The 52,800-nt window shown below is 53.5% G+C and carries 48 protein-coding genes and 1 riboswitch (1 of these 49 running past the window's edge); of the genes, 2 read left to right on the top strand and 46 right to left on the bottom strand.

Annotated features, from left to right (window positions below):
• Positions 1–84 precede the first annotated feature (84 nt).
• From htpX to NOS26_RS09795, 13 genes are all read right to left on the bottom strand, one after another.
• A complete protein-coding gene (htpX, locus tag NOS26_RS09855) occupies positions 85–939 on the bottom strand; it encodes a zinc metalloprotease HtpX (protein ID WP_255917672.1) in 855 nt (284 codons plus the stop codon).
• Positions 940–1,045: 106 nt separating this feature from the next.
• Positions 1,046–1,591: a hypothetical protein gene (locus NOS26_RS09850; protein WP_014016779.1), complete on the bottom strand. Its 546-nt coding sequence runs from the start codon at positions 1,589–1,591 to the stop codon at positions 1,046–1,048.
• Between the two features lie 15 nt (positions 1,592–1,606).
• Complete coding sequence (locus tag NOS26_RS09845; RefSeq protein ID WP_014016780.1) at positions 1,607–2,233, bottom strand: site-2 protease family protein; 627 nt, start codon at positions 2,231–2,233, stop codon at positions 1,607–1,609.
• A gap of 372 nt (positions 2,234–2,605) precedes the next feature.
• The gene (locus NOS26_RS09840; RefSeq protein ID WP_036220731.1) at positions 2,606–3,226 is read right to left on the bottom strand and encodes a cyclodeaminase/cyclohydrolase family protein; all 621 of its coding nucleotides are present in this window, start codon (positions 3,224–3,226) and stop codon (positions 2,606–2,608) included.
• Between the two features lies 1 nt (position 3,227).
• Positions 3,228–4,907, bottom strand: coding sequence for a formate--tetrahydrofolate ligase (locus NOS26_RS09835; RefSeq protein ID WP_014016782.1), 1,680 nt, complete (start codon positions 4,905–4,907; stop codon positions 3,228–3,230).
• Between the two features lie 47 nt (positions 4,908–4,954).
• Positions 4,955–5,032, bottom strand: a riboswitch (ZMP/ZTP riboswitch).
• Positions 5,033–5,084: 52 nt separating this feature from the next.
• Positions 5,085–6,593 carry a phosphoglucomutase gene (locus NOS26_RS09830; RefSeq protein ID WP_036204280.1) on the bottom strand — a complete coding sequence of 503 codons (1,509 nt, stop codon included), beginning with the start codon at positions 6,591–6,593 and terminating at the stop codon, positions 5,085–5,087.
• Positions 6,594–6,657: 64 nt separating this feature from the next.
• The gene (locus NOS26_RS09825; protein WP_027895614.1) at positions 6,658–7,578 is read right to left on the bottom strand and encodes a transketolase family protein; all 921 of its coding nucleotides are present in this window, start codon (positions 7,576–7,578) and stop codon (positions 6,658–6,660) included.
• Complete coding sequence (locus NOS26_RS09820) at positions 7,578–8,396, bottom strand: transketolase (protein WP_036204276.1); 819 nt, start codon at positions 8,394–8,396, stop codon at positions 7,578–7,580. Before NOS26_RS09820 ends, NOS26_RS09825 begins: the two co-directional genes overlap by 1 nt.
• Complete coding sequence (locus NOS26_RS09815) at positions 8,378–8,569, bottom strand: hypothetical protein (RefSeq protein WP_054336517.1); 192 nt, start codon at positions 8,567–8,569, stop codon at positions 8,378–8,380. Before NOS26_RS09815 ends, NOS26_RS09820 begins: the two co-directional genes overlap by 19 nt.
• On the bottom strand, positions 8,570–9,385 hold the full coding sequence (locus NOS26_RS09810) for a Cof-type HAD-IIB family hydrolase (protein WP_072981137.1): 816 nt from the start codon (positions 9,383–9,385) through the stop codon (positions 8,570–8,572). It abuts the gene before it with no gap.
• Complete coding sequence (locus tag NOS26_RS09805; RefSeq protein ID WP_255917670.1) at positions 9,382–10,734, bottom strand: MATE family efflux transporter; 1,353 nt, start codon at positions 10,732–10,734, stop codon at positions 9,382–9,384. Before NOS26_RS09805 ends, NOS26_RS09810 begins: the two co-directional genes overlap by 4 nt.
• Positions 10,735–10,737: 3 nt before the next feature.
• Positions 10,738–11,214, bottom strand: coding sequence for a hypothetical protein (locus tag NOS26_RS09800; protein ID WP_014016788.1), 477 nt, complete (start codon positions 11,212–11,214; stop codon positions 10,738–10,740).
• A 12-nt stretch (positions 11,215–11,226) separates the two neighbouring features.
• Entirely contained in the window at positions 11,227–11,679 is a 453-nt protein-coding gene (locus tag NOS26_RS09795; RefSeq protein ID WP_255917669.1) for an Rrf2 family transcriptional regulator, read from the bottom strand.
• A gap of 156 nt (positions 11,680–11,835) precedes the next feature.
• Here NOS26_RS09795 and NOS26_RS09790 point away from each other — a divergent pair, with 156 nt between their 5' ends.
• Positions 11,836–13,446, top strand: a complete 1,611-nt coding sequence (locus NOS26_RS09790; protein WP_014016790.1) for a peptide chain release factor 3 — start codon at positions 11,836–11,838, stop codon at positions 13,444–13,446.
• Positions 13,447–13,624: 178 nt separating this feature from the next.
• Here the strand turns inward: NOS26_RS09790 and NOS26_RS09785 are convergent, their stop codons facing one another.
• The 27 genes from NOS26_RS09785 to NOS26_RS09655 form a co-directional block, all read right to left on the bottom strand.
• Positions 13,625–14,545: a metallophosphoesterase gene (locus tag NOS26_RS09785; protein ID WP_072981133.1), complete on the bottom strand. Its 921-nt coding sequence runs from the start codon at positions 14,543–14,545 to the stop codon at positions 13,625–13,627.
• Positions 14,546–14,652: 107 nt separating this feature from the next.
• Positions 14,653–16,380: an ammonium transporter gene (locus NOS26_RS09780; RefSeq protein WP_370687627.1), complete on the bottom strand. Its 1,728-nt coding sequence runs from the start codon at positions 16,378–16,380 to the stop codon at positions 14,653–14,655.
• Entirely contained in the window at positions 16,377–17,363 is a 987-nt protein-coding gene (locus tag NOS26_RS09775; RefSeq protein ID WP_255917668.1) for a Gfo/Idh/MocA family protein, read from the bottom strand. Before NOS26_RS09775 ends, NOS26_RS09780 begins: the two co-directional genes overlap by 4 nt.
• A gap of 14 nt (positions 17,364–17,377) precedes the next feature.
• Positions 17,378–19,849 carry a homocysteine S-methyltransferase family protein gene (locus NOS26_RS09770; protein ID WP_255917667.1) on the bottom strand — a complete coding sequence of 824 codons (2,472 nt, stop codon included), beginning with the start codon at positions 19,847–19,849 and terminating at the stop codon, positions 17,378–17,380.
• A 12-nt stretch (positions 19,850–19,861) separates the two neighbouring features.
• A complete protein-coding gene (locus NOS26_RS09765; protein WP_255917666.1) occupies positions 19,862–21,988 on the bottom strand; it encodes an ASKHA domain-containing protein in 2,127 nt (708 codons plus the stop codon).
• A 610-nt stretch (positions 21,989–22,598) separates the two neighbouring features.
• Positions 22,599–23,003 carry a hypothetical protein gene (locus tag NOS26_RS09760; RefSeq protein WP_255917664.1) on the bottom strand — a complete coding sequence of 135 codons (405 nt, stop codon included), beginning with the start codon at positions 23,001–23,003 and terminating at the stop codon, positions 22,599–22,601.
• A 12-nt stretch (positions 23,004–23,015) separates the two neighbouring features.
• Positions 23,016–23,612 carry a GH25 family lysozyme gene (locus NOS26_RS09755; protein WP_255917663.1) on the bottom strand — a complete coding sequence of 199 codons (597 nt, stop codon included), beginning with the start codon at positions 23,610–23,612 and terminating at the stop codon, positions 23,016–23,018.
• Between the two features lie 11 nt (positions 23,613–23,623).
• Complete coding sequence (locus NOS26_RS09750; RefSeq protein WP_255917662.1) at positions 23,624–23,929, bottom strand: hypothetical protein; 306 nt, start codon at positions 23,927–23,929, stop codon at positions 23,624–23,626.
• An 11-nt stretch (positions 23,930–23,940) separates the two neighbouring features.
• Positions 23,941–24,162 carry a DUF6275 family protein gene (locus NOS26_RS09745; RefSeq protein ID WP_255917661.1) on the bottom strand — a complete coding sequence of 74 codons (222 nt, stop codon included), beginning with the start codon at positions 24,160–24,162 and terminating at the stop codon, positions 23,941–23,943.
• 10 nt (positions 24,163–24,172) lie between these two features.
• Positions 24,173–24,496, bottom strand: a complete 324-nt coding sequence (locus NOS26_RS09740; protein WP_255917660.1) for a hypothetical protein — start codon at positions 24,494–24,496, stop codon at positions 24,173–24,175.
• 10 nt (positions 24,497–24,506) lie between these two features.
• A complete protein-coding gene (locus NOS26_RS09735) occupies positions 24,507–24,746 on the bottom strand; it encodes a hypothetical protein (protein WP_255917659.1) in 240 nt (79 codons plus the stop codon).
• A 171-nt stretch (positions 24,747–24,917) separates the two neighbouring features.
• A complete protein-coding gene (locus tag NOS26_RS09730; RefSeq protein ID WP_255917658.1) occupies positions 24,918–27,119 on the bottom strand; it encodes a glycosyl hydrolase family 28-related protein in 2,202 nt (733 codons plus the stop codon).
• On the bottom strand, positions 27,116–34,855 hold the full coding sequence (locus tag NOS26_RS09725) for a hypothetical protein (RefSeq protein WP_255917657.1): 7,740 nt from the start codon (positions 34,853–34,855) through the stop codon (positions 27,116–27,118). Before NOS26_RS09725 ends, NOS26_RS09730 begins: the two co-directional genes overlap by 4 nt.
• Positions 34,856–34,863: 8 nt before the next feature.
• Positions 34,864–37,641, bottom strand: a complete 2,778-nt coding sequence (locus NOS26_RS09720; RefSeq protein ID WP_255917656.1) for a D-Ala-D-Ala carboxypeptidase family metallohydrolase — start codon at positions 37,639–37,641, stop codon at positions 34,864–34,866.
• Positions 37,642–37,650: 9 nt separating this feature from the next.
• The gene (locus tag NOS26_RS09715) at positions 37,651–38,367 is read right to left on the bottom strand and encodes a hypothetical protein (RefSeq protein WP_255917655.1); all 717 of its coding nucleotides are present in this window, start codon (positions 38,365–38,367) and stop codon (positions 37,651–37,653) included.
• The gene (locus NOS26_RS09710) at positions 38,306–38,761 is read right to left on the bottom strand and encodes a hypothetical protein (protein WP_255917654.1); all 456 of its coding nucleotides are present in this window, start codon (positions 38,759–38,761) and stop codon (positions 38,306–38,308) included. The genes NOS26_RS09715 and NOS26_RS09710 overlap by 62 nt, the downstream gene beginning before the upstream one ends.
• 67 nt (positions 38,762–38,828) lie before the next feature.
• Positions 38,829–41,093: a hypothetical protein gene (locus NOS26_RS09705; RefSeq protein ID WP_255917653.1), complete on the bottom strand. Its 2,265-nt coding sequence runs from the start codon at positions 41,091–41,093 to the stop codon at positions 38,829–38,831.
• Complete coding sequence (locus NOS26_RS09700; protein WP_255917652.1) at positions 41,086–41,685, bottom strand: hypothetical protein; 600 nt, start codon at positions 41,683–41,685, stop codon at positions 41,086–41,088. The genes NOS26_RS09705 and NOS26_RS09700 overlap by 8 nt, the downstream gene beginning before the upstream one ends.
• A 43-nt stretch (positions 41,686–41,728) precedes the next feature.
• A complete protein-coding gene (locus NOS26_RS09695; RefSeq protein WP_255917651.1) occupies positions 41,729–41,890 on the bottom strand; it encodes a hypothetical protein in 162 nt (53 codons plus the stop codon).
• Positions 41,887–42,240: a hypothetical protein gene (locus NOS26_RS09690; RefSeq protein WP_255917650.1), complete on the bottom strand. Its 354-nt coding sequence runs from the start codon at positions 42,238–42,240 to the stop codon at positions 41,887–41,889. The genes NOS26_RS09695 and NOS26_RS09690 overlap by 4 nt, the downstream gene beginning before the upstream one ends.
• 9 nt (positions 42,241–42,249) lie before the next feature.
• The gene (locus tag NOS26_RS09685; RefSeq protein ID WP_255917649.1) at positions 42,250–43,254 is read right to left on the bottom strand and encodes a major capsid protein; all 1,005 of its coding nucleotides are present in this window, start codon (positions 43,252–43,254) and stop codon (positions 42,250–42,252) included.
• Positions 43,255–43,265: 11 nt separating this feature from the next.
• A complete protein-coding gene (locus tag NOS26_RS09680) occupies positions 43,266–43,895 on the bottom strand; it encodes a hypothetical protein (RefSeq protein ID WP_255917648.1) in 630 nt (209 codons plus the stop codon).
• The gene (locus NOS26_RS09675; RefSeq protein ID WP_226886700.1) at positions 43,888–44,175 is read right to left on the bottom strand and encodes a hypothetical protein; all 288 of its coding nucleotides are present in this window, start codon (positions 44,173–44,175) and stop codon (positions 43,888–43,890) included. The genes NOS26_RS09680 and NOS26_RS09675 overlap by 8 nt, the downstream gene beginning before the upstream one ends.
• On the bottom strand, positions 44,172–45,914 hold the full coding sequence (locus NOS26_RS09670) for a portal protein (protein ID WP_255917646.1): 1,743 nt from the start codon (positions 45,912–45,914) through the stop codon (positions 44,172–44,174). Before NOS26_RS09670 ends, NOS26_RS09675 begins: the two co-directional genes overlap by 4 nt.
• Positions 45,915–45,918: 4 nt before the next feature.
• Positions 45,919–46,170: a hypothetical protein gene (locus NOS26_RS09665; protein WP_255917645.1), complete on the bottom strand. Its 252-nt coding sequence runs from the start codon at positions 46,168–46,170 to the stop codon at positions 45,919–45,921.
• Between the two features lie 4 nt (positions 46,171–46,174).
• Positions 46,175–47,617 carry a terminase gene (locus NOS26_RS09660; RefSeq protein WP_255917644.1) on the bottom strand — a complete coding sequence of 481 codons (1,443 nt, stop codon included), beginning with the start codon at positions 47,615–47,617 and terminating at the stop codon, positions 46,175–46,177.
• Positions 47,614–48,060: a helix-turn-helix domain-containing protein gene (locus tag NOS26_RS09655; RefSeq protein ID WP_255917643.1), complete on the bottom strand. Its 447-nt coding sequence runs from the start codon at positions 48,058–48,060 to the stop codon at positions 47,614–47,616. The genes NOS26_RS09660 and NOS26_RS09655 overlap by 4 nt, the downstream gene beginning before the upstream one ends.
• On the opposite strand from NOS26_RS09655, the gene NOS26_RS09650 reads away from it, so the two are divergent.
• Positions 48,041–48,211 carry a hypothetical protein gene (locus NOS26_RS09650; protein ID WP_255917642.1) on the top strand — a complete coding sequence of 57 codons (171 nt, stop codon included), beginning with the start codon at positions 48,041–48,043 and terminating at the stop codon, positions 48,209–48,211. The two genes, NOS26_RS09655 and NOS26_RS09650, sit on opposite strands and share 20 nt — an antisense overlap.
• Positions 48,212–48,491: 280 nt before the next feature.
• On the opposite strand, the gene NOS26_RS09645 is transcribed toward NOS26_RS09650, so the two are convergent.
• The 6 genes from NOS26_RS09645 to NOS26_RS09620 all read right to left on the bottom strand — a co-directional run.
• A complete protein-coding gene (locus NOS26_RS09645) occupies positions 48,492–48,971 on the bottom strand; it encodes a DUF1492 domain-containing protein (RefSeq protein WP_255917641.1) in 480 nt (159 codons plus the stop codon).
• 301 nt (positions 48,972–49,272) lie between these two features.
• Positions 49,273–50,385, bottom strand: coding sequence for a ParB/RepB/Spo0J family partition protein (locus NOS26_RS09640; protein ID WP_255917640.1), 1,113 nt, complete (start codon positions 50,383–50,385; stop codon positions 49,273–49,275).
• 3 nt (positions 50,386–50,388) lie between these two features.
• Positions 50,389–51,144: a ParA family protein gene (locus tag NOS26_RS09635; RefSeq protein WP_255917639.1), complete on the bottom strand. Its 756-nt coding sequence runs from the start codon at positions 51,142–51,144 to the stop codon at positions 50,389–50,391.
• Positions 51,137–51,577, bottom strand: coding sequence for a hypothetical protein (locus NOS26_RS09630; RefSeq protein ID WP_255917638.1), 441 nt, complete (start codon positions 51,575–51,577; stop codon positions 51,137–51,139). The genes NOS26_RS09635 and NOS26_RS09630 overlap by 8 nt, the downstream gene beginning before the upstream one ends.
• Entirely contained in the window at positions 51,574–51,873 is a 300-nt protein-coding gene (locus NOS26_RS09625) for a hypothetical protein (protein WP_255917637.1), read from the bottom strand. The genes NOS26_RS09630 and NOS26_RS09625 overlap by 4 nt, the downstream gene beginning before the upstream one ends.
• A gap of 141 nt (positions 51,874–52,014) precedes the next feature.
• Positions 52,015–52,800: the 3' portion of a hypothetical protein gene (locus NOS26_RS09620; protein WP_255917636.1), read on the bottom strand. Its footprint extends 39 nt past the window's final position; 786 of the gene's 825 nt are visible here — the last part of the coding sequence; its start codon lies off the right edge, out of view — the gene reads right to left on this strand; it ends in the stop codon at positions 52,015–52,017.

Below are 52,800 nucleotides of genomic sequence, written 5' to 3'. Positions count from 1 at the left end.
TCTGTAGGGGGCGCCCCAAGGGCGACTCGCCATGATAAAGGAAGCAGGCGGGCCGCCTTTTAGGACGGCCCCTACGGTAAAACATTAATCATGTAATTCTTTGTCCAGTTCTTCCAAGCGTTCGATGCGCTGTTCTGTCGGCGGATGGGTGCTGAACAGGTTGGCAATGGCACTGCCGGCACCGGCGAAGGGATTGATGATGCACATGTGGGCCGTCGCCTTGGTCGCGCCGGGCAGGGCGTAATGATGGGCGTAGTTGTCGATTTTCGCTAAGGCCCGGGCCAGGGCGATGGGGTCATCGATCATGCGTCCCCCTTCTTCATCGGCCATGTATTCCCTTGTCCGGGAGATGCCGAACTGGATGACAGAAGCGGCCAGGGGCGCGACGATAGCCGTCACCAAGAGGGCGATGGGATTGCCGTCGCCATCATCATCGCGGCCGCCGCCGAAGATGGCGGCCCACTGGGCAATGTTGGCGATCATGCCGATGGCACTGGCAAACGTGGCGACGATGGTACTGATGAGGATATCCCGATGCAGGATATGGCTCATTTCATGGGCCAGGACGCCGCGGATTTCATCTTCGTCGAGAAGATCCAAAATTCCGGCAGTTGCCGCAACGGCGGCATGGGAGGGGCTTCGACCCGTAGCAAAGGCATTGGGTACCTCCGTCGGGATGATGTAAACTTTCGGCATGGGCAGTTCCGCCCGCTGAGCCAGGTCGGCAACGATACGGTACAGGTAATGGTCTTCCCCAACTTCCTGCGCCCGATAGGCTTTAAGGACCATGGAATCACTGAACCAGTAGGAAATGAAGTTCATGCCCGTAGCGATGAGGAACATGACCATGACGCCGCTGCGTCCGCCGATAAGGCCGCCGATGGCCATGAGGATACCGGCCAGGGCCGTCATGAGGAATACCGTTTTTACGCGATTCATAAAATCAACTCCTTATCAAGAAGCTAAAAGTCAAAAGGTAAAATTGTTTACATTCTCATTATATACGGTCTTATGTTCGTTGTCAATATGGTTGTCAATAAAGAGGTTACTTCAATATCTTGTTGTTGTAGCGCCGGATATAGACGATATAGTTCCCGTCGCTGTCCTTTTGGCCGTCAAAGGCGACGGTAATCGATACGTCATCCTGGGTCCATTCTACTTCTTTGCTGGTCTGTTTGACCGGGAAATTTTCCATATTGGAATAAATCGTGGCGACCAGGCGGGAATAAATACTCTTGGCCGTCGCCTTGTCGGTCGTCTTGAAATAATTGTCGAAAGCCAGGACCTTGCCCTTGGCCGACGTGTCGGCCGAAAAGATTTCAATGCCTTCCGTGACCGATACGTTCTTGACGACCGACGTCCGTTCGGCCCGTTCCGTAAAGGACACGGAGCTGCCGTAAAACGTCCAGTCCGGCAGGATGGAGAAATTGGCATCGAAATCGGCCCGGGGCATGCCGAGATAGACTGTCTGATAGGCCGTAAGCGGGCTTTCCGCGATTTCATCGACAGACTGATTATAATCAAAAGCACCGGCCGAAGCCGTCAAGGCTGCCCACAACAAGGCCGAAGCCATTACTTTTTTGTACATCATAGAAACGCGCCTCCTTTATAAAAACGGTGCCAGGATCAAGCTGAACAGCGCGAAGACCAGGCGCTGCAAGGGAATGAGGATATACGTGAAGAACGGCGTCATCATCAAGGCGATGAGGATGAGGAAGCTGTAGCGTTCCAGGCTGGCCAGCTTATAATTCCACGACGTCGGCAAAAAGCACATGAGGACCCGCGAACCGTCGAGGGGCGGCAAGGGAATCATGTTGAAAATGGCAAAGTTGACATTGTACAAGACAATGAGGTGAAGGACCATGGGCAGGGCTGTCGTCGTAAAGAGATGGGCCTTGACGAAAATGACTTCGACGACCAGGGCCAGGAAGGCCATGAGGAGATTGGACATGGGCCCGGCCAGGGATACACAGATTTCCCCTTTCCGCCAGTTGCGGAAGTTCCCCGGATTGATCATGACCGGCTTGGCCCAGCCGAACTGCGCCACGAGGAGCATGATCAGCCCGACCGGATCGATATGGGCAACGGGATTCAACGTCAGCCTCCCAGTCATACGCGGCGTATCATCGCCCATCCAGTCCGCTACCTGGGCATGAGCGTATTCATGGACGACCATGGCAATGAGCAGGCCCGGAAGGCCGGCGATAATAGAAAGTATATTAAAATCGAACATAGAATTCTCCTTTCGTTAATATTTCTATTATACGGTATCCAGGAGAAGATAACAAGATGTGGCTCGTGGCTTGTGGGGAATAAGCGGCTTCCTATCCGACCCGGGTTCCCTGGATTCGTAGGGGCCGACCTGGTAAGGCGGCCCGCCTGAAACGATGGTGCACACGTAATGCATGACGGGTGATGCGTGAAAAAAAGCCCCATATCCCAGAATGGTCATACCCACGATTCACAGCGGGACGCCCTTTGGGCGTCCCCTACGGTATCGCAAGCGATGGAAATGAATGCTTGTCTTTTACTTCATAGTTTGTAGTATGGAGTTTGTAACTGCTAGCCACAAAAAAAGCTTGTCGCACGTGCGACAAGCTTTTTTTCACCGCTTCCGGTATTCGTATTCTACGTTTTGTTCGACGATGGCCGCTTTTTCTTCGATTTCGCGGATTTCGTTGATCATCTGCTTCACGAAGGTTTCGTCTTTGATGGATTTCAAATTGATGCGGACGCTGTAGAAAGCCGAGCGCATGGCGGCCCTGGCATTCATGGTGGCGATGACGCCATCGGTGATGACCCAGGCGTTACCGTAGCGGACGACTTGTTCTGCCAGCTGGAGGAGGACAAAGATGTCCTTCCCCAATTCAAACGGCGATATGGCCGCATCCTTGAAGGCCTGCTGGACCGTGGCCGCCCGGTCCGGTGTGTCCTTGGGCAGGCGGACAGCGCGGATGACGCTGTCAAAAGCGGCGGCGTCTTCGGCGATGCCGTCGAGGTACCGCTGGCGCAGGCCATGGGCCTTGTCGCGAATGGAAACCATGAGTTTCTCGATTTCGCCATAACCTTTCTTGCCGATGGTCAGGTTGGCGACCATTTCTACGAGAGCGGCTGCCGATGCCGCCGTCATGGCGGCGATGCCGCCGCCACCGGGAACGGGTTCCTTAGAAGCCGTGACTTCCAGGAGCCCGTCCAGGGGCATGGATTGGAATTGTGTAAAATCCATCTTAGAACAATCCCGTAATGACGCCGTTTTCGTCGATGTCCATGCGGTTGGCAGCCGGTACTTTCGGCAGCCCCGGCATGGTCATGATGTTGCTCGTCTGGCAGACGATGAAGCCGGCACCGGTGCAGACGCGGACGTCCTTGACCGTGACCTTGAAGCCCTTGGGCGCACCGAGGAGCGCCGGGTTATCGGACAGGGAGTACTGCGTCTTGGCCACACAAATCGGCATTTTGTCGAGGCCAAAAGCTTCCAATTCTTTGATCTGTTTCTGGGCGTTGCCTTCGAAGATGACGCCGTCGCCGCCGTAGACTTTCTTGACGATAGTTTCCATCTTCTTGGGAATGGAATCGTTGACGTCGTACAGCGGTTTGTACGGCGTCTTGGGCTGTTGCAGCAGTTTCAGGACTTTTTCGCCCATTTCGACGCCGCCTTTGCCGCCTTCGGCCCAGCAGTTGTTGAGGGCGACTTCGACACCATAGTCTTCGCAGAGTTTACGGAGCGTTGCGATTTCTTCATCGGTGTCGCTGATGAATTTATTGATGCCTACGACGACAGGGACGTCGAAGAGGCGCATATTTTCGATATGTTTTGCCAGGTTGGCAAAGCCCTTCTTCAAGGCTTCGACATTTTCTTCCTGCAAGTTCTTCTTGTCGACGCCGCCGTGCATCTTCAAGGCGCGGACCGTAGCGACGATGACGACAGCATCCGGTTTGATGCCGGCGAAACGGCACTTGATGTCCATGAACTTTTCGGCCCCCAAGTCGGCACCGAAACCGGCTTCCGTAACAGCGATGTCCCCCATCTTCATGGCCAGCTTGGTGGCGACGACGGAGTTGCAGCCGTGGGCGATGTTGGCGAAAGGACCGCCGTGGACCAGGGCCGGTGTGTGTTCGATGGTCTGGACCAGGTTCGGTTTGATGGCATCCTTCATGAGGATAGCCATAGCCCCTTCGACGCCGAGCTGGCGGGCCGTGACCAGATTGCCGTCCAGGTCATAGGCTACGGTGATGTCGCCCATGCGTTTCTTGAGGTCCATGAGGTCGCTGGCCAGGCAGAGGGCTGCCATGATTTCCGATGCGACAGTAATCATGAAGTGGTCTTCCCGCGGGAAACCGCAGACTTTGCCGCCCATGCCGACGACGATGTTGCGCAGGGCCCGGTCGTTCATGTCCATGACGCGCTTCCAGATGACGCGGCGCACGTCGATGCGCAGGGCATTGCCCTGGTGGACGTGATTATCGATGGCTGCGGCCAAGAGGTTGTTGGCAGCCGTAATGGCATGCATGTCGCCGGTAAAATGCAGGTTGATGTCTTCCATCGGCAGGACCTGGGAGTAACCACCGCCGGCAGCACCGCCTTTGATGCCGAAGACCGGTCCCAGGGACGGTTCGCGCAGGGCGACGACGGCTTTATGACCCATGTAGTTCAGGGCCTGGGCCAGGCCGATGGTCGTCAAGGTCTTGCCTTCACCGGCCGGCGTCGGCGTAATGGCCGTGACCAGGACCAGTTTCCCATCTTCGTTCTTCGAGAGGCGTTTGATGGCGTCAAAAGAAATCTTTGCTTTATATTTTCCGTAGAGTTCCAAGTCATCATCGGTGAGGCCGACTTGGTTTGCAATGGCCGTAATCGGTTCCAATTTCGTCTGCTGTGCAATTTCGATATCGCTCAATACCTTTGCCATAGTAGTTGTCACTCCTGTTCTCTGCATAAAAAAAGGCCGCTCCGCTGGAAGTTTGCCCAGACGGTCGGCTTCAAGAAATCATGCTCCCCGTGGTAACTCCACTTCCGTCAGTCACATGATTATGGCCTTATTATACAAAAAAAGAACCCTTGGGTCAAGGGTTCTTTTCGTTACGTCTTACTGGATTACGCTGGTATCGAGGTGTTCAAAGCCCGTAAGCAGGCCTTTCACCTGGCTGGCGATCTGCTGGCAGCCGCCTTTTTCCCTGCTTTCGATATTCAGCGGCATGTTCGGGTCGTGGAGGGACATGCGCAACAGGGCCCAGCCGTTGGGGAATACGAGGCGCACGCCTTCATAGGACGGCTTGGCGATGGAAATGCCGGCTGCAGCGGCCCGGTCTTCGAACTGTTTGAGCACGTCAGCCCCATAGGCCTGGACACCATCAGTGCCAGTGATTTTCAGGCGAAATTCGACGCCTTCTGCCGGATGGCCCAGTTTGGCGATGAGGTCGCCGAGCTGGTTGCCTTCTTTCTTGGCTTTCGCCGCAGCGATGAGCAGTTTGACCGCCAGGTAGGCACCGTCGTCGAGGTAGTAGTTTTCGCTCAGCGCACCGTGGCCCGACGTTTCGATAGCCAGCGGCGAGACCGTGCCGGCCTCGTTGAGGCGGATACATTCGTCGATGACATTTTTATAGCCCCGCATGTAGCGGTGATGGACCAAGTGGAGTTCATCCTGGAGGAACGTCGTCAGTTCATCCGACGTGACCGAGTCGGTGACGATGGTGCTGCCAGGATAATCGGGCGCCAGGATAGCGGCCATCATAGCGATGAGGGCATTGCGGTTGATTTCTTTCCCATCGGGCAGGACGGCGCTCATGCGGTCGACGTCGGTGTCGAAGATGAGGCCCAGGTCGGCTTTGTTGTCGAGGACGGCCTGGCGGATCGACGCCATGGCGTCGGCATTTTCCGGGTTAGGGATATGGTTCGGGAACATGCCATCCGGTTCGAGGAACTGGCTGCCCGTCGTATCGGCGCCGAGTTCAGAAAGGACCTTGGTGGCAAAGAATCCGCCGCTGCCGTTGCCGGCATCGACGACGATGTGCATCCCTTCCAAAGGACGGTCGTACATCCCGGCACAGAGGCCGGCGCAGATCTTGCGGCGCAGATGCAGCGAATAGAGGTCGATCAGGTCCAGCGAGGCAATGGCAGCCGACGAGACAGCCATTGCCGACGACTGGGAAGCCAGGCTCAGGACTTCCGTGACCTCGCTCTTTTCCAGACCGCCGTCGACGGTAAAGAATTTCAATCCGTTGCGGTTATACGGCAAATGGCTGGCCGTAATCATGATGGAGCCATCCATGTGAGTATCTTCAAAAATGATGGACATGAACATAGCCGGTGTCGAAGCCAGGCCGCAGTCCGTGACGTGGACGCCTTGACCGAGGAGGCCGCCGAAGACGGCTTCTTTCATCATAGCTGCCGATACACGGGAATCGTGGCCGACGGCAATGTGCAAGTCACTCACCTGTTTATTCAGCTTCTTCGCCAAAAACTTGGCAAAGCCAGCGGCAATGCGGTTGACCGCTTCCGGTACCAACGTGACGTCTTCACCGGGGACGCCGGCAACGGCGACGCCGCGGACATCACTGCCATTCTGTAATTTCATCATTGCTTCTGTAGAAATCATGTATTCATGTTTCCTTTCTTCAATTTAGCGCACCGAGGTCCGCCGCTTTTTATCATACTGAAAATCAGGCCAAAAGGCAAGCCTTGACGATGGCCTCTGCCGTAAGGCCGTATTTCTGCAAGAGTTCTCCGGCCTTGCCCGATTCGCCGAAACAATCATCGATGCCGACATAGGCCTGGCGGGTCGGATGGCGGCGCGACAAGGTTTCTGCCACGGCACTTCCCAGGCCGCCGATGACGCTGTGTTCTTCAGCTGTGACGACGAAACCCGTCTGTTTGGCCGCAGCGACGACCAGGTCTTCGTCCAGGGGCTTGATGGCTGCCATATCGATGACCATGGCCTGTTTTCCCTGGGCTGCCAGGGTGTCCGCCGCAATCAGGGCCTGCTGGACCATGAGGCCCGTGGCGATGATGGTCACATCCCGGCCTTCGCGCAGGACCGTCCCCTTCCCCCACTGGAAAGGACAGCTGCCCTGGTAGACGTCATCGACTTTGGCCCGGCCCATGCGCACGTAGACCGGCCCGTCGTGGGCAATGGCAGCCCGGATGACGGCTTCCGTTTCCGCCGCATCGGCCGGACAGACGACGGTCATATTGGGCAGGCTGCGCATGAGAGCCAGGTCTTCGACGGACTGGTGCGTCGCCCCGTCTTCGCCGACACTGAGACCGGCATGAGTGGCACAGATTTTGACATTGAGCCGCGGCAGGCAGATGGAGTTGCGAATCTGTTCAAACGCCCGGCCTGTACCGAAGACGGCAAAGGTGCTGGCCAGGGGAATCTTGCCGCAAGCGGCAAAGCCGGCAGCCGTCCCCATCATATCCTGTTCGGAAATGCCCATGTCGAAGTAGCGTTCCGGCGCGACCTCCTTAAAAGCGATGGACCGCGTCGACGAGCCCAGGTCGGCGTCGAGGACGACGATCTTGGGATTTTTATACAATTCCGTTTCTAAGAGATGCCCGTAAGCATCACGTGTTGCCATTGCCATCAGCCTTCGCCCCCTAATTCACGTAACGCCCGTTCACATTCTTCTTTCGTCGGCGCCTTGCCATGCCAGGACAAGGCGTTTTCCATGAAGGACACGCCTTTGCCCTTGACGGTCTGGGCGATGATGGCCGTCGGTTTCCCTTTCAGGGCCTTGGCCTGGGCCAGAGCCGCTTTGATGGCGTCGTAATCGTGGCCGTCGATGTCCAGGACATTCCAGCGGAAGGCCCGGAACTTGTCGGCAATGGGCATGACGTCCATGACTTCTTCATTGGACCCGTCGATCTGCAGGCCGTTGTGGTCGATGAACAGCGTCAGGTTGTCCAGCTTATACTGAGCTGCTGACATAGCCGCTTCCCAGATCTGGCCTTCTTCGATTTCGCCGTCGCCGGCGATGACGTAGACCCGCCAGTCTGCCCCGTCCAATTTGGCCGTCATGGCCATGCCGTTGGCTGCCGACAAGCCCTGGCCGAGGGACCCGGTGGTCATATCGATGCCCGGCGTCGTATTCATGTCGGGATTGCCCTGAAGCATGGCGCCGCACTGGCGCAGGTGCCACAGTTCCTCTTCCGGGAAAAATCCCCGTTCGGCCAGCGTCGCGTACAACGCCGGCACGGTATGGCCTTTCGAGAGGACGAAACGGTCCCGGTCCGGCCAGTGAGGCCGCTTGGGGTCGACCCGCATGACATCAAAATACAAGACCTGCAGCATATCGACGATGGACAAGGAACCACCCGGATGACCGGACTGGGCCAGGGTAACCATCTTGACGATATTCTGCCGCACGTGAGCCGCATGGCGGCTCAATTCATAGCTATCCATAAGAAAGCCCCCTTTTGCCTTTCATTATAGCACAAAGAGGTTGCCACATTAAGGTTATTCACCTTATGCACAACCTCTTTTTCACTTGGTTTGAAGTTTGAAGTTTGATGTTTGATGTTTGAAGTAGCGGGTTGCATTTTTACATCAAACATCAAACCCGCAACATCAAACATTTACAACACATACTTCTCGATAGCTTCGGCGACGGCGCCTTCATTATTGGTAGCATCGGTAACGACGTCGCAGTATTGGCGGATGACGGGGTTGAGATTGTGGACACCGACGGAAAGGCCGGCCGCTTTGAGCATATCCGTATCATTGATGTTGTCGCCGATGGCCAGGGTCTCTTCATAAGGCACGCCCAGGAGATCGGCCAGTTTGTGCAGGCCAGCTCCTTTGTTGACGCCTTGGTGCATAAATTCGATATAACGGTTGCTGGAGAAGCTGACCGTTATATCGCCCAGGAGGGGTTGGAGTTCGGCGTGTACCCGCTGCAAATAGTCATAGTCCGTATTAGTCACGATGAGCTTGCAGACTTCTTCTTTGCCGCGGATGAAATCGAGGTTCTCCGCTTCGACGGGCACGTACCCCATGCGGCCGTGGAGGAACGCTTCTTCATCGGGTGTGATATTCGTGATATAGACGACATCACGCGTATAGATATGCATACATTGACCGTATGCACAGCAGCGACGGAAAATCCGGTCGGCCAAGTCGAAAGGAATGGGATTCCAGAAAAGGGATCGGCTGCCCTTATTTTCCGTAATATGGGCCCCATTAAAACCAATGACATACTGGTCCGCCTGGTCGTAGAGCCCCAGAGTCCTCAAGACGCCTTCGATGGAGCGGAAGCCCCGTCCCGTACAGGGAACAAATTTTACACCTTTGGCGATGGCCGCCGTAATGGCTTCGATGTTGCGCTGGCAAATCGTCGCATCGCTGCTGAGCAGCGTTTCATCCATATCACAAGCAATGATTTTATACTTCATGTCGACTCCTTTTCTGTCGTAACGGCTGGGGCATAGTAGTCATAAATCTTCCAGGCTGCGAGCGCTGCCAGACATTCAAAGATCCAGAAGGCGTGCCACACGCCATCAGGGCCAAAGACGCGGCAGAGGAGCCACGCCGCCGGCAGGCTGATGACAACGTAGCGCAACAGCGTGATGGCAAAGGACGGGTTGCCCTTCCCCAGCCCTTCCAGAGCGCCAGACGCCGTAATGGACAAAGCCGACGGCACGCTCCCCCAGGCAATGATGCTCAAGGCCGACGCGCCAGCTGCGATGGTTTCCTGACGAGACGTGAACCAGCCCATGAGGACGTCCGGTATAGTCAGACAGATGATCAAGCCTGCCATCATGATCAGGCCGTTGAGAACGAGCGTCGTCCGATATATAGAGCGCACGCGGCCCAATTCCCCAGCTCCGTAATTATAGCCAATCAACGGCCGTACACCTTGAATGATACCATTTGTCGGCATAGAAAGAAAGGTCTGGAGCTTGTAATAGACGCCGAGAATGAAAATATAAGTCGGCGAAAAAGGCGCCAGGAGATGGTTCAAGGCGACGAGGAAAACCGACGACAAGCCCATGTTGAGGGCTGCCGGGATGCCGATGCCATAGAGCCGTTTATCGAGTTCGATATCCCAATGGAGATGGCAGCGGCGGACTTCGACCCGCAGCGGCCGCCAGTGACAGATAAAGGCGTAGAAGAGCAGGTTCACCGTCTGGCCCAAGCCCGTCGCCCAGGCCGCGCCTTCAATCCCCATGGCCGGAATCGGTCCCAGGCCAAAAATGAGGATCGGGTCGCCAATGATGTTGACCAGGCAGCCCAAAGACAAGCCAACCATAGTAACCTGCATGCGGCCAACGGCTTGGAACATCTTTTCATAGACCAAGTCGACGCTGAGGATCGTAGAAAAGGCAAAGACGATGACGGCATAGCGCAGGCCTAGGTCGATGAGCCCGGCATCCTGCGTAAAGGCCCATAAAAAAGCCGGCACAGCCCAAATACAGCCTGCCGTCATGACCAAACCATGGATGACAGCCAGGAAGACGCCATGTGTCGCGGCTACGTCAGCTGTCCCCTTCTGGCCCGCACCGAGACAGATGGAAATGATGGCATTCAGGCCGACGCCAAAGCCGATGCAGACAGCATTGACGAAGTTCTGCATCGGAAAGACCAGGGACACAGCTGTCATAGCCTGTTCGCTAATCATGGCGACGAACAGGCTGTCGACAATATTATAGAGCGAATTGACGATCATCGACACGACGGCTGGCAGAGCCATGGAAACGATGAGCGGCAAAATGGCCCGTTCTTTCATAAATGATTCGTCCATACGTCACCTGCTTCGACGGTTGCGAAGCCAGCGCCAAAGGGAAGTTATGCCTTTGATGACCAGATAGAAAATGAAAATATTCACTAACAATCCGAGGATGTCGGCGCCCCAGCCCAGGGACCCCCAGCCAAAGAAATGGCTGAGCATACTGCCCAGGAACATGCCGCCGGCAAAGAGGCCGACACCACGCATGACGCTGCCCAGACGGGACGAAGACGTCGTCCGGTTCGTATTGGCCTGCGGGCTTTCCGCCTTGCGCGGCTGAGCCTGGATGGGTTTCGTATTGCCCGTATTGGGCGCTGCCTTTGTGCCCGTCCCGGTTTTCGGCGTCACCGCCTTTGGCGCCGGCAGCGATTTCGGCGCCGACACGCGGACACCGCCACCGCCTTTGGCAGCCTGTACGGAAGACGGCATGGCCGGCAAAATCAGGGCCATCCATAAGGCAAACATGCAAACGGCAATAAACGTCTTTTTTTTCATAAAATTTCTCCTTTATAATGCGTCCCGCGATGCCCCTGACGCTTTCACAGGCGCCGGGCCGCCGTGGGGGAACATGATGTCATACAAATGGATCGTCGCCAAATAAGCCGACAGCTTGCCCTGTACGCCAGCCAGGGCTTCGTGGACGTCGCAGAAACCGTAACGGCGATGATAGGGGCATTGGAAATCGCCATCCAGGCAGCTGGTGATCATATTTTCCCGTTCCATGACGTTGATGATGTCCATGAGGGTAATGTTATGCAAATCCCGGGTCAGGCGGCAGCCGCCCTGGGCGCCGCGGATGATTTCGATGAAACCGGCCCGTTCGAGCTTTTTAGAAATCTTATAGGCAAATTGCCGGGGTACCATTTGTTCATCACTGATTTCCCGGATATTCTTCAATTGTAAATCAGCCAGGGACCGTAAAATGCGGATGGCATAATCTGTTTCTCTGGTAATAATCACGATGTAAGACGCTCCTTCTCATTCTGTATATTTTAAGTCTATTATAACGTGAAATGGCAAGAAATGCTAGCCATAAATCGCTTGCGGTTCCCAGAAAAACCCGATATAATAAATAGTGTTTGCATGTTTTAGCTTTAACTACAGATGAGGTGTACTATGTCATTAATCGATGAAGTAAATAATCGCCGTACTTTTGCCATCATCTCCCACCCTGATGCTGGTAAGACGACGCTGACTGAAAAATTACTGCTCTACGGAGGTGCTATCCACCTGGCCGGTTCCGTCAAAGCCAGAAAGACGGCGAAGCACGCCGTTTCGGACTGGATGGAAATCGAAAAACAGCGTGGTATCTCTGTCACCAGTTCGGTCCTTCAGTTCGACTACGAAGGCCATCACATCAATATCCTCGATACGCCGGGCCATCAGGACTTCAGTGAAGATACGTACCGGACCCTCATGGCTGCCGACAGCGCCGTCATGCTCATCGACGTCGCCAAAGGCGTCGAAGCCCAGACGAAGAAGCTCTTCCGCGTCTGTAAAGAACGGGGCATCCCCATCTTCACCTTCGTCAACAAGATCGACCACTTCGGCCGCAACCCCTTCGACCTCATGGATGAAATCGAAGACATCCTTGGCATCCACGCCTACCCCATGAACTGGCCTATCGGCCTGAACGGAAACTACCAGGGCATCTACGACCGGGCCTCGTCGTCTATCGAACTCTTTGAAAAAGACACGACCCACGGCCAGCGCAAACTGGCATCGACCAAAGGCTCTGCCGACGACCCGATTTTCAAGGAACTCCTCGACGAAGACGTCCACCAGGGTCTCATCGACGACATCGAGCTCCTCGACGAAGCAGGCGACGAATTCGACATGGAAAAGGTCAAGCGCGGCGAACTGACGCCGATGTTCTTCGGTTCGGCCATGACCAACTTCGGCGTCAAGCCTTTCCTGGAAGAATTTCTGCGTATGGCACCGAAGCCGCAGCCGCGCAAATGTCTGGAAGGCGTCGTCGAACCGACATCGGACCAGTTCACGTCGTTCGTCTTCAAGATCCAGGCCAACATGAACCCCCAGCATCACGACCGCATCGTCTTCATGCGCATCTGCTCGGGCAAATTCGAAAAAGGCATGACCGTTACGCACCGCCAGTCGGGCAAGACCCTGCGCCTCATGCAGCCCCAGCAGTTCCTGGCCACGGAACGGACCATCGTCGAAGATGCTTACCCGGGAGACATCATCGGCGTCTTCGATAACGGCACCATGGGCGTCGGCGACACCCTCTATTCGGGCAAGAAAAAAGTCACCTTCAAGGACTTCCCGACCTTCCCGCCGGAACTCTTCGCCCGCATCCGCGCCAAAGACTCGATGAAGCGTAAACAGTTCCTCAAGGGCATGACCCAGCTGGCCCAGGAAGGGGCCGTCCAGATTTATGAAAACCTGGGCTCCATGGAAAGCTACATCGTCGGTGCCGTCGGGCAACTCCAGTTCGAAGTTCTGGAATACCGCCTGAAACACGAATACGGCGTCGACCTGGAAATGAACCGCCTGCCCTACACCGTCGCCCGCTGGATCCAGGACAACGGCCACGACTACAAGGAATTGAAGAACATCGACAGCGCCATGATCGTCAAAGACCACAAACAGCGCGTCGTCCTCCTCATCGCCAACGAATGGCAGACCAACTGGATCGTAGAACGGAACCCGGAATTTACCTTCTGCACCACACCGGACCAACTCGCCATCGATGAACCTGAAGAATGAGTAAAAAAAAGCTGCCGCTTACGCGGCAGCTTTTTTGTGTATCGTGGGTCGTGAGTCGTTTGGCGAAAATTCGTAGAAATACCGGACAGGCTGTACACAGGATTCGCGCGGGCGTCCCACGTGGACGCTCCTACGAACCACGAATCACGGCAAACGACCCACGGCGCCAAAGGCGCCTTTAAGCCGTCAGGCAGCACCATTCCGGCAGGACCACGGTGCGGTCGAAGGCCGGGATCCAGGTCCCCTGGCTATGGTCATAGGTCCGGACGAGTATGTGGTCTTCGTAAAGGTAGAGGGAGTTGGTGTAAATCGTGTCTTCATCCCAATCGCTGTTATAGACGTTGAGGACGCGGCCTTCATAGTAATTGGCGTCATCCATGAAGGTGGCATCGCTTGGCATCGTATGGGTATGGCCCGATACCCACAGGCGGACCTGGTGATGGCGGGCCAAGATGGTGCGGATATCAGCTGCCGGCTGGACAGAATTGCGCGGCGACGGCAGGCTGATGCCAGGACGGCTCGATACGGCCGTCTGTTCCAGCGGGGCATGGCAGAAGATGATCGTCGGCTGCTGGCGATGGGCGGCCAGGGTCTGGTCCAGCCAGGCCAACTGCTGATGGGACAGTTCGACGGCTGCGCCGCCGGTCACGGTGTCAGGCGATAAGAAGACCAACAGGTATCCGCCCTGCTCCCCGGCATAATAAAGGGGGCCGAAGGTCTGGGTATAGCGGGCGAAATGGATGATCCGTTCCGTGCAGCTCCCAGGGCGCAGTTCGCCATGATGGCCCGTATAGAGCAGTTCGTGATTTCCAGCAATGAAAGCCTTGCGTTTCTTCAATCCATTGACGACGAGGCGCACCAGGCGGTATTCGGCAGCATCGCCGTTGCGCTGGACCATGTCCCCTGTAAAGACAGCCAGGTCCAGGTCCCGCCAGTCATTCATTTCCTGGAGCACCCTTTCTTTGGCGGCCATCCGCATCAGGCGTTCCTTCGGCGGGACCAGGTTCTTACAGGGATAATGGAAATCACTGATGATGACCAGGCGGGAATAATTCCGCTGAGGCTGGGCTTGGGTTTTGGCAAACAACGACGCAAACATGGCATTTCCTCCTTCATCCATACAAAAACAGGCTCGGGCTGTATACGTTCAGTATAGCCAGAGCCTGTATATTTTTTGCAAAAATCAAGGGAAATATCCGTAAAAGCTTACTTCTTCGCGGCTACCGGGTAGTCCTGCAGGGCGTCGTATCCTTCTTCGCCGGTGCGGATCTTGACGGCATTATCGATGGCCGACACGAAGACCTTGCCATCACCGTAGTTGCCCGTATAGAGCACTTTCTTGGCCGTCTCGATGATGGTCCGCGGCGATACTTTGGAAACGACCATTTCTACGCGGACTTTCGGCAGAAGCTTGGCCGACACCTTGGCACCGCGGTAGAATTCGGTCCGCCCTTTTTCGATGCCGAAGCCCAGCGCCCGGGTAATGGTCATGCCCGTGATGCCGATGGCTTCCATGGCATCCTTCAAGGTTTCGAACCGCTTCTCATCGGTAATGATGGTCACGTTATACATGGCATGGCCGCCGACCGGCTGGGGACTGGCCATGACCGAATCGGGGATGACCTGGTCCAGGGGGATTTCTTTCGCCCCTTGCGGCGCTTCCCCGGCCTTCAAGGCTTCAGACAAGTCTTCCAGACTGTCGCTGCGGTCCAGGCCGTAAGCCGGTACCAGCCCGTTTTCCTTGAAGTCCAGGCCGTTGATTTCTTCGGCTGTCGATACGCGCAGGCCGATGGTCGCCTGGAGGATGCGAAAGACCAACGTCATGGCGACGAAGACGAACAGGCCGATAGCTGCGACGCCGGCGATCTGGACCAGCAGCAAATGGGTGTCACCCGTATAGAGCAGGCCGTCTTTGACGCTGAACAAGCCCGTCAGGATCGTTCCCAAGGCCCCGCAGCCGCCATGGGCCGCAATGGCCCCTATGGGATCGTCGATGCGGAGCTTCTGGTCAATGAATTCGATGAGGAAGACGACGACGACACCGGCGATAGCGCCGATGAAGAAAGCGCCAGGCACACTGACGACATCACAGCCGGCCGTAATGGCGACCAGCGCAGCCAGACAGCCGTCAAGGGTCATGGATACGTCAGGCTTGCCATAACGGATCCACGTCGTCACCATGGCTGCCGTCGTCCCGGCAGCGGCCGCGATATTGGTGATAAAGAAGATAGCTGCCGCCTTGAGCAGGGTCTGTTCCCCCGATAAGGACAGGGTCTGGCCACCATTGAAGCCGAACCAGCCGAACCACAAGATGAACATGCCCAGACAGGCCAGGGGCAGGCTGTGGCCGGGAATGGCATTGACCGACCCATCCTGGTTATACTTGCCGATGCGCGGACCCAGGGCCTTGGCACCGGTCAGGGCACAGATGCCGCCAGTCAGGCTGACGACGGAAGCACCGGCAAAATCATGGAAACCCAAGGCGCCCAGCCAGCCGCCGCCCCAGACCCAGTGGCCGGCAACGGGATAAATGATCAGGCTGATGATAATCGTGACCAGACAATACGACGAAAACTTCGTCCGTTCCGCCATGGCACCGGATACGATGGCTGTCGTCACGGCACAGAGGACAGTCTGGAAGAGCAGAAAGGCCAGGTCCGGATAAGGTGTCCCGGCCGTGAAATCCACTTGCTGGGCAAAGAAATCCGGTACCCCGATGAGGCCGGACAAATCGTGACCGAACATGAGGCCAAAACCGGCCAGCCAGAAAACCAGCGTAGCCAGGGCAAAATCCATGAAATTCTTCATGACGATGTTGCCGGCGTTCTTGGCCCGCGTCAGACCCGCTTCGAGCATGGCAAAGCCAGGCTGCATGAAGAAGACCAGGACTGCGGCCATGAGAATCCAAAGTGTATCGATTGCCGAGTAACTCATCGTACTCCCCCCTCTTCTTCCGGATACGTCAGGCCCCACTGCTGGCGGATGGCCGTCATGAGGTCCATGACCTCTTTCGTATAATCCAGATACATGCCCTGGCCACCATGAGCCACGGCATTTTCCATATCCACGATTTCGTATTGCAGGGCCTTGGCCTGGCGGCCGGCCTGCAGGACCTGCTGGCGGCCATCGGCCGTATAGGTGATCGTCGCCGTATCGGCCCGGGGATAGTCGTAGATTTCGATATACCCCTTGTCAAAAGCGGCCATGCCCCGTTTCGGCTGCTTAGCGTGGAGCGATAAGGAAATCGTCGCCATTTCCCCTTCCCGGTTCTGCAAGAGGATGCCCGCCTGTTCATCGACGCCGGTTGGCGCCAGCCGGACCTGTGACGCAATCTGGTCGGGCTGACAACTCATGAAATAGCGGACGAAAGACAAGGCATAGACGCCGATATCGAGGAGGGCCCCGCCAGCCAGAGAGCGGTTGAAGAAGCGGTTCGTCATGTCATAGTCTTTATAACTGCCGAAATTCATCTGGATGAACCGCAGCGGCCCCAGGGCCCCGGAGCGGATAAGCTCGGCGAGCTGCTTATAAACCGGCATGTGATACAAAGTCATGGCTTCGGCCAGGACGACGCCGTGTTCCCGAGCACAGCGCCGGGCCTGGTCCAGTTCCCGGCTGTTCAAGGTGATGGATTTTTCGCAGAGCACGTGCTTCCCGGCAGACAGGGCCGGCAGGAGATAGCGGATATGCGTATTGTGCGGCGTCGAAATATAGACGATATCGACGTCGGGATCGGCAAAGATATCCTCTGGCCTGTCGTAGACCTTGGAGATGCCGTATTTTTCAGCAAAAGCCAGGGCCTTCTCATGGGTCCGGTTGCCGACACTGTATAAATTCCCGCCCAGGGCCTGCATCGCCTGGGCCAGTTCATGGCCGATGACGCCGCAGCCTAACGTCGCCCAACGATATGCTGGCATAACGATTCCCCCTTTTATGCTAACAGGCGGCCGACGAGTTTGACACAATCTGCCGCATCCTTGGAATAGCCATCGGCCCCGATTTCATCAGAGAAACTCGGCGTGACGGCCGCGCCGCCGATGATGATCTTGCCGTCGTAATGCTTATCCGCCGCTTCGGCGATGACGTCCTTCATGTGCATCATGGTCGTCGTCATCAAAGCCGACAGCCCGACGACAGACGCTTTTTCACGCAGCGCCGTCTCGATGATCGTACCGGCCGGCACGTCCTTGCCCAGATCGACGACTTTATAGCCGTAGTTGCGTAGCATGAGACCGACCAGGTTCTTGCCGATATCGTGGACGTCGCCTTCGACGGTCGCGATGACGATGGTCGCCATGTCCTGCTGGCCCGGTTCCTTCTTGATGAGCGGTTCCAAATAGGCAATGGCCGTTTCCATGGTGTTGGCGCTGGCAATGAGCTGGGGCAGGAAGTAGACCTGTTTATCGTACAAATCGCCGACTTTCGTAATGGCCGGGATGAGCAGGTCGTTGATGACCGCATCCGGTGCCATGCCCTTGGCCAGTTCGGCCTGGGCCAGGGATACGACGGCATCCTTTTCCCCTTCCAGGACGGCCTGATAGACGGGATTGACCGGCCCTTGTTCAGTCTGCTGGGACTCCCCCGCCGCCGCCACGTCGGCCGGCATCCCCTGACGGGCCAGGAGTTCTGCCTCTTCCTGGCGTTTCTTTTCGGCTTCTTTCTTGTCGAAATACTGCATGCGGTGGATATAGGCCAGGTCGCTGCCTTCCTTATTCATGAGCATGTTGGCAGCCGCTGCCGTATTCATGAGCAGGTCCTGGGACGGATTGGCAATAGCCATGGTCAGGCCGCTGGCGATGGCCATGGAGAGGAAAGTGGCATTGACATACATCCGGTCGGGCAGGCCGAAGGAGATATTGGACAGCCCGCAGACCGTCGCCAGGCCCAGGTCGCGTTTGCAGTGCGAGAAAGTCGCCATGCAGTCCAGGGCCGACGTCGGTGCCGCACCGACCGTAGCCACCAGGGCATCGACGACGATGTCTTCCGGCGTAAAGCCATGGTCATAGGCATCGGTCAGGAGTTCGTCGAGGACGGCGTGCTTTTCTTCCAGCGTCTTAGGGATACCGGCGTCGGATACGGGCAGGGCAATGAACATGGCGCCGTACTTCTTGACGACCGGCAGGAGCTGTTTGCGCTTTTCCGTTTCACAGGAAATGGAATTGACCAAGGCCCGGCCGGGATAGATGCGCAGGGCCGCTTCCATGATTTCCGGCGAACTCGTATCGATGCTGAGGGGCAGGCCCGATACGCCCGTCACTTCGTAAATGGCTTTGAGCATCATTTCCTTTTCATCAATGCCGTTGGTCCCCATGTTGACATCGAGGATGGCCGCGCCGTTGCGTTCCTGTTCGCGGGCCATGGCGCGTACCAGGTCCAGCTTTCCCGCCCGCAGTTCAGCCTGGAGCTTCTTCTTGCCCGTCGGGTTGATGCGTTCACCAATGACCTGGAAAGAGCCGTCGAGCTGGATTTCCACGACCTGCCGTTCCGAAGCCAGGACGCGGTGATGGCTGGCATGAGGCGCTTTCGGCGTCATCTGGCAGACCGCATCGTGGAGGGCCCGGATATGGTCCGGCGTCGTCCCGCAGCAACCGCCGACGATATGGGCACCGGCTTCGATGAGCAGTTTACCGTCCTGAGCAAATTCTTCCGGCGTCGTCCTGTAGACCGTCTTGTCGCCATCCCATTCCGGCAGGCCCGCATTGGGCTTGGCAATGAGGGGGACCGTTGCATATTCATACATCTTCTGGACCGTTTCCACCATATCGGCCGGCCCGGTCGAGCAGTTCAGGCCGACGGCATCGACGCCGAGATGCTGCAGGACGACGACAGCCGCTTCCGGCGGCGTCCCATAGAGGGTACGGCCGTCTTTTTCAAAAGTTAGCGTCGCCATGATGGGCAGGTCGCAGACTTCTTTGATGGCCAGGACGCAGGCTCGCGTTTCCTGGAGGCTCATCATGGTTTCGACAATGAACAGGTCGACGCCGGCGTCATACAAGACCTTTGCCTGTTGGCGATAAACATCGACCAGTTCCTCAAAGGTCAGGTCGCCCATGGGATAGAGCTGCTGGCCCGTCATGGTCATATCGCCGGCGACCAGGGCCTTCCCCTGGGCGGCTTCCTTGGAAATGGCGACCAAGCCCTGGTTGATGGCGGCCAGCTGGTCGTCCAGACCGTATTCGGCCAGTTTGATGCGGTTCCCCGTAAAGGTCGGTGCATACAAGATCTGGCTGCCCGCTTCGATGAAGTGGCGCTGCAAGTCGATCATGACCTGGCGGTTCTCCAAGATCCATTTTTCCGGGCAGACGCCGATAGGCATGCCCGCCTGTTGCAGATTCGTCCCAGTCGCACCGTCGAGCATGACGACGCCGCGGCTGAGCAAGTGCTGGAATTCTTCGTTAGTCAATCTAAGTTCCCCCTAAAAATTCAGATAGTCGATATATAAACGCTGAAAGGCTTCATCGTTGCCGAGGACGATTTCTTCCGCCCCGTCGGCGATGGCCTGTAACGTGTCTAAGGTCACGGCGCCCGTCAAAAGGCCGATGGCCCCTTTCAGGGACGTATTGCCCACGGCCGTCGTCCGTTCAGCCAAATCCGGCGGCAGCAGGCCGATGACAGCCGCTTTCTGCGGATCCAGATAATAGCCGAAGCCGCCGGCCAGCCAGACCTGCCGGATATGCTGGCGGGAAAGGCCGCTCCGTTCGATGAGCGATTCGATACCGGCCCGGATGGCGCTCTTGGCCATCTGGATTTCCCGGATATCCTGCTGGCTCAGGATGATGCGCTGATAATCCAGCGTCGATGCCAGCGGGAAGCCTTTATGGAAATAAGGTTCGACGAGTTTCCCCGTTTCGTCGACCAGGCCTTCCCGGACGAGGCTGGCCATGGCTTCCAGGATGCCCGTCCCGCAGATGCCGACAGGGACCCCATGGTCGATGGTCCGCACCTTGGCCCGGCCCCGCTCGATGTGGACCCCGCAGATGGCCCCGGGCACACTGCCTGTTCCCCAGGTCAGCTTGCCCCCTTCCAGGGCCGGCCCGGCCGGTGCCGAAGCGATGAAGCGTTTCTCTTTGTTCCCCAGGGCCATCTCCCCATTGGTCCCCAAATCGACGAACAAGCTGAGGTCGTCCGACGAAGCGACGCCGCACTGCCAGATGCCGGCCGTAATATCGGCGCCGACGTAGGTACTCATACCGGGCAGCAAAGTCACTGTGCAGTCCGTAAGTACGCCCTGCTGTCCCAGAACGGCCTGTACTTCATAGGTCCCGCCACCTAGCGAGACGGGATGGAAGGGCCAGTTCCCCAAGCCCTCACAAGACCAGCCCATGAGCAGATGGAGCATCGTCGTGTTGGCCGCGATGGCCATGCGGTGACAATGGCCGGCAACGCCGGGATGGTCCTGGAAGAGTTGTTGCACAAGGCGCGTCAAATCGCGACGGACGGCTTTCTGCAAGGCCTTTCCCTTGCTATGGCAGGCAGCGCCGATACGGCTGATGACGTCGGCCCCAAAGGAACGCTGGCTGTTGACGGCCGTCGCCGTCGCCAGGATCTGGCCATCGGTGCAGTCGACGAGGGCTGCGGCTAACGTCGTCGTCCCGATATCGACAGCCAGCCCGTAGTCATGACCTTCCGTTACCACAGCAGCCGGGTCCGTCGAGTCGGCTGCGACGGCCGAAAAGCCCTGCTGCTCCTGGACCGGGACGACGAGCTCTACGGCATCGCGGGTCACGGCCTTACAGGCCAGGCGCCAGCCCTGGGCCAGTTGTTCATCAGAAAAGATGCGCCGGTCTTCGGGCGTAACCGGCAATGTCCCCTGGACGACGCGGACACGGCACTTGCCGCACATGCCCTTACCGCCGCAAGGCAGGGCCAGAGCCGTTCCCTGAGCCTGGATATATTCATGGACCCGGCAGCCTCCGGGGCAGGTGATATGCACTTCCTGAGCCGTCCCAGCCTGGCGCTGGGTGCAATCCGTCTTCGGGCAGGATGTACAATCGTGATTCACTTGGAACACAGCCGGGTCGTCACCTAAATCAAAAACCAGGCTCATGGACTTAGCCGGTGACAAAGCCATCGAGGCATTGACCGTCACGCCGACCGTCCGACCAGCTGAAGTCTCACGGATGACATCGGCCTGGACCGATAAAGGCAGGTCACTTCCCGGCTCGTGCCGGCAGACGATGCCGCAGCCCTTTTGCCGGCAAATAAGGCGGAGCTGCTGGAGAACCTGCTGTTCCAAAGCAAACAGACACGTATCCGCCATGGCATCGAACAGCAGAGCCCCTACGTCGTCGCCGTCATCGCGATAGCGGTCCAGCTGACGACTCACAGCCGCGCCTAACGTCAGGATGACATAGAGCCGTTCCCCGGCAAAAGCCAGAGCCGCCTTGGCCTGCAAAGACCGCCGCAGGAGCGGTGCCATATCCCGGCACATCCCTTCAGCCCGTTCCCAGGCCTCCCCTTTCGAGCCATAGCCGGCAAAGCGCAAGGCCTGCTCTATATCGGGAACAATCCGCTGCCCCCGGATGATACGAATATCTGCCATATACTTCCTCCTAAAAAGATTATCCATAATACATAAATTATATAACCTCAAGGCGTCTCGTGGCAACACAATCTTAATAAAAAAGGGATGGTCGCACGCGCAACAATCCCTTTCAAGCCATTAGTGGCTAGCAGTTAGTTGTCAAATTGGACGAAATATAAGCAGTTTCATCAGTATCTTCTAATAGCAATTTTGCGTAGACATAAATACAAAAGGTAGAAAATTTCTTTGACATGCCCAATCATAGTTCAACCTCTCCGCCCCGCTGGGGCACCTCTCCTATAAAGAGAGGCAAAACAAAAAGACCGCACATGAAGATTTTTATCATGTACGGTCTCTTTTTCATTGATGGTGGTCCGCAATGTCATTAATTCTAAACCTATTTATTTTACAGATGACTATTTTTATATTTTTTGTTCTGCCTAGTATGTTTTTTCTCGCATTATGAAATAAAATGCCCCCTAAATTTAGCTGATTGCATCACTGAATTTAGGAGGCACTTTTTTTACATGTATACCATTATTTTGTCACCCAGCCCACCAGAAGAATTCCTGCTGTAACGGCCCAGGTATCCCGCTGTCGTTTTAAGCGGGCTTCTTTTTTTGTCATATTATTGATTTGGTCTGTCAATGTCTGCAAAGATTCTTTCTGCCTCTGTAATTCGTTGTTGGCTTGAGTCAATGAGACGCTGGCTGTCTGCAATGAGTTTTTTGTTTTCGTCAACTGTTCGTTGGCTGCTGTTAATTGAGTCTGCAACGTCGTCGAGTTGCCGTCGAGCTTGTTCAATTTCATCTGAAGCGTTGACAAGTTGCTCTCTAGCTCTCTGATTGTCGTCTTTAATTGATTGTACTGTACGGCTGACATCGTGATTGCCGCTGGCTGCTTGTCTGTCGTAGTGCCGGTACACCATCCAGCCCCCGGTAAGAGCAACCAGAAGCAACAACAAGCAAGCAATGATAAGTGTTTTATTTTGTTGGACAATGGCTTCAACTTCCTTTCTCTGCGGCAGATACAATAAGATCACCTCCTACATATACCATTCATTCATATCCAGTCCCCAATCCCAGCCATCAATGCGGTCATTGGATGTGTACTGCCATCCTGCCAGCGGCAAGCGGCAAACTTCCGAGTAATCGCACGTTGCATTGTACTGGTTATACCAAATTGGGACATAATCTGCCAATTCACTTGTAGCAATGTAGTCTCGCAGGGCGTAATAGCCGGCGTAGATACCGGCCGACTGACCGGCTGCATTTAATTCTGAAATAAATGCAGAACAGCGGCCCGTAGGATCTGCAACGCCGGTCAACCACTTAACTGGGTTCGGCAGCGTGTTGGGATCATCTTCAATGTCGTACCAAATTCCCAGTGCCGGTGTTTCGCCGCCCAACAGATTAAGCATGGACTGTGCTTCTACGCGGGCTTCATCAGGAGTCCAGGCGTGAGTATAGCAATAGACGCCCCAAGGTAAGCCACGTTTACGACATTCTTCAACAAAATCATATACGCAAGCCGTCGGAGATTGTCCGTTCAACGCTTTAATGATGACACCTTCGACGCCAGCATTGACAATATCGTCAAAGTTAATGCCTTCTTGCCAGTCAGAAATATCAATTACTTTCATATGTGCGCCTCCTATTCTTCAATTGTTTTAATTCCATATTCATGAGCCAGCATATTTTCTGCCTTGCATCCACGGTATTTTTTCCAATCTCCGATGAAATATGCCACATCGGCCTGCGATAAAATTAAGATGGATTGGCCTAAAAACCACAACGGTTTAGCATCATGAGGTGCTCCCTGAAAAAACGAGTCCAGCACAACAACGTCTTCGCCATATTGCTTTTTAATCGCTTTAATCGCACGGGTCCGCTCTGCTAAAATTTGTTCGTCGGTTTTATCTCTCATAGGCTGGCTAATAAAGGCTTTAACTGTATTCATATATATTCCTCCTAACCTTTTACGCAGTAATTTTCCCACTTCTTGTAAACGTCGACGTAGTTTTCGTTTTTGTCGCCGTTGTGGGTAACTTCGTAGTACATGCCATCTGACACCGTTGTACTGACTAAGCACTTCCAATTCTGTAATGTCTTACAAAACCAGACGACAAAGACATCATCCATCGTGAGTTTTTTCTCATCAGTAACGTCTACATGGTCATTAAAATAATTCATGACAATTCTTCTAGCTTTTTCCTGCATCCTTCTTGACCTCCTGTCTTAATGGCATAGCTCCTACTGGCGAATTATACCGCGAATCCATGCCGTACTTTGTCCAGGCTGCTTTTGCCAGGCCCACGATACCGGCCAAGCCGCCGGCCACGGCAGATACGCCGGACCAGCAACTCATAAGTTCAAATTTTGTGCCATTTAGTGCATTTGACCAGTACCCGTAAAGCCAGCTACATAAAATCAGGCAAAGAAAAATCATCATGATGACGGACAACATGATGACTAAAGCCAGCCAATTTTTCTCTGCCCAATGTCCAAATTGGACAACCTTTTTCATAGCATCCCTCCTAATGCCGAAAATAATCAACAATAAAAGATATGATACCGCCGATAATGCCAGCGATGACATACATCGAATTGATACGATGATGAGCCGCACGTCCGCGCTGATCTGCAATGATTGCCAGCTCTTTCGTAGCCTGAAATTGCTCCTCTAATTTTTTCACCGTATCGAGCGCCTGTTTAGATTGTGCTTCAAGTCGGCTCATGCGTTCGAGAACTTCCGTCTGGAAATCATGTTCGCTCATGTATTCGCTTCCTTCCAACGAAAAAGACAGCCAATCTTTACCTCTGTGGCTGTCCATAAGTTCCATAGTGTGTTAATCATTTTGTGTAGTGTACCTCGTTTCATTTTTCATCTTCCTTTTGTTCCTTTAAGACATTATTGTGTTTATAGCAATCGTAGTGCTGCCTGAGTCCTATCCGCCATATGGATACATACCGTAAATTCTACAATACACAAACGTACTTAATAAGCCGTAGGTGACGATACCAGAATCAGTACTGTCTGATATATTTTGATACCATAGATTACCTTCTGAGGTAATACCCACAAGATAAACTTTAGTTGTAGTATATGCAAATCCTTGCGCATATACGTTGTTAGATGTTCGCAGAATCCATTTATTAGAGGAATATTCCCATTTTCTAAAAAGATTTAAAAATACTTTATCAGTTGATGTTGCATCAGAAAAAACTGGGAACCCAGAAATAACTAGGTCTATTTGGTTGCCATATTTTGTAATCCTAGAATTATTAATAACATCTCCCCTAGTTAGTGTTTTATTTGTTGGATTATCTAGGCAGGAATAATCATAGCTTCCACCAAGCAGTGTACCAAAAACATGTGAAGAAGAATAAAATCCAAATACATTTGGGATCATCTGTGACACATATGATTTACAACGCACATCTAAAAATACCCCAAATGTATTTGGATTTATCCAATAAAAAGTAGATGAAGTACTGGCTCCAAAATTAACATCATATAGTTTTATAACAGCATATTTGAGTTGCGAAGGGGTTTCATATGGTTCTTTGACATCAATACCCATTACACCGCAGCCTTCAATATTCGGCGATTGCGCAATTAATTTGGAATTATATGTCATTTGTACTGCAACATTACTGTTTTCTATCGCATACCATCCTCCGGATATTGAAGTATTAATAAGTATAAATGCGGTATATTCGTTTGTCATTAATGTGTTTCCTGGAATTATATTCCATAGAGTATCATCAATAGAAGCTTTATCTAATCCAAGTGAATAATACCACCCCCCACTTACAGTGCATAGTGTAGTACACTTATACCAATACAAATCTATACCATTGCACATATTACAGTCTTTAAATGTGACTAAGAATGATCGTTTTAACAAAGCTCCTATGCCAAATCCATGTATTGCAATTCCGGTGAAGCGTATGTTATATGCTTGAGTACACAATCCAATGGTTTTATTAGACTTTGCGTTTAATGAAATATTAGTAATATATATATCCCTTGGCCCACCAACTATTCCATCATCTGTTGTTACATCTTTATCATCTTCCATGATTAAAAGTGCTGCTGTATTATCAGTCCCACCATATAAAAAGCAGGCCTGACCTCCATCTATTGTCCATGGAGAATTGCTAGGTTTTTCCCCATTAATAAATATACTGCCATTAATGCGTAAACTTGAGGTTATAAGATATGTACCTTTTGGTACATATAAACTTTTGTAAGATGAAACACTATAAGTTATCGCATTTTGTATAGCAATTGTATCATCGGTACTCCCGTTTCCTTGTGCCCCAAACTGTTTAACATTAATGGCTCCATCAATAATTAATTCGGATACATTTCCATTATCTAAGACGAGGATACTGCCCCCATTATCTGTATCACTTTCTTTTTTCTGTCTAATGATATAGACAGCACCACCACCATCATTCGGCGCATAGTATCCCAGTGTCACGCATGGGCGCCCGGCTAGGGCCGTTTCACTAGTTTTCATTTCAGCCACACTATTATAGTAGGCGATTGGGAGTTTGAATTTACTCATACCGGCATATTCGCGTGATAGGGCTGCCCAGATTTTAGCGCTCTGTGTGTAGCCTGTAGGGCTGTCAGGATCAACTAATCCATCAGGGCTTACAGGGGACATGGCCCATTTTTTTGCCATGTCTTCGCTATTGGCTGCATTTTCTTCGCTTTCGGCGGCGGCACTGGCGCTGTTTCTGGCGTTGGTTTCGCTGAGTTTGCAGTCGTTTCGGATATGCCACAGGCTATTACAGCGGCTTCCGATTTCCTGGAGGATCATGATAATCCAGTCCAGGCTTTTTTCGATGAGCGAGAATGGCAGTTTTCCCGGAAGATCTGCGTTCTGTTGCTGCGGTGTTTCCCGGATGAGTTTGATGGAGTATGGCGCGGCCAGGGGGTCCCCTGCTAAGGGATACTGGTATATGTTGCTGACTTTGTCATACTTGAAATTATTCGTAATTCGTTTTTCATAGCCCACATCATTGATGATGTACCCGACTATGTCATCGCTATTACGATACGGATAAGGGTACGGAAACGACGTTTGCACGCCGTCTCCTTTGTAGGTAATGCTTACTTCCGTTGTCTGAATCATTTTTTATTCTCCTTTTTCTTTTCATTAGCTTTCCGTTTGGCTTCTTGCTGCCGTTCTTTGGCCGTTTTATACCGCCTGTCGAAGATGACTGCGTTGGCCAAGGTGGCCAGGCTGCGGTCTGTATCAATCATGCTGAAGCGCATGAGGGACCAGAAGCCGTCGGTCAAGGTGTCCGGCAATCCGACAAAGCGGTTCAAGGCGCGGTTTGCGGCGCGGGCTACGTCGGTGGCGTCCTGATTTTTGGATGCTGCTGCTTTCGAGGCTTTCATGAGTTCGTCTACAGCAGATACGGCCAGGACGTTGCTACTGTCGTAGTTCGGCAATCCGAACATATGATTTCCGATGATTTCGGCGGCATCGCGGACGATTGGGATACCCTGGACGGTGTTGCTTACCATTTTGACGCCCATCTTTTTCAGCATCTTGTCCAGATCATCGCCAGCCACGGCCGACCGATACACTTGTTCAAATATGGAGTTAAGGACAATCCAATAGAGCACCGTGTTAAACATAGCCATACGGTTTCCGGCTTTCCATTTATAGCCGGCGTCGATGAGCGCGTTCATGACGGTACTACAGTACGAATAAAACGACGTCAGCTGTGCTACGAACCCGTTCTTGCGCTGTATTTCGGCCTGGTCTTTTACCATGTTGGAACCGAGGACGTCGCGGACAGCCTGGTCTGCTTCAAACAGTGCCTGGTCCTGCATGGCCTTTTCATCGGTTTTACCTTCGTCAATTTGCTGCCGCAGGGATTCGTCGTACTGGAATTTCCAGAGCGCCAAACTGCACATGAGGTCCGTTTCGGTAATGAAGAAATACCCATAGCGGTTTATTGCCTCTTTTGCTGCGTATGCCCTACGCCCAGCGCTGCTGATATTCTGCGGCATGTCGAGGCGCATGTTCTGCTGAATGTCGCGGTCAATCGTATTGATACGATCTGCCATAAACGGCGAGTGTTCCATGACAAAACGGCGATTCCGATTATACGTCTTTGTACCTTTGTTGAAGGCACCAGCCCCAAAGCGAACCAATGCTTTTACCGTGTTTGCCGGCCCAATACGTGCCATCATAGGAAAGATATTTAATAAGTTGAGCATCATTGTACTGGTCCTATACGCGATAATCGCGAACGTCGTATTCCGGCGCATTGTTGCCAACATATGGGAAATTTTATCCGTCTTTTGAACATCCGTCTTCCAGCAATCTTTTGCCCATTGTCGGAGGGCCTCATAGGTCTTCATCCCGTAATTTTCATGAACGGCCGCTTCTACCGCAGGCTGAGAGATGAGCTTGTATACATCTGTAACAGCTTCTCTCATGCAGATATGGTGAATGGCCTCATTCACGGCAGCCGGCCAGGTATCCAGACATTTGTTTAAAACCTGGTCGTTTACTTGTTTCACTCGTTTCTTTGTGCTGCCCATACCTATCCCCATGGCCGAACTCCCGGAAAGCTGCGTTTTTACAATATCGTCCAGTTCTCTTTCGTTCGTTTTAGAGGTCAGTCTTGGGTCGTACTTAATGGGATAATAGCCACCGCTTACTTTACGCCCATTTATAGTATAGGCTTTTGCTTTGACCCTTCCCATTCCCACTCCGTATAATCTTTCCTGAACTTTATTTCGTTCCGGCCAGTACTGGTCTAATTGCTTCCAGACAGCCTCCAAAAAGTCCAGGTCCTTATCTGTCAGCGCACGGGCGAAGACGTCCTCAATGGTCGCCTCATTGGCTTTTTGTGCTTTATTCTTGACGGTCCGGTTGGCTTCGTCGAGGACACGCTGCCGGCCTTCTTCGTTGCCCCAGTTCAGGGCCATGACGAGGAGCTGCTCTTTCGTGAACCGGTCCACGCTGCCCAGGGAGTACTTTTTATCGCTGCGGATATGCTGCCATTCTTTGTCCGTGTAGATATGGTAAATCCTGGCGAATTCATGACATGCTTCCTGCTGCATCGAGAGTTCCCGGCGGCAGGCTTTATCAATAGGCCGATAGATAAACTGCATCCATTCCGGTCCCATGTTCCGCAGCAAGGTTTCTATTTTCGTCAGCGATAAGAGGGCATCGCTCAGGATTCCCTTGCCCCGGTCCTTGCGGGTCCGGTCGTTCTGTTCCTGTTCGGCGTTCCATCCTTCCTTATGCGGGAGAGACTTTGCCAGGCGTTCGGCAGCGTCTGCAATGGCGACGACTTTGCCGTCATCGTCGAGAAGGGTATTTGCTTCATAGTCGCGGCGGGATACTTTGTTGACGGCGCGTATGGCTTCGTTAATGTCCCTGAATTGTTCCATTGTCAGGTCTTTGTCGTATTGGATACGGTCTTTTCCGTCGACAATGGCACGGATCCACGGCGCTACCATGGCGTCCGGGTTCGGTGCCGTGTCCTGTCCCGTCGCGTAGTCCGGCGAGAGGTCCCGGTAAATGTAGTCCCAGTTCAGGGGTGCCGGGTTGCCGTCCTTATCCAGCGGCGGCCGCCCGTCGCGGTCCGTCATGCCCAGGTTATACGCCAAATGTTGGATGAAATAGCGGGCGTGTGGTCCCATGCGGACCGGTTTGTCGGTGCGGCCTAATTGTTTAAGTATTCCTTTGATACCGTAGATTTCCTGGCCGTTTATATCGAGGGAACCGCTTTCCCCTGCCATGGCCCGACGGATATAATCGGCATTATCTTTGGCGGCCCTAGCCATAGCATAGAATTTCTGTGCATTGGCTTTTTCCATGACTGCTTGTTCGAAGGAACCAGCACTCATGTACTGGTCCGCCCGGTGACTAGCCGCTTTGGCTTTGATTTCATAGTGCCGCCATGTCGTCGCCTCCGATACTTTCATAGCATCCATTTCTTCACGGGCCAGTCGTAACATGGCCATGTCACTGCCCTGGACCATGTCACGGGCCTGATTGAGGCCGTGGATGACATCGTTCAACGAGTCCTTCAGTTCCTTGATGACCCTGGCATTTTCCTTCTTATTCGCCTGGTCCTTTTCTTTTGTGTCGGACAGCTGCTTCTTCAGCTCTTTGATTTGCTGGTTCTTAGACAAAATACTGTCCTTCAGTGCACCTTTTTGTGCGGCATTACGGTCAATTTCGACGCCCATGATTTTCCGGAGCTGTGCCGCAATCTGCGCATCAGTGCCGGATACATTGCTGACTTCGCGAAGGGCTTTGACACATTCCGCAATATAGCCATTCATTTTTCGGCGCATGGCAGCCGCTTCCAGCTGGTTTAGCGCCATCTGGCCATTGGTTGAGGCCAGCATTTCGTCCGCTTCCGCGCGGATCATTTCCGGCGTCATGGCCATGTCTTCTTCATAGGTCTTTCGGACGGAGTCGATGTAGGCGTCGGTCCGCTCTTCCATGGTGCCGCCGGCGTCTCTTAAAGCTTGCTTGAATTCGGCATCATTTTCATAGCCAAGTTTGGCCAGAATACCGGCGCGGGCTTCGGGCATGTTGTTGTAGATATTTTCGTACTGGTAAATGGGATTTTCCGCGCACAACTGTTTCTGGTAGCTGATACGCTCTTCTTCTAAGCCCTGCTGCCGTTCCAGTTCGTCACGCTGCCGGGCTTCTTCTTCGTATTGGGAAAGCAGTTTTTCCTTACATTCTTCTTTAATCTTTTCGGCCCACTTCTTTATCATGGCCCCTTCGCTGCCGGAGAGATCCCCGGCAAAGCCTTTGCGGTTCCATGCATCGAGTTCGCGCAGCCGTGCCCAGGCTTCTATTTCATCGTCTGACGCAAGCATCCGGTCCATGACACGGCGCACGTCGTCGGACGGTTCTTTGCCCAGGTTTCGCAAATCCCGATAAATGCCGATAAGCCATTTTTTAAATCGGCGGAATGGTCCCTGTAATTCTTTTACAGGCGCTTTCCCTTCGGCGATATAGCGTTCAAAGGCACGGGCGAAGCGTTCCTGCATCCAGCGTTCTTCGGCGGCTTTAATGGCTACGGTATTGCCACTTTCGCGGGCCTTCCGGATAGCGGCTTCATAGCCTGCAAATTCTTTTTCCAGGAGTGTTCCTTTGTAGTCGTCCAGTCTGCCATCAGCATAAGACGCCCAGTCTTGAATTGTATGCCAGTCCTCGACAAGCTGTTTCGGCGCTCCTTCTTCCTGCACCATACGTTCCATTTCCGTCAAATACATATGGGCTGATTCATGGATGAAAGAAGACTGATCCGCTGCATCGAAGAGGTGGATAGCGCCGGTGTTCGCGTCGAAGGCACCACGGATTTTTCCCTGCCGATATGCCTGTTTATATCCATCAGACCCGATGTACATGACACCGCCAGTTTTGTTATCTCCAAAATAGATACCATAATTGGGAGTACCATCGGAATTGATATAGGGTTTACCCAGGTTATCGTTTACATTTTGCAGGAAGTCACGTATACTAATGTTAGAACCAATGCTTGGTACTGGCCGGTCAAGCCCTTGCTCACTAGAGGAAGAATGTCCGGAGGTACTGCCAAGCATTGGTTCTTTTTCATTTGATATATCATAAGCTCTAAATTGGGTATATTCTCCATCTTCAACACTAAAGCCATGTTTTTGTGCTTTGACAGTAATTTTTACAGCGTATTTGTTGTCATTCATCTCTACAAGCGCAAAAATCAATGAGATTCTATTAGCTTTTCCATGTTTATCTACATGATCTTCCACCCAGATTCCCTTGCGGATAATATCCGGAATAGCTTCTATCATTTCATAATGTAATGTGTTTTGTCGGTTCTTAGTAGCTGCTGCATTACTGGTATGGTCTGTTTTGAAATGATCTACTGATTTTTTCGTAACAATGACTTTGTTTCCCGTTGCTTTATTGACATAGGGGATATACTCTCCTTTGTCGTTTTTCTTAGAAACAATGTCATCTTCGACAGTACCAGGCAGTTTACGGCGTAAATTCCTCCAGTCCATGCCTGCATATTTTTCTTTAATCGTAATGATTGGCGCAAGGGCGTCCAGATTGATGGTCATATTGGTTATCGGTTGTCCGAATTGGACATCGCTTCCAGTTCCGCCAATGTGGATGGGATGAGCAGCGGCAAAGTCTTTAGCCGTGTAGGCTGTGTCTCCGTAGTCCCGGCGGATTTGTGCCCACCGTTCGGCCATGCGGGCGTATATGTAGGCATTTTCTTTGGCTGCCTGGGATACGGCCTGGTTCCCCTGCTGGAAGGTTTTTACAGCGTCCTGATAAACGGCGGCACCTTCTTTGCTGAAGGTCTTACGAAGGGCGTAGTCACTATGGCTGAGTTCTTCGAATTTTTCGCCCATATCGCGCAATGTTTCATAGCGCTGTTTAGCAGCTTCCACGTTGGCATCCCATTGTTGCAGGAGTTCCGGCGATGACGCTGCCAGTTCCGCCCGTTCGTTCTTATAGGCCACATCGAGCATCTGCTCTTTCGTTGCTTTCCCGCCGTACTCTTTATACATATCGCTATACCAGGGTTCGTTGTTGCTCATGCGATAGCCGCGGCCGGTCTGGACGTTGTCATGGTCGGCCGTGTCGGCAACGACGATAGACACGCCCTGGGGCTTGTAGGTCCAGTAATACTTAAAATTGACTGCGTCTTCATATTGCTTACGAGCGTCTTTCAGCGCTTCTTTGTAAGAAGATTGCAAATCATAGGGATTGCGATAGACGACGTCACGGGCAGCATCCTGTTCGATGGCATCGGCATCTTGAAAATGTTCCTGCATGATTTCTTCGGAGATGGCATCGCTCTTATCGTTGGCAATGTCGCGAAGTTCCTGTGCCAGGGCATCCATACGCTGCTTCCGTTCGCGAAGCGCTGCCAAGTGCGTACCGCCCTGGTTCATGGTAGAGGCATCCATGAGGGTATCCGTATCAAACGATTCGTCGGCCCGCTGCGCAAAGACGCCTGTCTTGATTTCCAGATCTGTGCCATTCTGTACCGCTGTATCTACCTGTTCCGGCGTCACTATATCCCGTTTTACGAGGTCGTTCAGTACGTTGACGCCTTCCGAAGTCCGGGCCAGTTCCTGGGCATCGGTGTAGATAGTGCCCATATCGTGCTGTTCGGCCTGGCTTTGGATGACAGTTTGATACGTGGACGGAGAATCTGTAGCCAGCTTATTGTCCGATTTATTAGCCACAAGGTCTGTAATCATTTGTTTTTCTACGTTGCGCTGATATTCTTCGCGCCAGGCGTCAACTTTGAGGCTGGCAATATTACGCATGGCGTTATAGTGCCCGGCCGTATGCATCCCGGTTCCCATAGCGCCCATGCCGAGGGCGGCCGGGACAGCCTCTACCATCGCGTCGACGGCGTTGTTGAGCACATCGCCGACGGTGTTCCATCTTCCCTTATGATGGATTCCATATTCTACGTTGGTTGCGACGTCACCGATGACGGACTGCACGCCCTCTTCCGTTAATTCAGACAGCGTCCCGCGGGCGTACTGTTTTGCTCCTGCAATGGCAGCAATCTTAGCCAGGGCTAATTTACCCTGGTTTATTACGTCCCGTTGAGCAGCCGCATTGGTCAGCAGAGATTTTGCGGCATCTTTGCCAAAGGCCGCTTTAATCGGACCATAGCCGAATTCCAGCAATCCCAATTCGACGGCCCCATTCAGCGCGCCGACGACGGCACTATCAGCCAGTATGTTCGCCCGGCTGTATAAAGGCTTTCCATTCGACTGCTGCTGTGCCATCTGCCAATATCTGTCGGCCATGGATTGCTTGCTGATTTCATTGTACATGCCAATCCGCAAGCCCCAAGCAGCCCCGGTCGCACCGGCGGTGGCCAGAATTGCGGCCGAGCCAGCCCCGAGTGTTTCCGGGCCAGCCGCGGCGGCGGCAGGAGCGGCCTTGGCCATAGCCAGGGCCATGAACGTCGGGACATACTGGAGAGCGCGCAAGCCCTGAGTTCCGTAAATGGTCAGCTGCTGCACGGTATCATAGACGATTTTCCCCAGTGCCGATGTGGGCCGGTCTTCTTCCTGGTAGGCTTTGAGACGCTGTGTGATTTCGTCGACTTCCGGTTTTACGGTATCCAGGTCTTCGCCATTGACAGCTTTCATCTGTGCATCATAGAGTTTCACCATATCCGAGCCGGAGTTAAATGCGTCAGCAAAGAGTTCACCTGCACTGTTGAAGGCATCGCCGATACGTTCGAAGATGCTGCGAGTATCATTCAAGTCCCGGTGATTCCGCAAGGCCAGGGCCGCACCAACGGGGTTTTCCTGCCGGAATTTCGCCAACTCCGGATAGTATTTATCCAGCGTTTCCGGCGAATACCAGTTATTGCCAGGAAGAAAGTCATTGATAGTCAATAGGGTATCGCGTTTCTTTGTTTCTTCAAGCAGTTCAGGATGATCTACCATATACTGCGGCGACACGCCGAGCATAGGGGCATAGGTATCGGCATCCTTGAGTACCTGCGCATTTTCGTTGAACAGGTTGCGCCAGATATCGCGGGCCGAGTCGACGACCCATTCCGCGGCCTTCTGCCATTCCGGTTTTTCTTCCAGCGCATGGTAATTCAAGTTTCCAGTAATGGACGGCGTCGTCAAAAGGTCTGGCTGCGGCCGCCGAACTGGTTTTCCAGAGGCGATGATTTCCCCTACCTTTTCTTCGTTCTCAGCCTGCTGCTGGGCTTCTTCTTCGTGCCGCTCTGCTGTCTCTTCGGCCGAGGGAACGACCATTTCCTGCGTCTGCTCTGCGACGGGCTTTACTTTGAAGGCTTCGCTCAAGTCGCCCGATGTATCAAAGGTATAGTCTGCCATATTTCCTCCTAATAAACGTAAGACCCGCCACCTTCGGACTGGTCTTCGGTTTCACCATTCACATAGGCGACGTTATTTTCTGCGTGTTCTTTGAAGCTTTCGTTGATGGCTTCTGCTGCTTCGCTGACGTCTTTGCCGATTTCGGACGCGGCATTGCTAAGCTTATCGATTGTGCTGCCGTCATCATCGCCGCTGTCATCGCTGCTGCTGTCGTCTCCGCTGGAGTTATCGGCCGCTTCAACGACGTCCGCTAAAGTCTTTTCGTCCTTCAAAATAGCCTGTACATCCCAGACATCGATATAGTACGAATTATGGTACAAGTCTGTTACCCATGCGTACCCATTATCGCCGACAGTCACACGCAGAATTCCGGCTGCCCGCATTTGTGCCTGCGAATAGCCGTTGGCATCGGCTGTTACTGCATTCACGCCAAACTGAATTAGTTCGTTCAGTGGTGGTTCCTGTCCGTTATGTTCGGCCCGATATTTTACGGCAGCCTCGCGGACCAGCTGCTGCACAACGGCCCAGTTCCCTTTAAACGTGCTTGGATCAATACCGCTGGCATTGGCAATCTGCTCAGGCGTGATATTATACATCGGCTTATATTCACCAGTTCCATTCTGATAATCACTGGCCGCTTTCTGCAAGGTATTGAGGTTTGACGCTGATAAGTGAATCCCATGATTATTGCAATAGTTGACTATATCGTTGAAGGACTCTATGCCGTTGCTTCCGAACAGTGATTTTAGGACAGTCATATTGGCCCCGCTGCTACGAGATCCGCCGCTTCCACCACGACCACCGCCGCGGCCGCTTCCTCCTGACCCGCCAGTACGGAAGCTGACATAGGCACTGATACAGCTTTTCAGCGTCGTATATACATCCGGATTGTTGTAGCCGTATCGCTCTGCAATGGCTAAATAGGCTTGCGGGTCCAGATTCCCCGATTGATAGAGCTGCTGCATTTCCATTCGTCCCTGTTCGACGATAGCGTCATTGGCTTCTTTTTCCTGCCGTTTCTGCTCAGCAATGATAGAAGTCGCCATTTGTTCCGCTTTTTGGAGTTCTGCTTCATCATAGATGACTTCCGTATGAGCCGTGACGCCCTGGGACTTTTCCAGTCCGCCGTGATAGCCGCCTAAGTGGAGATGGTATCCGCTGCCGGCATCGTGGAAGAGGACTTGGTCAAAAGCGCCGGAGTCTTCAAAGGCTTTGCGGACTTCTTCGGCTTTTTCGGCCGTCGTGCCGTCCGGCAGGACAATGTCCACGGCATCGCCGCCGTTCGGTCCAATGATATGCTGACTTGTAGGACTGCCGCCGACTTCTGCGTTATGTTCCCGTGTACGTCCGCCGGATGAGATTTCCGCGCCGTCAGCGACGCCCATTTTGTTGAGCATCCCGCCGATAATCGGCAGGGCTTCCCGGAATTCCGGTTTCAGCTGCTGGACCTGTTCGTCGATATTGGCCCCCTGGGTCGGCAGGTTGTACGGTTGAATCTTGCTGCCGCCGTTACCGGATAAGTCCATACCTTTCAGGGATTCATAGTTGTTCTTTGCTGTTTCTCTGTACTGTTCGGCAGCTGGACCGGTGCCGTTATACGCCCGAACGCCTTCCCAGGGGTCGCCTCCGTTTTCGTCAGTCTTCTGTTTGAGGATATACGCACCGGCACGGATATTCTGTTTCGGGTCCGTATTCCAGCCAGGAAATTTATTATCCAGATCATAGGCCCGCGCTGTTTCATCAGTAATCTGGGCGAAGCCGCCGCCGTCTGCCATGTGCATCCCTTCGACGGTATTGCCACCTGTTTCAATCATCCCCGTTGCTAAATAAATTTGAGGATCTACTCCTTGTTCATGGGCGGCGTCAATATACCAATCGACGACCTGGTTGCCCGTGCTGGCACTGCCACTGTATACGGTCTTCGTCGCCCCGGCCCGGATGTATTCGGAACGTTTTTTGGGGTCATTCGGATACAGGCGGGCAGCTTCTTTTGCCCGGGCTAACAGGCCATTATCATGTTTCCGCTGCAAGAGCATATGCCGCATGGACGTCAACTTGCTGTCATCGACCCAGGGACTGACCTTTTCCAGCAAGGCCGTCGCTTTGTCGAAGTCCGATGCATTACCGCTGGCCGTCAAGTTCGTGAGCACCGAGTTGACCATCGTCGTGGCTTTATCTTTTATCATGGCGTCCAACTTATCTTTCCCGTAGATATTGCCATAGAGGGCGTAGGCTGTCGCCGTAATGCGGTTCAGTCCTTTTAACAGGCCGTCGCTGTTGCCGCTTTCGACGAGGTGGTCCGTTTCGTTCGTGACAAAGGTATTGAACGTGTTGTCCCGATGTTCCAAGTCTTTCGCGTACTGGTATTTCATGACCTGGCCCGCCCGCTGAACGTTTACGTCATCAGCCATGCGCAGGAAGGCATCGTGGGCTTTCTGGTAGTTCGGCAGGCCGGCCATGGCCGATTCCCGGATAGCCCGTTCGCCGGCCTGGTACTGATTGACGACATCCAGGGCATTTATATCCTGCTTATTCAGCAGTCCCGTATCGGGATTGTTAAGCAGGTCGTTCATGCCGGCTTCATATTTATTTTTTGCGTCGAGAACACTCAGGTTGATTTGGTCGTCGACATAGGCCTGCATCTGCTGCTGAACGGCGCTCATGCCAGTTTGCCACACTTTAGCGCCGGACACGTTGGCCCCATAGGCGTTCGAGTCGCTTGGAGCCTGGACATTTCCATGGATGGTATTCGGGTCCACGGACGGGTTATAGCTCTTGATCTGCATGATTTCCTCCTAGTAGTATTTTTCGATATTAACCGGACGGATACGCGGCTTGGAGTCGTATTTGGCAATCGCCTTATCCAGGTTGACTGGCGTAATCCCCGTATACGTGTAGGCCGGCGTAAAAATGCCGGCTTCCTGTTTGAACCGGTTCGTATAGGTATAGTGGCCGCTGCCGTTATAATAGGTGCCCGGGTTAATATCATAGGCGCCATTATAGGTGCCGCTGGTCTTGTCGGCGGCTCCGTAAGTTCGATGGATACCATACATAGACGCAGCCGTCCCTAGAATCGTGCCCCATAAGGCACTCTTTTTCTGCGCTTGTAAGTTAGCCGCGCTGGTCCGGTAGGCATTGGCCTGGTTCTGATAGTTGACCTCGTTCACATGTTCGGACCAAACGTCATTGCGCTGGTTCTGCAATAAGGTACTGCTGTCATCCCGCCAGGCATCATAGCTGGAAGACAGGGCATCCAAAGGGGACCCGCTGAGTTGCAGTCCGCTGGCGCCGGCCTGAGCGGCTGTCTGCCCGGCGGCTAATTTCATGCGGTCATTCAGCTTAGACTGCTGCGCTGCATATTGTTCGGCAATCTGTTCTTGTTTGACCTGGCTGATACGGGCATTTTGTTCGGCTGCCTTAGCCTGTGCATTATACAGCGCAGATTGTGCGTTATACTGCTGTTTTTGCTGGTTGTACTGATTGATTCCCTGTATGGCCGTAAGGGCCATCATCCACGGTGCGCCGCACATGCTTTTCATCCCCTTTCACAAAAAACAACTGCCACGACATATCTTTATAGAGAAAGGGCTTCGAGAATTCCGCGCCGAATGATTTCAGCCAGCGCCGGGACTTCTCGTTGCTCTGGGTTATCATATTCCACATTTTCGGGAACCGCCGCTTCCACTTTGGCAGAATCTGCCGGCCCAGGGCGACGAATTCTTTCTTGTAATGCTGATAGAGGTCATGTCGTGCGACACACCACACGACATGGCCATAGCCGCAAATTACACTGCGGCTGACGCCAAATAGCAATAGCGGCTGGCCGTCCACGTAGGCGATGTAATTTTCGTAGTCTACATCGACGGCAAAGGTTTCTAACTTGGTATCTGTAGCTTTTAATTCCATATCGTCCCGAGTCCGCAGGCGTTCTGCCAGCCAGCGGACGTCGGGCAGTAATTCTTTCGTTATCGGTCTAACCGTTATATGCGCTAACCAATCCCCCATCAATACTGACCTCCTTGATTATGGCGTTGAGTTTAAAGGGGTACGGTTCATCACTCATGATACACAAGTGGTTGCGCGTGTTGGCCCCAATATCGTATAAGGGAACACTCTGGGTCAGGTCCCCGGAAAATAAGGTATATTCGTCTGTGTATTTGAGTTCGTCCATTTTGTCGAAAGTCAGACCGATTTTACCGCCGTATGTATCTTCGACGCGCAGGGTGACCGCGTTTATTTTATGGACGCGCCCCTGCAGGGTTCCTTCCCGGAGGCTGACTTCCATGCCGGGCTGTTCAATCTTGGTCGTGTACGGCAGGCCCGCGATGATACGGCTATACGACTCATCGAGATGCACCATGCCGTCAGCTGGGACGACTTCGTCTTTCTGACGGATACCGTCGCCTACGATGGTCACCGTTTTCCCGACGAGATGTGGTAAAGCAATCGTCGTGCCGCTGCCCGTGACATACGAGTCGGCGTATTGGTCGGTATCGTCGCGCATGACGGCAAACTGTTCCAAATACCGCTTCGGCTGCCCATTCACGGTCCGTTCGACGATCGCGTAGAGTTCGTCGTTCTCATTGCGTGGGATGGCGACAATCCATTTATATTTTCCGTCCGTGACGAAATGCGACCAGGCAAAGACTTTCTGCTCCCGTATCATCGTAAAGGCCAGGAGGGCGCCGTCATCGCGGACGAAAAAGAGCGTAGAATCCGGCTCCTGGCAATAAGCTGACGAGAGCAGTTTATGGTTCTTGACTAAGTGCGTAGCCAGAATATCCAGCTCGTCGCCGTTATAGTTATCCGATTCGTACTGATAACCCAGGTCGCGGACGGTCGAACCGGACCGCTGGACATGGACGATACGGTTGCCGATATGCTGTGGCAGACACGTCGAGGAGCCGCGCATGGTCTGTGACTTTGGATAAGCCTTCGTCGGCGTCAGGACGCTGTCGCCACTGATAACCCATTCATTCCCGGATGTGAGGACGACGAGGTCCTGCGATGGGACGAGGTGGCGAATCTGATAGGAGTTGCGGACAATGAGGTCCATTTTGATAGCGCTGTCATCGGTGACCGTACCGTCCACTTTTTCGACGGAAAAGTTCGGATAATCTCCGGTCTTACTCATCCATAACGAATAGGGATTCTTGTAGTTGGCGGCAAAGACTAAGCGGTCCTGGAAAAAACAGGACTGCTGGGGGAACCCGTAATAGCTGTTCCACGACGACAATGCATAGTCGGCCGTTTCGTCAGTACTGCCGAATACATCTTTGACGGCAGCGGTGACGGTCGTCCCAGAATTGATAGCGGTAATCTTTGCCGTCCCCGTATGGGTATATGGCAGTCGTGTCAGATCTACGGTCAGTTTCGATTCATGGGCCGCATCATCATCCCAGACTTTGACGATGAGCCGTAAATAGCAGCCTTCCGTTTCACTGCCCGATTCGGTGTAGTTCTGGTCGTCATTGGACGTGTACTTGCGATATTCCCGCCAAATGGAGCTTTTCTTTTCCCGCTTCTGAAGAAGTATTTCGTAGTGGTGTGTCCCATGAGTGACGATTTTCCATTTTTCTCCGACATAGAGTTCGCCTGACGTCCAGGTCGTCGTTTCTTCGCCCCAGGAGCCAGACAAGGTCTGGCTGCCGACTTTCTGGTTGAGCTGAATATAGCTACCTTCCATGCCATTGTGAAAAATAGCGGCTTGCGAGCTGATAGTCACGGTTCCAGAGGTTCCGGATGGCGTGACTTTATTATCGACGACGGCATCGAGCATGGCGTCATAATAGGGTTCAGTGATTTCCATGTCGATAAGGTCCCAGCCGTCCTGTTTATGCCGCAGCAGCTTTACCGGATACTGGCCGGAACAAATATACATGACATCGCCGGACTGGCTGAATTGTAACCCTTTAGGATTACTATAAGGCGTACTGATTTCTATGCCCGTATAGGCGCCATCTTTCCAGATCCGGATGTATTGGACACCGACTTCCAGGAGATACGCGTCAGTTTCAGAATTGTAAAAACTAACGAGGATAGCGTCCTGAGTGCTACTTTTGAGTTCGCCAATATACTTGGACCCCTGCCGACGGTAACAGCCGCCATAGGGGCGTATAACGGTGTTCTCCGCATTAAGCAAAGCCGACTTGTACTGGTCTAAATCGACACGGCTGCCGACTGCCGGGGATATTTCGCCGGTCGTAAAGGCCGGCTGAATGACGTAGATGTTAGCCACGGTATCCCCTCCTTGCGGCGATATAGCTGCTTTCAAAGGCGGTGTGCGGTTCCATTTCCCGAGCATCCTGGACCTGCGCCTGGGCGATGACAGCCCGGTACAGCTGATATTCGTTCTGTCCCTGCTGCGGGTTTCCGGTCAGCCGCATAGCCAGTTTCGACGCCAGCAGATGAGCGAAACCTTGCAGGAAAATCGTATCCATCAGTTCCGGGTCTTCCACATCCCACGTATAGTCGGCATAGCACTGCTCGCCATTGGTAACGATGACTTTCGTACTGCTACCGATATTGACGACGTCGAAGCGCTCATAGACGCGGTCAGCGCCGCTGGCATCGGATACGACGTTACGGATCATCAGGCATTTATCGGGATAGCCATAGGCAAAATCCCAGCCCGGCACATCGACATCGACTACGGCCAGGCGCTCAATCCGGTGTGCAAACCCCCAGGGAAAAGACCGTAGCACTTCACGACGCGTCGGGTCGTAGAATAGTTTACAAGCTCTCGCATTTTCCACGCCTTCTTCCATGTTTTCAATGACGCCCTTGCCGATATTCGACAGGGCCATGTTACAAATATCTGTATCGGTCATGGCTGCTCCTTTCTATAGAGTGAGGGGCCGAAGCCCCTCCCATCTACAATCTGTATTTCCGTACGAGGTCGACGAGGTCTTGTTTCGTCGCATCGTCGGGATACGGTATCCCGGCATTTTCCAGGCGAAGTCGCAGCTCATTGGCATGTAAGTCTTCGAGTCTCCGCTTCGGGCCGGCGTTTTTGAAATGGATAGCTGGTATCATGCCAGGTCCGCATCCATGACCAGGGCGGCCGTCAAGGTGCCACCTGTCAGAGCCGACGCGCCGGTGTATTTGATACGCATGAAGCCCAAGTCCCCATAGGGAACTTTTGTTTTCAAACCGTCGTCTTTTTTCAGGGTATACGTTCCCAGGGTAACGGCTTTTGTAAATGCTTCGTCCTCAGCCGTCTGTAATTCGACGGTCAAATCGGCCGTAGCGCCGGGAGCCGTGACGTAGAGGATAAGCGGATTGCCCGCATCTCCTTTGCCTGTCTGGACGACGTCCGACGTACCTGTCGTCGTCCCGTTCAGTGCTTTCTTCCAGTAAAAGGTGTTTTCGCCATCGTAAACCATAGGGTCCTCCTATTCTGTAATAACCGGTTCGGTATCGCTCAGGGCGTCACATTTGGACACTTCCAGGCCCTGTACGTAGAGTTTCGGGATTCCGTTCAAGGCTTCGCTCTGGGTGACATAGATGTTGTTTTTGTCGTTCAAATACAATTCCAGGATCGTATAGACCTTATCCGATACGTAGAGAATCGGTCGTTTCGGATTGACGATACGGTTCTTTGCGACGATGATATTTTCGACGAGTTTCTTCCGGTCGGCTGCCGTAATCCCTGTCGGGGTTGTGGCGACGTCGACGTTGCGGATAGCTGCGACTTTACGGAGATTCTGGACGGCCAGGCCAGCGTCCCAGGAAAACCAGGTAACGAGGGCATTGTATTTGCCCCCTTCGCCATCTTCTACGATATGCTCGCCTTTGTCTTCCATCTTGAGTCCGGCCTGGGAGCCTTTCGGATAAATGCCGGTGACGGCATTTTCGCCCCAGTCGACAATGTACATCGACGTCTGCTTATTTTCCGTCGTGCCGCCGGCATTAATGGTCTGGAAACCATAGGTGCCTTTATCGCCTTTAAAGGTGTTGAAGCGAATGCCCAGACCGTTGAATTCGTCGGGGTTTGTTTCTGTATCGCCGTAGAACATATATTTCGCAAGGTCCTGCGTGAAGCCTTCGACAAAAGCCCCGTCTTCGGACCGACGGGTCGCTTCTTTGTCCGGTGCGAGATTGACGATACGCACGTCAACCTGGCTCATGCCTTCCATCAAGCAGCAGGTGTCGACAATCTGCCGGGTCGTCGACTTGCCCGGCGTAATGCCGCGGTTAATGCGGCGTAGCTGCGGGTGCGGATACGACGTTCTAAGTGTGGTCTGGTTGCCCGTGGGCAGGTTGCCTTCCATCCAGGGGATGTGCTGCATAATCGGGTTGCTCTGGGCCATGATTTCCATGATCCAGGCAATCTTGCCATCGGGATCCATGCGCTTGCGCAGATCCGAAAAAGTCAATGCGGTGTTACCGTAAGCCATAGTTTAGCCTCCTAATATTTTGAAAAATCTGTCTGATCATATAACGAGCGGCCGCTTCCTCCGCCGCTCCCCTGGCCACTGTGTCCCGGGTCTTCGCCCACAAGAGACGCCATCGCGGCCATGGCGCGGATCATGGCAATGTGGTTGCCAGCGCCAGTGAGGTTCAGCATTTTCGTAAAGCCCGGCACTTTTTGTTCCAGGTAGTTACGCGTCGTACAAGCGGCTGCTACGGTTTCGTCGAATTTTCCGCCCAGTTCCTGGCGGGCTGTTTCGCCCCATCCCTGGATTTCCTGGACGTAGCTGTCCTGTACCTGCTGTGCGGCGGCTTGTGCGGCATCCCGTGCATAGGTCATACCGAACCGTGCGGCCGCGGTGGCCTGGTCCTGCGTAGCCCCCAGGCCGTGAAGAATGTCGCTCAGCTGGTTCGACAATCCATCATCCATTTCAGCGTTTTCGCCAAAGATTTCATGGAGTGCACCGGAGTAGTCATACGTTTCTGGTGCGGCCGGCGGGTTCGTATCCTGCGGGGCCGTCGGCGGATTCGTGTCCTGCGGAGCCGGTGTGCCTTCGTCACCACCCAAAGCAGTGGGTACGACAGGAGCGGAAGGGTCGGTTTCCGCGAATAACTGTAAGTTAAACATGTTTCTTTCCTCCTTCAATGCGGGCGATTTCCAAGGCGTATTCGTTTTCGGCCTGCTGTTTTTTAGTAATGTGGTCGACATCTCGTGTCAGCATGGCCAGGTATTCCAGCCCGACGGAACGCCTGCCTTCGTTATACGCCGTAATCAAAGCGCTGCGGTGAAAGGTCGGTACGTTGACACGCGCCCGGTCTAACAGACGCATGAGGAACCACCGGCCTTTTCGGTCCGCCAGTACATAATTCAAAGCCTCCTGGTCGAGGCGCTGGTATTCATCCATCATGTTTCCATCCCCATCCATTCTCGTAATGCCGGATTACCGTCATTGGCCGCATCAGTCAGATTCTTTGCCGCCTGGGCCAGCGGGGCCGCCTGCTGTGCCTGCTGTGCGGCCAGGGCCTGCTGCTGCGCTTCCTGTTCGGCTTTCTGCTGTGCCTCCAGGATTTGCTGATATTCGTCTTCCGAGCGGACCATCGTAGCCGGTACGCCGATCCGGTCGAGGTACTTAGCCACGGCATCGGAGAAGTCGACACGGTTCACGACGCGCGGGTCGAGCTGTGCCGTCTGTCCGACAAAGGCCAGTCCCTGTTCAATCGCCGTCAAGCCGGACATTTTCTGGGCCTGTGCCAGCGGAGACAGGTACTCGATTTTGATTTCCTGCCCGTCGAGCAACTCCTGCACTTCGTCCGGCAAGGGCGGAAATACATGGTTCCGGTCGAGGATGTTATAGACGCGTTCCAGCACTTTATTCAGAAATTCTGATTGCAGTCGTTCGACGACTGGTCCCAGCTGCTGAAGCTTTTCCTGGTTCCGGGCCATGACTTCCTGTGCTGTCATCTGCCCCCGGTCGAGCTGGTCGAGCATGAGGAACAGGTCTGTCGAATAGGCCCGTTTGATACGGTCTTCGACGCGGACGATTTTCTGGTCCAGCGTGCCAATATCCAGCTGTCCCTGGAATAAGGGACGAACGGCATTGTTCGGGTCCAGGTTCGCCGTATAGCCTCCAGGGAACAAATTGATACGGTGGGCAATATCCGCCGGCCCCTGCATGGGCGGTTTGATACCGAGTTCGGTAGCCATGGCCGCGTCGTACTCCATTTTTTGGAGCATCCGCGAGTCCGGCAGGGCATACCATGCTGGGCCGATACCGTATTCTTCCAGTCCCTTTACGTCATAGCGGGCTACGGGGATAGCCCATTCTTCAAATCCTGTAGCCGCCAATACTTCCTGGTCATTGGAGCCTTCCACCCAGTAGACAGACCGGAACGGCATGTGCTGGTTTCCCAGTTCGTCGGCATCGGCTTTATCGTTTTCTTCGACGAGCCAGCATACGGTAAAGTACGTGCTGTAGCCATTATTACTGCGGTAGACATCCTGCACGCTCTGCGGGCAGTTCTCCAGGCCGAATTTGCCGACAATCTGGGCCGCTGTCATGCGGACTTTGCGGGCAAAGGTATTGACGATACCCTGGGCATTGGTGCCGAGGGCATAGGTGCCGATGGTATACGGCACAAAGGTTATGCCGCGTCCGGCGGCAAATATGCCCATAGGCGCCTGCCCCATGGGCAGTTCCATGTATACCGTATGGACGGCATTATAGAAGTTACTCCGTGCCAGGACATACTCTGTAATGTCACAGCGCTGATCTAACACGCGCTTGACCATGACGTTGTCGTTGAGCGTCATGTCGGCCAGGGTATAGCGGAACCACTTCCGCGACGGCGGCGTCAGTCCCGACTGGATCCCCGCCGCAAAAATACTGCGGCAGTCGCCTGGCGTCGTGTTGTAGATATTGTCGTCGTGCAGGTTCGGCTTGCCTGGCTGGTCATCGTCGAACTGGCCATCGTAGGGAAGTTCATTGTCCCGTATGTCCTTCCATATATCCAGCCATCGCTGACGGTTCCGAAAGAGTGCGGCATAGCGCTGTATGAGCTTTGATTTCTGCTGGACCGTGTTGGTCTTCTTGAATTTATGGCTGCCCGTCGGCGAGCGGGCCAATTCTGTTTCAATAACCGGTCTCATAGCATCACCCTAACGTATTCTTGCCATTGGTGCTCCCTAAAATGGAGTCCAGGCCGGACCGGAAGTCCCGCAACTGCGTTGCCGAAAATCCGCGTTTCTTCTTCGCATTTTTCGTGGCATCGTCCGTCGTATTACTCGTATCATCGCCGACGTTGACGGTCGTTGCTACGGGGTCTGCCTGCGGGACCGTCGGGGCGCTGCTGCCCCCGCCAAATCCTAAAATACCGCCAATGGCTTTCCCTACTTTTCCACACATAGTGTTACCTCCTCTTGAACAAATCGTATTTCGTATTAGCCGTCCCTATATCCGCATCCCTGCGGAGTACAGGAAAGGCAAAGGTCAGCGCCAGGGCATCTGCTTCGTTCGGAGATGGAAGCCCGCGCCGCTTCATGTCTTCTTTTTTCTCCAGCTGTATTTCGCCTTTAGCATTGACAAAGGCTTCCGGCCCGATGAGGTCGTCATGGATGACGTCCCCGTCTTCGAGTACCCCGCCATCCCGCAGCCAGTCCCGGAGGGCGCCCCACATTTCAGCGCGTTTATTGGCATAGCCCCGCTTCCCTGCGGCGCTGCCAAAGGCCACCAGCCGCCAGTGCCGCCCCATGGTCACACCGAAGGAATAAACCCCGGTTCCATAGCCCTGGTCGATGAAGACAGCCTGCGCCTGGTACTGGTCTTCAAAGGTGGCAATCTTTCCGGCGATGACACCGTCGTTGTCGTTTTTCGCATACGACGCCAGCTTGCGGCTGTACAGTCCCTGCCGCAGATAGATGACGGTCGCATCACCGCCGCTCCAAGCCATGTCGACGCCGAGTATAGCCGGCGCAAAATTGTACTGAGTAGGCCGCAAGGCGCGTTTCTGTGCATCTTCTACAAGTTGTGCCGAGATGAATTGATTTTCCGATGTAGACGGAAATTCGCCGCGCACACGAACCCGGAAGAAGTCCGAGTCTTCGCCGTATTGGTCTTCCCATTGTTGTATTTGGGCTTTGTTCGATATAGGTACAGACCGGCTGTCTATCTTTTTTGTGTTCCAGTATTTCCGGTATTTCGTAAAGCAATCATGAAAGCGCCCGGTGTTGCGCGTCGGGTTGCCGAAGGCACACCAGATAATCTGGGTATCCGTATCAGTCAGCGCCCCTTCGGCGACTTCCCAGATAGCATCGTCAATGGCCGAGGCTTCGTCGAATACCAATAAGATTCGGCTGCCCTGGTTATGCAACCCGGCGAAAGCTTCCGGATTGTCTTTGCTCCAGGGAATCGCATCAATGCGCCAGGTCCGGTCGTGCCCTTCCTGGATGGAAAACAGAGACGTTGCCGTCAGATGGAACAGTTCTTTGCCAATGAAACGCCGATACCATTTTGCAAGCTCCGGCCAGGTCTTCGTCCGCAACTGTGCTTCTGTATTGGCTGTGACGACGCCGCGCGTGTTGGGATACGTCGAGATAGCCCATAATATGATCCAGGCGACCAGCGCCGATTTGCCGATACCATGACCAGAGGCCACGGCTTGATGAATGACTTCATTCGGCTTAGCCAGCCCTTTCCCTATCATCCTTAACTGCTCCAGCTGCCAGTCCTGTGGCGCCTGACCTTGCAGATCCGGGTCATGGTCCCAGTCAAAAGCAAACCAGACAAAGGCTTCCGGATCGTCACTTACTTGCCCCAGGCAGTCTATGACTTGATAAGCTTCATCTATGGTCATTTCTTTTTCTTCCTTTCCATAGCGGCTTTGAGCCGGTCCTCTGTATTTACAGCCGCATCGATACTCAGGTTCCCTGTTACTTCTGTCTGCTGCTTCTGCTTCCAGTCACTCCCGGCCCGGTTCGTCAAGTAGAAGATACCGGCCCGCGTGTCCGGCGGATAGTAGCAGAGGCTGTTTTTCTCCGTTGTCGTCGTAACCTTCTTGCCGTCTTTTTCGACGGTGACAGTTTCGGACTCGTGGATTTTCTTTTCGATTCCCAAGGCCCTCGTCAGGAGCGCATTTTCTACGCGGGCGATGCAGTATTCTTTTGGCTCTTTGAGGGCCTCCGAAAACTCTACATGTTCGGACTGCCACTTATAGAACGTAGACAGGCTGATACCGATGTAATCGGCGATTTCATCATTAGTCCAGCCTTTACGGCACATGGACTGGACAATCATCATGTTTTTTGCCGTGTTGAATTTAGCCCAGGTTACGGCGCGGCGCTTTTTAGTTTTTATTTTGCGCGCGCTATTTGGGCGCGTATTATTTTTATTTAAAAATATCTTTTCCCGGCGAATCGGTGTTCCCCGGATTTTATTGGCTGTCATTTAAAGACCCTCTTTCTGGACCGATAGGGGACCGGCTCATGGTTCAGATCTGACACATGGCGTTTCGCCCGATGATATTTCAGTTCAAAACACACACAGCGCTCATGGACGATTTCCAGGCGCAGGTTCGTACAGATTTCCATTTGATTGAACTTACAGCGGATGTTATCGCAGTGAATCATGGCCGTCCCCCCTTTCTGGGTACAAAAAAGGCGCTCCGCGATTAGGCGAGCGCCCGTATTTTGTTGTTTTCTGACACTATCATTTTACCACAGGTTCGACTCCTATTTACTCCTGTCTTTTAAAATCTCGATAAATTTCCGCATCCACGCGGCCCGTATCAGACTGTTCAACTGCTCCAGTGCCTGTTTGTGGTTGTTATACATCCGGGACGGCGATAAGTGAATTCGCATGGCGACTTGTTCCCATGTCAAGAAGTCGACGTAGTAGTATTTCAAGATGGCCCGCGACCTGGCATCCGGAAGCAGGGATATAAAGTCTTTTCCCATTTCTCGTATCCGATAGAGTGCCGCTTCTTCGTGGGCAATCTTTTTCACAAATTGTTCGATGTGAACGGGGATACGCGATAAGTCGTTAGGACCGCCAGCACTGACGCAGGGCCGCGCCGGGTTCGATACTTTGATACAGAGGCCGTTTTCTTCGAGATAGCGTTCGTACTTTAGCTCTTCCAATTCGTAATGCTGCTCCCGTATGGTTAATAGAAATTTTTTGGCATCGACGATATTTGCTTTCACAATGTCCATGCCGTCACCACCTTACCAGCGCAATGGTAATTCCCAGCCAGAAGATGATGCACCACAAAATAATTGCCAGCCAGACAATGCCTTTCAGATCCACGTTATCTCCCCCTTCTTGGTATGCGTGCTATCGGGCACCAATACTGCACCCTTTTTTTGTCTACGAGCTGCTGCACGTCGTCGACAATCCAATATTCCCCGTCAAACAGTCCGCATACAGGAAATCCGTATTCCGTGTCGGCGTACATCGCACATAACACACGACGTCCTACTTCCGGCATTTCTTCACTTGTTGCTACCCATTTCATCACATTTCACCCTTTCCTTCATTTTTCTTCGTTTTTTCGTGGAGAACCCGCAGGTGATCCAGTTCCTGATACAGCGTCCGTGCTTCATAATACAGCGTCCGTGCTTCATGCTGTGATTCGGCGATATAATTTTCCGTTGTGATATTCCCGTTAACGTATTTATCATGAAGTTCCCAAAGGCTGTACGTTCTCTGCCAGACGCTCTCTGCTACTGTCTGGTATTTTTTCAGTACCTGGTTTTCTTCGGAGTCCGTGGCATCCTCTTCGTCTGCCGGTTCTTGTACCAATTCCACCGCCGCAGGGCGTTCCGGTTCTCGACCAGCTTCCACCATAGGCCGTGTTTCTTCTGCTGGCTCTTCGGCCGGCTTGTCGTCGATGAAGTCCATGATGGTTGTCTGCCGTGGATCATCGGCCGGCTTATTACTAATGCCGTTCATGTCTTTATAGTGTCGGACATCGGCCAGGCTGATTTCTTCTATGTCGAATTTGGTCATTCCATCGAGCAGGCCCTTTTGGTCTTCTGGCCGTAACTGGCAGATTTCATAGGCCACGGATACACCGAGTTTTCCGTCTTTCATTTTCTGCTGTAAGTCAACGATGAGGTTATTGTAAATGGCGCAGAGGCGTCCAATGGTTCCGCTGCTTTTATGCAGTAAGGTCTGCATGGCCTGCCGCTTCGTTTCGGAGATGACGCCTTCCTGCCGCTGGCGGGTAATGATTTCATCAGCCCGCTGCGCTTGCAGGACTTCTTCCCATGGCGTCAGGATACGGGCCGCACTATTGGCCCTAATGAGTAATCTTTCCGCCTTCGCATGGTCCGGCTCAATTTCACAAGGCAGGTCCGCTTCCACGTCGGCCCCGTCGGCCAGCAGTTCTTTGACGGCCTGACAGCGCCGGTGCCCGCTGATGATGATGTACGTTCCATCGCCCTTCGGTTCGACGATGAGGTTTTGGCGGACGCCGCCGTCTTCTAAAATGCTGGCTTTCAGCTCGTCCAGACTGCCGATGTGGTAAAAGTTCGCCGGGTTCGGGATGAGCTTGCCTACGTTGATAGCCCGCACGGCCCGTGCCGTCTTTTGCGGTACGAAGCCCAGGCTTTCTGCTAAATTCATGTGTTACCTCCTGTCCAATTTGGACAACCTGTCCACGATTTCATTCATGACACGCCGATACTGCCAGGCCGGCTTGATGCACATCGGCTTTAAATGATGGTCCGGCCCGGTCAGTTCTGCCAGGGGCTTATGTTCGATAGTCGATTCAGCCACCCAGGCGCTGCGGCTGATGGCCGTCGTAAATAGCGGCAGCCGTTCGCCAAGCAAAGCCTTTACGTCATCACTGTACCATGCCGGCTCATCGTGCGTGACCAGGACGCCCAGCACTTTCGCATCAAAGCCCGCTTCCTGTAAGTAGCTTAACTGCTGCATGAGGTTTTCCAGACCGTGCGTACTGAAGGCATCCAGGCGGATTGGAATAATCAGATAGTCTGCACACCGCAAGGCTCCCGCCGTCAGTTTCCCCAGGGCCGGCGGGCAGTCGATAAGGCAAAGGTCGTAGTCGTCGGCAAAGCAATCGACGTCTAAGGCCACATCTTCCATACCCGATAGCGATAAATTTCCAGGGATAATGTCCAGCCAGGGCCATTCCGTGCCGACCGGGTTCAGCTGGACAGGGCCGTCCGCATCATAGCGGCTGAAATATTGCGACAAGTTCCCCTGCGGGTCCCGGTCGACCAAGAGGACACGGCGTAAGCTGTTCCGCTTCGTCCCTTTGAGTTTTTTTGTTCGATGGGTTGCGTACAAATGTCCCAAGTTGGCGGCCGTTATGGTTTTGCCGACGCCGCCCTTGAGACTGTACACGGCTATTTTAATCATGGCCATGCTCCTTTTCATAGACAAATTTCAAATGGTAGAATTCACTCCGCACACTAAGACCAGATTTCTGACAGCGCGTCTTGATCATGGCCATCATCTGGCCATAGCCGCCGATACCCATTTTTCGTCCCAGGTCTTCTACTTCGGCCATGAAGCTCCGCGTCTTCGGCTTCTTGATTTTGGGGGCCGGTTTATATTCCGGGTGGTTATCGTGCCAGCGCAGGTTGATGATACTGCGGCTCAGGCGCTTACATTTTTGGCTGCAATACTTTTGGCCGCGCCTGGCATCGGGCATGGTACGCCCACAGATACAGCACACGCCATGGGTCGGATGATAAATCCGCTGTTCAGCTGCCACGGAACAGGCTTCGCACAAGTTCCGTTTCTGACTGGTTTCAAATGATTTTCCGCAGAGTTCACACGTGGCAATCATTCTTTGAGCGCCCCCTTTTCACCGTACAGACGGTGCAGGTAGTCTACGCAAATATCTCGTGCGACTGCCGGCGCCTGGTGATGACGGATGAAATGGCAGTGCGGGCAGAGCATGACAACTTTCGTTTCTTCGTCACTGCGGTAAATGCCGCACGGCTCATGGTGGTACTTCACGCCATATTCAATCGGCACGCCGCACCAGATGCAGTGGCCGCCGTCGCGGTCGTAAATCTTATCGTAAAATTCCCTAGCCTTCCTGCCGGTCAGGTGGATTCGCTTCTTTTTTTTGAGTTCCATTGTCGGGCCTTCTTTCTATTCGTCCGGTGCTTGTATACCCGGAATTTGACCAGGCGCTTATCGTAGATATACTCAACGCGCCCATAACATTCTTTGCCGGTCCGCCGCCCGTGTTCGAATTCGACGAAGTGGATTTCTTCGTCAATCCGGACACATTCGTTTTTTCCGAGCAGCAGCGTGTTTTCCCGTCCCTCTGCCACGGCAGCGAACGGGACCGGCGATTTGCGGATCAGGTACACCAACGCTTTCCTCCTCTCTTATCATGCGATAGAACATGTACGGGAACCCATAGGCCGTATACCCGTATTGCACGGGCTTTTCAATATAATAGCCCTTCTTGGGTTTCGGTTCCCGCCACGTCTTGGACTGTATGATTTCCTTTTCAACCTTTGGCTTGCGAAGGTTCCGGCTGCACCGATAGCGGGACCGCTGACAACGTTCTTTCTGGCAGTACGTTTCGCGCGTTTCCTTGACGAGATATTTGGCCACTCGTTCCGCATCAGCTGGCTGGCCGTCGTAGAAGCGAAAGGCGTTATAGGGTATTTTGCCCCACTTCCACAGTGCCTGATATTCCCGCCGTCCCCAGCCGATGTTGTTTATCAGCAGATGATGATGAGGGCGATGGTCCTTGCCCTCGCTTGTGCCAATCCACTTCAGCTCATGCCCGGCCGCCCGGTAGTGGCGTCGCAGGCATAGGATGAAGTTGTCCAGCCGTTTTTTCGCTTCGGCTTCGGTCGGAGCTTCCCCGGCATAGGTCAGGTCCAGGCGTATGTCATCCTCTTGGAAGTTCTCCAGGATGAGGAGCCGCAGGTTCCGGATGGAGTTACGCTCATTTACCTTCCACTGGTCGGCGCCGGTCTTATTGCAATTCCGGCTGCGCGGCATCGATGGATGGTGGTAGCGGGCGGTATGATATTTTCTCACCTC

This window comes from Megasphaera sp. SC8-1, from assembly GCF_024436295.1.
GTDB classification, from domain to species: Bacteria; Bacillota; Negativicutes; order Veillonellales; family Megasphaeraceae; genus Megasphaera; species Megasphaera elsdenii.
Note: the sequence above shows the minus strand (reverse complement) of the source record. Positions and strands in the feature narration are given on the sequence as shown.

What these genes read in the sequence shown, in the direction of transcription:
- htpX (WP_255917672.1), bottom strand. Translation starts at nt 939, where the DNA reads ATGAATCGCGTAAAAACGGTATTCCTCATGACGGCCCTGGCCGGTATC.
- NOS26_RS09850 (WP_014016779.1), bottom strand. Translation starts at nt 1,591, where the DNA reads ATGATGTACAAAAAAGTAATGGCTTCGGCCTTGTTGTGGGCAGCCTTG.
- NOS26_RS09845 (WP_014016780.1), bottom strand. Translation starts at nt 2,233, where the DNA reads ATGTTCGATTTTAATATACTTTCTATTATCGCCGGCCTTCCGGGCCTG.
- NOS26_RS09840 (WP_036220731.1), bottom strand. Translation starts at nt 3,226, where the DNA reads ATGGATTTTACACAATTCCAATCCATGCCCCTGGACGGGCTCCTGGAA.
- NOS26_RS09835 (WP_014016782.1), bottom strand. Translation starts at nt 4,907, where the DNA reads ATGGCAAAGGTATTGAGCGATATCGAAATTGCACAGCAGACGAAATTG.
- NOS26_RS09830 (WP_036204280.1), bottom strand. Translation starts at nt 6,593, where the DNA reads ATGATTTCTACAGAAGCAATGATGAAATTACAGAATGGCAGTGATGTC.
- NOS26_RS09825 (WP_027895614.1), bottom strand. Translation starts at nt 7,578, where the DNA reads ATGGCAATGGCAACACGTGATGCTTACGGGCATCTCTTAGAAACGGAA.
- NOS26_RS09820 (WP_036204276.1), bottom strand. Translation starts at nt 8,396, where the DNA reads ATGGATAGCTATGAATTGAGCCGCCATGCGGCTCACGTGCGGCAGAAT.
- NOS26_RS09815 (WP_054336517.1), bottom strand. Translation starts at nt 8,569, where the DNA reads ATGTTTGATGTTGCGGGTTTGATGTTTGATGTAAAAATGCAACCCGCT.
- NOS26_RS09810 (WP_072981137.1), bottom strand. Translation starts at nt 9,385, where the DNA reads ATGAAGTATAAAATCATTGCTTGTGATATGGATGAAACGCTGCTCAGC.
- NOS26_RS09805 (WP_255917670.1), bottom strand. Translation starts at nt 10,734, where the DNA reads ATGGACGAATCATTTATGAAAGAACGGGCCATTTTGCCGCTCATCGTT.
- NOS26_RS09800 (WP_014016788.1), bottom strand. Translation starts at nt 11,214, where the DNA reads ATGAAAAAAAAGACGTTTATTGCCGTTTGCATGTTTGCCTTATGGATG.
- NOS26_RS09790 (WP_014016790.1), top strand. Translation starts at nt 11,836, where the DNA reads ATGTCATTAATCGATGAAGTAAATAATCGCCGTACTTTTGCCATCATC.
- NOS26_RS09785 (WP_072981133.1), bottom strand. Translation starts at nt 14,545, where the DNA reads ATGTTTGCGTCGTTGTTTGCCAAAACCCAAGCCCAGCCTCAGCGGAAT.
- NOS26_RS09780 (WP_370687627.1), bottom strand. Translation starts at nt 16,380, where the DNA reads ATGAGTTACTCGGCAATCGATACACTTTGGATTCTCATGGCCGCAGTC.
- NOS26_RS09775 (WP_255917668.1), bottom strand. Translation starts at nt 17,363, where the DNA reads ATGCCAGCATATCGTTGGGCGACGTTAGGCTGCGGCGTCATCGGCCAT.
- NOS26_RS09765 (WP_255917666.1), bottom strand. Translation starts at nt 21,988, where the DNA reads ATGGCAGATATTCGTATCATCCGGGGGCAGCGGATTGTTCCCGATATA.
- NOS26_RS09755 (WP_255917663.1), bottom strand. Translation starts at nt 23,612, where the DNA reads ATGAAAGTAATTGATATTTCTGACTGGCAAGAAGGCATTAACTTTGAC.
- NOS26_RS09750 (WP_255917662.1), bottom strand. Translation starts at nt 23,929, where the DNA reads ATGAATACAGTTAAAGCCTTTATTAGCCAGCCTATGAGAGATAAAACC.
- NOS26_RS09745 (WP_255917661.1), bottom strand. Translation starts at nt 24,162, where the DNA reads ATGAATTATTTTAATGACCATGTAGACGTTACTGATGAGAAAAAACTC.
- NOS26_RS09740 (WP_255917660.1), bottom strand. Translation starts at nt 24,496, where the DNA reads ATGAAAAAGGTTGTCCAATTTGGACATTGGGCAGAGAAAAATTGGCTG.
- NOS26_RS09735 (WP_255917659.1), bottom strand. Translation starts at nt 24,746, where the DNA reads ATGAGCGAACATGATTTCCAGACGGAAGTTCTCGAACGCATGAGCCGA.
- NOS26_RS09730 (WP_255917658.1), bottom strand. Translation starts at nt 27,119, where the DNA reads ATGATTCAGACAACGGAAGTAAGCATTACCTACAAAGGAGACGGCGTG.
- NOS26_RS09725 (WP_255917657.1), bottom strand. Translation starts at nt 34,855, where the DNA reads ATGGCAGACTATACCTTTGATACATCGGGCGACTTGAGCGAAGCCTTC.
- NOS26_RS09720 (WP_255917656.1), bottom strand. Translation starts at nt 37,641, where the DNA reads ATGCAGATCAAGAGCTATAACCCGTCCGTGGACCCGAATACCATCCAT.
- NOS26_RS09715 (WP_255917655.1), bottom strand. Translation starts at nt 38,367, where the DNA reads ATGATGGCCCTTACGGCCATACAGGGAATCAATCAGTACAACCAGCAA.
- NOS26_RS09710 (WP_255917654.1), bottom strand. Translation starts at nt 38,761, where the DNA reads ATGGAATTAAAAGCTACAGATACCAAGTTAGAAACCTTTGCCGTCGAT.
- NOS26_RS09700 (WP_255917652.1), bottom strand. Translation starts at nt 41,685, where the DNA reads ATGACCGATACAGATATTTGTAACATGGCCCTGTCGAATATCGGCAAG.
- NOS26_RS09695 (WP_255917651.1), bottom strand. Translation starts at nt 41,890, where the DNA reads ATGATACCAGCTATCCATTTCAAAAACGCCGGCCCGAAGCGGAGACTC.
- NOS26_RS09690 (WP_255917650.1), bottom strand. Translation starts at nt 42,240, where the DNA reads ATGGTTTACGATGGCGAAAACACCTTTTACTGGAAGAAAGCACTGAAC.
- NOS26_RS09685 (WP_255917649.1), bottom strand. Translation starts at nt 43,254, where the DNA reads ATGGCTTACGGTAACACCGCATTGACTTTTTCGGATCTGCGCAAGCGC.
- NOS26_RS09680 (WP_255917648.1), bottom strand. Translation starts at nt 43,895, where the DNA reads ATGTTTAACTTACAGTTATTCGCGGAAACCGACCCTTCCGCTCCTGTC.
- NOS26_RS09675 (WP_226886700.1), bottom strand. Translation starts at nt 44,175, where the DNA reads ATGATGGATGAATACCAGCGCCTCGACCAGGAGGCTTTGAATTATGTA.
- NOS26_RS09670 (WP_255917646.1), bottom strand. Translation starts at nt 45,914, where the DNA reads ATGAGACCGGTTATTGAAACAGAATTGGCCCGCTCGCCGACGGGCAGC.
- NOS26_RS09665 (WP_255917645.1), bottom strand. Translation starts at nt 46,170, where the DNA reads ATGTGTGGAAAAGTAGGGAAAGCCATTGGCGGTATTTTAGGATTTGGC.
- NOS26_RS09660 (WP_255917644.1), bottom strand. Translation starts at nt 47,617, where the DNA reads ATGACCATAGATGAAGCTTATCAAGTCATAGACTGCCTGGGGCAAGTA.
- NOS26_RS09650 (WP_255917642.1), top strand. Translation starts at nt 48,041, where the DNA reads ATGGACTGGACAATCATCATGTTTTTTGCCGTGTTGAATTTAGCCCAG.
- NOS26_RS09655 (WP_255917643.1), bottom strand. Translation starts at nt 48,060, where the DNA reads ATGATGATTGTCCAGTCCATGTGCCGTAAAGGCTGGACTAATGATGAA.
- NOS26_RS09645 (WP_255917641.1), bottom strand. Translation starts at nt 48,971, where the DNA reads ATGGACATTGTGAAAGCAAATATCGTCGATGCCAAAAAATTTCTATTA.
- NOS26_RS09640 (WP_255917640.1), bottom strand. Translation starts at nt 50,385, where the DNA reads ATGAATTTAGCAGAAAGCCTGGGCTTCGTACCGCAAAAGACGGCACGG.
- NOS26_RS09635 (WP_255917639.1), bottom strand. Translation starts at nt 51,144, where the DNA reads ATGATTAAAATAGCCGTGTACAGTCTCAAGGGCGGCGTCGGCAAAACC.
- NOS26_RS09630 (WP_255917638.1), bottom strand. Translation starts at nt 51,577, where the DNA reads ATGATTGCCACGTGTGAACTCTGCGGAAAATCATTTGAAACCAGTCAG.
- NOS26_RS09625 (WP_255917637.1), bottom strand. Translation starts at nt 51,873, where the DNA reads ATGGAACTCAAAAAAAAGAAGCGAATCCACCTGACCGGCAGGAAGGCT.